At 44.4% G+C, this 41,650-nt stretch carries 32 protein-coding genes; 20 read left to right on the top strand and 12 right to left on the bottom strand.

The genetic code is table 11. The annotated features are described in order from the left end of the window. Positions 1-94: 94 nt before the first annotated feature. Together ACYVJM_RS30860 and ACYVJM_RS30855 are read right to left on the bottom strand one after the other, a co-directional pair. Positions 95-826 (bottom strand): TlpA family protein disulfide reductase, encoded by a 732-nt coding sequence (locus tag ACYVJM_RS30860; protein ID WP_461151980.1) that lies wholly within the window; start codon positions 824-826, stop codon positions 95-97. A gap of 208 nt (positions 827-1,034) precedes the next feature. Continuing rightward, a complete protein-coding gene (locus ACYVJM_RS30855) occupies positions 1,035-1,442 on the bottom strand; it encodes a hypothetical protein (RefSeq protein ID WP_461151979.1) in 408 nt (135 codons plus the stop codon). Positions 1,443-2,550: 1,108 nt separating this feature from the next. Between ACYVJM_RS30855 and ACYVJM_RS30850 the strand changes: the two genes are divergently transcribed. Continuing rightward, entirely contained in the window at positions 2,551-5,553 is a 3,003-nt protein-coding gene (locus ACYVJM_RS30850; RefSeq protein WP_461151978.1) for a choice-of-anchor Q domain-containing protein, read from the top strand. Between the two features lie 403 nt (positions 5,554-5,956). Here ACYVJM_RS30850 and ACYVJM_RS30845 read toward each other — a convergent pair whose 3' ends face one another. Further along, on the bottom strand, positions 5,957-8,338 hold the full coding sequence (locus ACYVJM_RS30845; protein ID WP_461151977.1) for an ABC transporter permease: 2,382 nt from the start codon (positions 8,336-8,338) through the stop codon (positions 5,957-5,959). A 225-nt stretch (positions 8,339-8,563) separates the two neighbouring features. Then, a complete protein-coding gene (locus tag ACYVJM_RS30840) occupies positions 8,564-10,987 on the bottom strand; it encodes an ABC transporter permease (protein ID WP_461151976.1) in 2,424 nt (807 codons plus the stop codon). A gap of 945 nt (positions 10,988-11,932) precedes the next feature. Between ACYVJM_RS30840 and ACYVJM_RS30835 the strand changes: the two genes are divergently transcribed. The 3 genes from ACYVJM_RS30835 to ACYVJM_RS30825 all read left to right on the top strand — a co-directional run bounded on the left by ACYVJM_RS30835 (position 11,933) and on the right by ACYVJM_RS30825 (position 15,967). After that, positions 11,933-12,547: a porin family protein gene (locus tag ACYVJM_RS30835; protein WP_461151975.1), complete on the top strand. Its 615-nt coding sequence runs from the start codon at positions 11,933-11,935 to the stop codon at positions 12,545-12,547. A gap of 956 nt (positions 12,548-13,503) precedes the next feature. Then, a complete protein-coding gene (locus ACYVJM_RS30830; protein ID WP_461151974.1) occupies positions 13,504-14,643 on the top strand; it encodes a M12 family metallopeptidase in 1,140 nt (379 codons plus the stop codon). A gap of 13 nt (positions 14,644-14,656) precedes the next feature. Then, on the top strand, positions 14,657-15,967 hold the full coding sequence (locus ACYVJM_RS30825) for a tetratricopeptide repeat protein (RefSeq protein ID WP_461151973.1): 1,311 nt from the start codon (positions 14,657-14,659) through the stop codon (positions 15,965-15,967). A 1,098-nt stretch (positions 15,968-17,065) separates the two neighbouring features. Here ACYVJM_RS30825 and ACYVJM_RS30820 read toward each other — a convergent pair. After that, positions 17,066-17,233 carry an IS1-like element transposase gene (locus ACYVJM_RS30820; RefSeq protein ID WP_461151972.1) on the bottom strand — a complete coding sequence of 56 codons (168 nt, stop codon included), beginning with the start codon at positions 17,231-17,233 and terminating at the stop codon, positions 17,066-17,068. A 270-nt stretch (positions 17,234-17,503) separates the two neighbouring features. Between ACYVJM_RS30820 and ACYVJM_RS30815 the strand changes: the two genes are divergently transcribed. Both ACYVJM_RS30815 and ACYVJM_RS30810 read left to right on the top strand, forming a co-directional pair. Then, the gene (locus ACYVJM_RS30815; protein WP_461151971.1) at positions 17,504-17,971 is read left to right on the top strand and encodes a hypothetical protein; all 468 of its coding nucleotides are present in this window, start codon (positions 17,504-17,506) and stop codon (positions 17,969-17,971) included. Continuing rightward, the gene (locus ACYVJM_RS30810; RefSeq protein WP_461151970.1) at positions 17,941-18,750 is read left to right on the top strand and encodes a sensor histidine kinase; all 810 of its coding nucleotides are present in this window, start codon (positions 17,941-17,943) and stop codon (positions 18,748-18,750) included. The genes ACYVJM_RS30815 and ACYVJM_RS30810 overlap by 31 nt, the downstream gene beginning before the upstream one ends. Before the next feature lie 535 nt (positions 18,751-19,285). Here ACYVJM_RS30810 and ACYVJM_RS30805 read toward each other — a convergent pair. Next, on the bottom strand, positions 19,286-19,789 hold the full coding sequence (locus tag ACYVJM_RS30805; RefSeq protein ID WP_461151969.1) for a hypothetical protein: 504 nt from the start codon (positions 19,787-19,789) through the stop codon (positions 19,286-19,288). A 251-nt stretch (positions 19,790-20,040) separates the two neighbouring features. Between ACYVJM_RS30805 and ACYVJM_RS30800 the strand changes: the two genes are divergently transcribed. The 8 genes from ACYVJM_RS30800 to ACYVJM_RS30765 all read left to right on the top strand — a co-directional run bounded on the left by ACYVJM_RS30800 (position 20,041) and on the right by ACYVJM_RS30765 (position 25,577). Beyond that, a complete protein-coding gene (locus tag ACYVJM_RS30800) occupies positions 20,041-20,352 on the top strand; it encodes a transposase (RefSeq protein WP_461151968.1) in 312 nt (103 codons plus the stop codon). A gap of 5 nt (positions 20,353-20,357) precedes the next feature. Next, positions 20,358-20,648, top strand: coding sequence for a hypothetical protein (locus tag ACYVJM_RS30795; protein ID WP_461151967.1), 291 nt, complete (start codon positions 20,358-20,360; stop codon positions 20,646-20,648). Positions 20,649-20,739: 91 nt separating this feature from the next. Continuing rightward, positions 20,740-21,285 (top strand): transposase, encoded by a 546-nt coding sequence (locus ACYVJM_RS30790; protein WP_461151966.1) that lies wholly within the window; start codon positions 20,740-20,742, stop codon positions 21,283-21,285. A 380-nt stretch (positions 21,286-21,665) separates the two neighbouring features. After that, positions 21,666-21,992, top strand: coding sequence for a hypothetical protein (locus tag ACYVJM_RS30785; RefSeq protein WP_461151965.1), 327 nt, complete (start codon positions 21,666-21,668; stop codon positions 21,990-21,992). Beyond that, complete coding sequence (locus ACYVJM_RS30780; protein WP_461151964.1) at positions 21,985-22,869, top strand: hypothetical protein; 885 nt, start codon at positions 21,985-21,987, stop codon at positions 22,867-22,869. Before ACYVJM_RS30785 ends, ACYVJM_RS30780 begins: the two co-directional genes overlap by 8 nt. A gap of 220 nt (positions 22,870-23,089) precedes the next feature. After that, positions 23,090-23,446 carry a hypothetical protein gene (locus tag ACYVJM_RS30775; RefSeq protein WP_461151963.1) on the top strand — a complete coding sequence of 119 codons (357 nt, stop codon included), beginning with the start codon at positions 23,090-23,092 and terminating at the stop codon, positions 23,444-23,446. 680 nt (positions 23,447-24,126) lie between these two features. Further along, positions 24,127-24,933, top strand: a complete 807-nt coding sequence (locus ACYVJM_RS30770; RefSeq protein ID WP_461151962.1) for a sensor histidine kinase — start codon at positions 24,127-24,129, stop codon at positions 24,931-24,933. Beyond that, on the top strand, positions 24,930-25,577 hold the full coding sequence (locus ACYVJM_RS30765; RefSeq protein WP_461151961.1) for a response regulator: 648 nt from the start codon (positions 24,930-24,932) through the stop codon (positions 25,575-25,577). The genes ACYVJM_RS30770 and ACYVJM_RS30765 overlap by 4 nt, the downstream gene beginning before the upstream one ends. A 312-nt stretch (positions 25,578-25,889) precedes the next feature. On the opposite strand, the gene ACYVJM_RS30760 is transcribed toward ACYVJM_RS30765, so the two are convergent. Together ACYVJM_RS30760 and ACYVJM_RS30755 are read right to left on the bottom strand one after the other, a co-directional pair. Further along, entirely contained in the window at positions 25,890-26,576 is a 687-nt protein-coding gene (locus ACYVJM_RS30760; RefSeq protein ID WP_461151981.1) for an IS630 family transposase, read from the bottom strand. Continuing rightward, complete coding sequence (locus ACYVJM_RS30755; RefSeq protein ID WP_461151960.1) at positions 26,564-27,028, bottom strand: helix-turn-helix domain-containing protein; 465 nt, start codon at positions 27,026-27,028, stop codon at positions 26,564-26,566. Before ACYVJM_RS30755 ends, ACYVJM_RS30760 begins: the two co-directional genes overlap by 13 nt. A gap of 492 nt (positions 27,029-27,520) precedes the next feature. Here ACYVJM_RS30755 and ACYVJM_RS30750 point away from each other — a divergent pair, with 492 nt between their 5' ends. After that, positions 27,521-29,593 (top strand): NACHT domain-containing protein, encoded by a 2,073-nt coding sequence (locus tag ACYVJM_RS30750; protein WP_461151959.1) that lies wholly within the window; start codon positions 27,521-27,523, stop codon positions 29,591-29,593. A 492-nt stretch (positions 29,594-30,085) separates the two neighbouring features. Here the strand turns inward: ACYVJM_RS30750 and ACYVJM_RS30745 are convergent, their stop codons facing one another. Beyond that, a complete protein-coding gene (locus ACYVJM_RS30745; protein ID WP_461151958.1) occupies positions 30,086-30,733 on the bottom strand; it encodes a response regulator in 648 nt (215 codons plus the stop codon). Between the two features lie 548 nt (positions 30,734-31,281). On the opposite strand from ACYVJM_RS30745, the gene ACYVJM_RS30740 reads away from it, so the two are divergent. Further along, positions 31,282-31,806, top strand: a complete 525-nt coding sequence (locus ACYVJM_RS30740) for an antitoxin Xre-like helix-turn-helix domain-containing protein (RefSeq protein ID WP_461151957.1) — start codon at positions 31,282-31,284, stop codon at positions 31,804-31,806. Between the two features lie 4 nt (positions 31,807-31,810). Then, the gene (locus ACYVJM_RS30735; protein ID WP_461151956.1) at positions 31,811-32,278 is read left to right on the top strand and encodes an RES family NAD+ phosphorylase; all 468 of its coding nucleotides are present in this window, start codon (positions 31,811-31,813) and stop codon (positions 32,276-32,278) included. Positions 32,279-32,596: 318 nt separating this feature from the next. On the opposite strand, the gene ACYVJM_RS30730 is transcribed toward ACYVJM_RS30735, so the two are convergent. From ACYVJM_RS30730 to ACYVJM_RS30720, 3 genes are read right to left on the bottom strand one after another with little or no spacing between them, the layout of a single operon-like run. Beyond that, positions 32,597-33,319 carry a LytR/AlgR family response regulator transcription factor gene (locus ACYVJM_RS30730; protein WP_461151955.1) on the bottom strand — a complete coding sequence of 241 codons (723 nt, stop codon included), beginning with the start codon at positions 33,317-33,319 and terminating at the stop codon, positions 32,597-32,599. 28 nt (positions 33,320-33,347) lie between these two features. Beyond that, positions 33,348-34,436: a sensor histidine kinase gene (locus ACYVJM_RS30725; protein ID WP_461151954.1), complete on the bottom strand. Its 1,089-nt coding sequence runs from the start codon at positions 34,434-34,436 to the stop codon at positions 33,348-33,350. Positions 34,437-34,439: 3 nt separating this feature from the next. Next, entirely contained in the window at positions 34,440-35,552 is a 1,113-nt protein-coding gene (locus ACYVJM_RS30720) for a sensor histidine kinase (protein ID WP_461151953.1), read from the bottom strand. Positions 35,553-35,835: 283 nt separating this feature from the next. Here ACYVJM_RS30720 and ACYVJM_RS30715 point away from each other — a divergent pair, with 283 nt between their 5' ends. The 3 genes from ACYVJM_RS30715 (at position 35,836) to ACYVJM_RS30705 (ending at position 39,427) form a co-directional block, all read left to right on the top strand. Then, positions 35,836-36,285 carry a hypothetical protein gene (locus ACYVJM_RS30715; RefSeq protein WP_461151952.1) on the top strand — a complete coding sequence of 150 codons (450 nt, stop codon included), beginning with the start codon at positions 35,836-35,838 and terminating at the stop codon, positions 36,283-36,285. Positions 36,286-36,636: 351 nt separating this feature from the next. Continuing rightward, on the top strand, positions 36,637-38,028 hold the full coding sequence (locus ACYVJM_RS30710) for an FAD-binding oxidoreductase (RefSeq protein WP_461151951.1): 1,392 nt from the start codon (positions 36,637-36,639) through the stop codon (positions 38,026-38,028). A 793-nt stretch (positions 38,029-38,821) separates the two neighbouring features. Beyond that, positions 38,822-39,427, top strand: a complete 606-nt coding sequence (locus ACYVJM_RS30705; protein ID WP_461151950.1) for a recombinase family protein — start codon at positions 38,822-38,824, stop codon at positions 39,425-39,427. The last annotated feature ends 2,223 nt before the right edge of the window (positions 39,428-41,650 follow it).

Here is a 41,650-nt window from a genome sequence, read left to right as displayed (position 1 = left end):
TGCACCAGCGAAAGCGTAAAGTCAAGTTACGCTGGTACCCTTACAAGAAAGTGAGGTACGGAAATGTGCAATATGAAGGCCTGTTACGGTGATTTTAATATCTGTCCAACTCAATCAGTAGCATACGGTTGCTTTCCAAGACCTTATCGATAGCAGCTACGAGTCGATTATCAAGCATGGCTTTATTTGTTTGGGAATTAGACGATAAACCTGTGTAAATATCCTCAATAACACCCGTTGAGGAAATAACGAAATGACTGGGGTACCCCTCAACAGCTAAAGCAGAAATAAGCCCTTGGGCTTGAGGCAAAACAGTGTATGTGAATCGACGTTTTGATAGAAGCTTCTGAATTCGGACAGCTGACTCAGGGGCAGGAGCAATAAAGACAATATTTTTACCTGTGTACTTGGCCATTAAATCACTTAAAAGGGGCATCTCCTCGATACAGGGCCCACAAGTTGTTGACCAGAAATTAATAACGATTGATTTTCCTTTCAAGGAGGTGTTGCTATATACGTTACCCTGAATGTCCTTTAACGAGAAGATTGGTAGCTGCTTACCAATCCATTTTGCTTTAAATTGATCTATTGGATTATCAGCCAATACTTCAAAGATAATCTGAGTTTCATGCTCTTTATGGATTACATCCATCTGAGCAATGGGCTTACCTCTATTCGCTGTTTGAATGCTATCGAATTGTTGTGGAGTATATCGAGTACCCCGTGGATCAATGTATACTTTCGGTTTTACCGATTGAGCCCATCCTATCAAACTAACTAGAAATAAGGAAACAACCGGTAAGGTATGACGCAGTAAGTTTAGCATAGTCGGTTTGAACAATTTGGGGTACATGTTAATGCAATATAGACTGTTGTTCCGCAAATCTTTCACATAACATATTCTTAGTTATGCAACAGGTCTAGGTAAAGTACAACTTATTGCCCCACCGCGAGTTAGTACTATTCCTAGACCTGTTGCATAACTAGACTCATGTTAATGGAAATAAGAAAGATTATGCACGTCTTATTTAATCTTAGAAAGACTTTTTAGTTATACAGAAGACAATAATAAGAGCAATGGCAAAAACGCCAAATGCACCGGTAAAAATGTAGCGGTAGAGCTTTACGCACTTTGCTTTTTGGGCATCAGTTAAAACAAAATCAAATTGATTGATGACTAAAGGCCTTAGAACTTGTCGATAGAAAAAATAAGGTATGGCCCCCGTGAGCAGGGAGGCTTGAACAAGATCGAGATGCAAGGGGCCTACCAGTTTCGCCAGTACCCCTCCCGACAGAACAAGTATAGCCATGTAGTACAAGTACAGTGCGGCCAAGAATCGCCGGAAACCAGTATCTTCCGCTAATTTAGGTGGCATCTCTACAATAGCATCTAAATAAGCTCCCTGCTGAAGATTAATAAGAAAGTGCTTAAGACTAACCATTACTGGTTGGTGTATATAAGTGCCGTTATGATAAACTGTGCACATCAATCTTAATTCGGCCTTGAATCACGTCTTTGAATAACTTTTTTAATTGAGTACTCATGCGTTTCATTACTGAGAAAAATTTGGTCTCTTTCATAATCTTCGATGTTATATAAGTAAACGTTATGTTAACCCCTAAGATGTTTACAGCGGTCCTTTACTCGTAGTCTGCGGGTTCAATCTATCGATATTCCATTAACATAATAACCGTCTTTTGCCTTCCCTTTCCAAGTTACAATTCGGCCTGTTTTCAGGGCTCGTATAGAGTGGTTAATCTTATAATAATCGCTTAACATAACGTTGCTTATACAACTTGACTGAGAAATGTACAATCTCCCAGCCGGTGATTAACAGCTTATTACCCACTTAATTACGCTATTCACTCATTGATATACCACCACAATATTTAGTACAGAATAGAATCTTACTGTCAAAACAACTACGGCTAATTCATTATTAGCTCTCTGAATAACTTGTACTTTTTCTAGCTACTCCTTAAAAAAACGTTATACAAATGGAATCAACTTTAGGGTAAAGTGTGAATCGAACATTCAGTTGAGATCTTAGCGATTAAACTAGCGACTGACTTCGTTTAACTTAAAATTTAAGATCAGCCTATGTAGTTAACTTTTGTTGGCCGTTTCCTCATTATCAAAAATTTATCGTTCAGAGAATTACGGAGTCTCAATGGTAGTGTATAACTTACAGCCAACAGATCTACCTGCTATTTCTTCTATCTACACTCGACTAATGCATTTAACTATCACGGCTCCCGTAAATTGGGTCAAGACGGCCCCTGTTGCATTTCCTGTCCCTTTTTCAGGCTCGACAACCTGCTCATCCAGTGAGCTGAGAGAATAGGCCGCTCCGCCTTTCTGAACTTCCTTTCTTGCGTTAATGCTACCGCTCGGGTTCTACAACCTGCAAGCCGGGTACGGCTCATCGCCTGTAGTTGTTTTAATCCTCTCTTCGTGAGTGAGACAACATCGGCAGATGACCTGCTTAATTAGGCCAATCGCTTTTTCAACCAATCCACTAAATCAATTAAACAAAACAACGCCAACGTATGAGAACTACCTTTACCGATCTACTTTTCGTTCTTTCAACCAGATCCCTGCTGGGCAGTCTTTTGTGGATCATCAGCAGCCTCGGCCTCCAGGCGCAAACGGTATATGTTACACCTGCCGGGGCTGGCCAGCAATCCGGTGCCGACTGGGCGAATGCCTTACCGGGTAGCCAGCTACAACCAACCCTAAAAGATGCTCAGGAAGGGAGTGTTTTTCGCCTGGCCGCCGGGCTTTATAAGCCCAGCGCGACCGGTGACCGGATGGTTTCCTTTATAATCCCCTCGGGCGTGCAGGTGGTTGGTGGCTATACCGGTAGCCAGGCAGATCCCAACCAACGGATGGCGTTTACTGATCCAGAGCAGCCCAGTAGCACGACCTTATCGGGGGATATTGATAATGACAATCGGTTAGATGAGGAAAATACCAATAACGTCGTTCGTTTTTCTGCCGCTAACGAACAAACCCTATTGGATGGCGTCGTGGTTACAGGAGGTAATGCAACGACGACAACGCCTGATCTCCGCTATGCTAGCAATACCGGTGGCGGGGGCGTGTTTTTAGATGCTGGCATGGGCAGTAACTCACCTTTAATTAGGAACTGCTTGTTCACGCACAATACAACGATTGGATTAGGTGGTGCCGTTTATAATGACGCTTGGTTTGGTTTAATCCAACCAAAATTCATTCATTGCGATTTTGTTGATAATAGTGCAGCCGCCGGCGGTGCGTTTGGCATTTATGTTTATCGTGGGCGGAGTAGTATGCAGTTCACCAATTGCCGTTTTATTCGAAATAGCGCAGGAACGGGGGGAGTGAACTATAACTATGTCTATGGCGAACTCGGAAGCCCCGGTATTTCCAACCCAAAGTTCTTCAATTGTGAGTTCACCAATAATCGTGCTTCAGGCAGTGGAGGCGTTATGTATAATTATGTGGCTGGGGGATCGGGCACCACTGCCGCACCAGGGTTCCTTAATTGTACTTTAAGTGGCAATCAAGCCCAAAGCGGCGGAGCATTTTACAACGTGGCTACGCCGTACTATGTCCATTACACGCACCTTTCCAGCGGCCCCGCCATGACAAATTGCATTCTTTGGAATAATGGGGGTAGTAATGCGATCATAAATGAACATTTCACCCAACGCGGAGACGTAACCAGTACGGGAGAGGGTGTGGCTGAAGCTTATAATAGTGTACTGGAAGCGGGTACAACCCTTTCATATGGGTCAGAGAACCAGATTGTTACGACTTCCCCCTTCCTTAATGAACAGACGATACAGCTCCGGTCCTGTTCACCAGCCATCAACTTAGGTAAACACACCAGTTATTTAACCGGGCCTGAAATGACCACTGATTTAGCGGGTAACCCGCGCGTGTATCCCGAAGGGGGCCGTGTGGACATTGGCGCTTATGAATATCAGCAGGAAAGTCCAGCCTGGTTGATGATCACCCAACAACCCGCCAGTCAAAACACAGTCATCGGGGGTTCACCCCTGCAAGTGCCCGTTGGCTTAAGTAGTCCGGCTACGACCTACAGCTGGTATCGGAACGGGAGTATCGTATCCGGTCAGCAGTCGGCTACCCTGACCTTAGCCAGTGTACAGCCAGATCAAGCGGGTGATTACAGTCTGGTAGCCCTTGGTACGTGCAACAGTGTCACGTCGACTGCTTCTACCGTAGTAGTTGTCCCACCGGTTAGTTTAGTAGTGAGTGAAATCAGCGCATCCACAACAACGCTTTGCGCGGGAACGACCACCACGTTAACGGCTCAGGTTACCGGTGGTACGGCGCCTTACACGTATGCTTGGTCGGCTACGGGCGGAGCCACCCTGCGCAACGCCTTGGTTAACACCATTGAACTACTGGGTAATACCGCTCAACCCCTTTTGGTGCGTGTGCTGATCACTGATGCCGCGAGTATGACCACGAGTGCTACCCTGAGCCTGGTGGTTAAGGCACTACACCCGGCCGCCTTTTCGGGCTTACCGACGAGTCTCTGTCAAGGTACGGGTAGTATTTCTCTTACGGCGGAAACACCCGGGGGGATCTTCACGGGTCCTGGCATGACCGCCAACTTACTGCTCACCCAGGGTTTGACACCGGAGCAATCTTACACCATCACTTATAGTGTCAGTAGCCAGGGTTGTACCAGCAGCAGCAGCCAGGCGTTCCGGCTGGTTACGACGCCTGCAGCTCCCCGCCTACTCACGCAGTCGGGGCAGCTCTACCCCGGCAATCAGTCTTTCGTTGATGTAGCTCAGTTCTCCGGAGTTGTCAATCTGGTCAGTACCGGCTGTAGTGGGGGAACGGTTAAGTGGCAAGGCCCCAACAATCAGTCTGGAACCGGTAACGTTGCCCTGGCGACCGCTACGGTGGGGACCTTCATCTATAGCGCCCGCTGTCAACAGGGAGCCTGCGTCAGTGAGCCGGCTCAGGCGACGGTGGTCGTCAAGTCAGCCCCCCTGCAGTTTGTCCCGCCGGTGTTTGATTGTGCCAGCGGAAAGTTAACGCTTCGCACGATCGGGGGGAATGGGCAAGCCATCGAGTATCAGATTTCGGGGGTCACCCAGGGCTGGTCAACCCAGAATCCAGTTGTTCTGAGCGCTAAGCAGACGACCAAACCGTTGAAACTAAATGCCCGGCAGCGAGCTACTACGAATCAGGGGTTTGACAATGCCGATTTAACATATTCAGTACCCGCTTGTGCTGGCAGCCGATTAGGCGTTGAGGAGGCAAGGCCTGAGTTGACCGTCCGCGTTTTGGGTAACCCGGCCAATGCCGGATTGATTAAGCTTACTATAGCGGGTGCTGAGGGGTATCCGGTGAAACTACAATTGACAGATTTAACGGGTCGACTGCTGATAGAGCAACAGATTGATCGAGCGGGTGCTCTGGAAGAGTGTCAGCTGCCGTCGGACAAGGTAGGCAGCGGCCTTTTTCTGGTTCACGTGCTTACGCCTATCGATTCACAAACGATAAAAGTGATCAACAACCCCAATTAGTACAACATGATAGAGCAGGGGTGCTAATACAAATAGAGGAGGTTGCCACCAAGGTAGAGTTTCCGTTTACCTTGGTGGCAAGATCTAACCCGGTAGATAGTAGGCATTAACCGAAATCAATGGCTAACTTCATAAAGTAGGCTTATTAAACAATGGATATTCTATCTAAAGAAGCGTTTTCGTGAACAAAGAATTCATTTAAAATATTGTATTTTTTTTAGCGATTATCAAGCTTTTGATATCAAAAAGAACACTTTCCAAATTGTACAAATCAAGGCTGAATCTGTTTGGAGATACAATTTGGCCAGCCACTGAATTCCTTTTAAGAAATTAGTGGCTGGCCACTCCGAACTGGCAAGACCTGATAGCCCCAGAGTCTATAAAATTGACCTTTGAATCTGAGTTAGGACGATACGCTTAAATTATCAACGGGGTTTGCATTGGCCGCTTTCAGCGTTTGGGATAGAATCGTCGACAAGCCTAAACCCATTATGATTAAAAGACTCACCACCATTTCCAGCCACCCAATTTCGAGTCGGTAATACTGAACACTGATCAGCAGTTGATTAAACAACAAATACATTATTGGAAGGGTAACCAGGCTGGCAATGACCAGGAGCCAGACAAATTCCTTTGACAACATTACGACCAGACTTTCTGAGGTGGCACCCAGCACCTTTCGAATGCTTATTTCTTTGACCCGTTTCTGAACGGTGAACGACACCGTGCCGAGCAAACCCAGGCAGGACACCGTAATTGCTAATAACCCCAAAAAGCCCCATAGCTTAATAATCACGGTGTAAAAACGGTAGGCTTCTTTAAGCTCATCGGCGTAAAGCTGGGCCGTGAATTTGCCGCTACCCCCGGTCTTTTTCCAGAGCGCTTCCATCTTGGTGAGCTCACTCAGCACTGAACTTGACGCAAGTTTCAGCGTAGCGTAGGTAAACCGGGCAGGATTATAATCAAAAAAGAAACTTCGGATCGGGCTTTTAAGACCCGCATAATGAAAATTCTTCAAGACCCCAGCGATGCGCACCTCCCGGCCATCCGCCAAGAAGACGGATCGATTAATCGCCGCCGACGGATTCTTCAGGTTTAACGTTTTGACAAACTCTTCATTGACCAGAATCAAGCGTGCGTTCTCGGAGGCATTCCGGCCAAAATCTCGCCCGGCCAGTAACGTTAATTTCAGGTTTGAAATAAACGCCTCATCAATGGACATGGAGGAGGCCTGGATCGAATCGCCCTGAGCGGACGTTTTGATGGATTGTTCCGGGGCTGATTCAATGCCTAAAATATGGGAGGACAGTGAAATTCGCTTGACGGCGGATAACTGACCAAACTCATGTTTGAAACGCTGCGGATCGATGTGCTGCAGGTCAACATCAAGGGCATTCTGTTGCTCAAACCCTAAATCATACTGGAGTGAGTACTGATACTGCCGCATCATAATGACAACCGCCATAATAAAACCCAGCGAGAGCATAAACTGACTGGTTAACATCAGCTTCCGGAAGATCGAGCCACGGCTTGCCGTTAGGTCTTTGCCGGTCAAGGCCTTGATGGGCGTAAGCCTGGCGAAATAAAGCGCGGGAACAACACCAGCGGCAAAACCAACCCCCAGGGCCAATAACACAAAACCTAGGTAGGTGGCCCAGGTTGGGGATAGATCCAGGGGCCCGGTTTCGATCATTTGATAAATGAAATCGCGTCGCAATACATCAAAAATGACGTAGGAAAGCAGCAGGGCCAATCCCACCAGGAGAATTGATTCGGTAATGAACTGAAAAAAGATCTGCTTTCGTTGGCCGCCCAGCACCTTTCTGATCCCAATTTCCTTCATGCGCTCCAGGGATTGGGCGATCGACAGATGGGCATAGTTTGAACAGGCGGGCAGGAGTATCATCAGCGACAGCGAGCCAACCACCAACAGGAGCAGAAAATCATAGGTGGTCCCTAACGAATCAACTAATTGAGGACCGGGTACGATTTTAGTCAGTGGCTGAAGCTGAAACGATGCTTGACGGGTCGGGTTGGTATAGCGCTGTTTAGCTAGTTCATTCAGATACCCCTCAATCCCAGCGGGCTCATAGTCGTTAATAAGACGCACGTACACGTATGAATTAGCAAACGATTGCCACCCCTGGTTATCCTCCAGAAACGAAGCCCCTTTATATGACAATAAGGTGGCATAGGAGGCGATGGCCTCAAACTGCAGGTGTGAGTTAAGGGGGACATCGTTCAAGATACCGGTAACCACCAAATCGCCATACGGTTCCAGGGTGATGACTTTCCCCATCACATCCGCGCTACCGAACAGTTTGATGGCTTGGGTTTGGGTGAGAACCAGGGCATTGGGTTTAGTGAGGGCGGTGGCCGGATTGCCTTGCTGAAAGGGGAAACTAAACACGTCAAAAAACGCAGGATCGGCAAAATAGCCCTTCAGGCGAATCTTCTTTTCCTGGTAACTGGCCTCCCCGCCAAAGGAACTGTGAATCCGGACCACTTTTTCGACGCCGGCCAATTCAGTCTTTAGTTTTTGGGCCAGCCCCACCGGCGCGGAGGCATACCGGGGATTTTCTTTTTTATCCAGTAGTTGCGTGGTGATCCGATAGATCCGGTCTTTGTGGGGATGGAAATCGTCAAATCGGTACAGAAACGAGAGCAGTGCCACGAACAATAAACTGATGGACATGCCAAGAGCCAGGCCCATGACGCTTAGTACGGTAAAGAATTTATGTCGGTATAGCTTTCGGTAAGCCGTCTTAAAAAAATTTCGAAACATAAGGGGATTGAGTTAGCCAAACAGGATGATAAAAAAGCCGTTTCAAACGATGTTGGATCGCCAGGGCGAACCTGAGCCATCCGTTTAGTTACCCGTCCAGGAGACTAGGTGGCCACTGACAGGACGATTGACCGCCTAATAACCACTTTAATGGGATCCATGAGGCTCCTCCATTGACGCCAGGCAGCCCGGTCAGTAGGCGTTCACGCCGTTTTTAAGTACGCCTTAGTCGCTTCGTAAGCTGTTAACGGGATTGGTCAAGGCAGCCTTTACACTTTGGAAGAAGACCGTTAGAAAGGCAATACCAAGGGCCAGCAAACCGGCCCCGGCAAACATCCACCAGTGGATCGCTACCCGGTAAGCGAATCCGGCTAACCAATGGCTCATGGCATACCAGGCGATGGGCGAAGCAATCAGGAGGGCAATGAGCACCAGCTGAAGGAAATCGTTGGCCAATAAAGCGACGATGCTCGTAACACTAGCCCCCAGCACCTTCCGAACGCCAATCTCTTTCGTCCTCTGTTCAGCCGTAAAGGCGGCCAGCCCAAAGAGACCCAAACAGGTAATGAAGAGGGACAGGAAGGTGAACAGGCCGAATACCTTCCCAAAAACCTGTTCTGATCGGTATTGGTCCGCAAATTGCTCATCCAGAAAGGTGTACTCGAAGGGCCATTCACTGGCAACGGCCCGCCATTTCTCGCCCAATACACCCAGAGCGGTCGTTGTGGCCCCGGGTCGGATACGAACCACCAGGTGCGAATATTCGGCGGGAACGATCTGCAAGACCATCGGCTCGATTTTCTGGTGGATGGTCTTGTAATTAAAGTCTTTCACCACGCCAATGACTTTGCCCCGCTTGATCGAATCGGCGGGGGTAGGGGGTTCCCACTGCCGCCAGTTGATGGATCGACCAATGGCCTTGGCGGGGGTCCCCCAGCCCAGTTCCCGAACGGCCGTTTCGTTCAGCACAAACCCTTCCCCCGCATCGGTACCATAGCCTTTGGAAAAATTACGACCGGCCACCATCGTCATGCCCATCGTCGGAATATAGTCTTCATCGACCAGAAACATATTGGTCGAAAACGGCTCCGTACGGCCCGGCACATTGATCCCATCGCCCGCAAAGCGGCCACCCGGCACCCCGTAACAGGCCGTGGCGCCCACGATCGAGGGGTTCTGGGAAAGTTCGGCTTTGATGGTTTCGATCGTCTGGCGCATAGCTTTGGTCCGAACGGGCAATAACACCAGCTGTTCTTTCGAAAAGCCCAGGTTCTTGGTCTGGATGTAGCGAATCTGGTGAAAAACGATGCCTGCGCCGATCATCAGCATAATGGATACGGCAAACTGAACCACCACCAGATTCCGGCGCAGAAGCGCTCCGGATGCTACGCCTTTCACCGCTCCCTTCAGCACATTGAGCGGCTTGAAGCCTGACAGGAAAAAAGCGGGGTAACTACCCGCCAATAAGCCAACCAGAGCCACCGCCGCGAGTAAACTCAGCCCAAACGGGATGGTTAGCATAGCCGTAAATGACAGCGATTTACCCGTCCAGTCGTTCAGCGTGGGCAGCACCAGCCCGGTCAGCAAGAGGGCTAGCCCCAGCGCCATACTCGTTTGCAGCAGCGACTCACCCAGAAACTGCCTGATGAGTTGCGCGCGTTGGGCACCCACCGCTTTGCGCATACCCACTTCCTTGGCCCGGCGGGCCGAACGGGCTGTACTGAGGTTCATGAAGTTGAAACAGGCAATCAGCAGCGTGAAGACGGCCACTAGCGAAAAGGCATAAATGTACTGAATATCACCCTTCTGGGCGATATCATACTCCACGTCCGAAGAGCGCAGATGAACATCCGTGAGTGCTTGCAGTTGATAATTATCCCGCGCGTTACGCTGGGCTACCTCACCGGGCGCGTGTTGGGCCAGAAACGCGGGTAGTTTGGCGTTTACCTGCGCGGGGTCGCTGCCTTCGGCCAGGGTGATGTAGGTATAAAACTGTTGCCAGCCCCAGCTTTTGAGCCGTTCCAAGCCGACCATATCCCGCAAGGCGCTAAACGAGCCCACGAAACTGGCCTTCAGGTGCGATGAGACGGGTACATCCTTCATAACACCCGTCACCCGAAATTTGTAGGTGCCATCAATGGTCAAGGGCTTACCCAGGGGATCCTGACTGCCGAAGTATTTGCGGGCCATCGTCTCCGAGAGCACAATCGCATCGGGGGAGCGAAGCACCTGGGCCGCATCGCCACGGGTAAGGGGAAAGGAAAACAAAGCAAAGAACATAGAGTCAGCCAGCAGGATGTTTGATTCAAAGAACTTCCTGTCGCGGTAGGCCACCAGCTCATTGCCGCCAAACTCAAACAGGCGTACACTCTGCTGAACCTCCGGAAAGCTGGTTGTCAGCGTGGGGCCATAGGCGGGTGGAGTCCGGGCCATGACCATCTGCACCCCTTCCGAACTCCGGTGGTTGATAATGCGATAAATTTGGCTGGCCTTGGCATGAAATCGGTCGAACCGCAGCTCATCCTGTACATACAGAAAAATAACCAGACAACAGGCCAGCCCAATGGCTAAGCCGAAAACGTTGATGAAGGTGTAGCCCTTGTGACGAACCAGGTTCCGCCAGGCTATTTTCAGGTAGTTGCGTAGCATATAGGTCGATGAATTATTGCGTCTGCCTATATGACTCAACTATCATACCATGTTGCTATACCCCTTCCAGAGCTTGACTAAAGACGATATGGGGACAACTAGCTGTACGATTTCGGACAATTCTGGGCAGACAACGTCCGATATTAAGGCCAGAAGGATTCCGCTAAAGTAGCCTCTGTCTGCTATTTTGGGCAGCAAAAAGATATGGCTACTGAATGATTCCGGTTCAGGAAATTGAGGAATCGATTCTTACTTGTTTACTTACCTATACAAAAAGGTATAGGCCTGTTCTACAATGAGGATGAATGAAAATAAACCGGTGTTATGAGCGCTAAACTGACACAAACCGTGTACACGCGGGTGTCGCTTTGTTATTGCCTATAAACCATTATAAAAAATAGGACTATATCCTTAAATTGGTTAAAAGCAATCGTTGCCTTTACTAATTGGATATATTGTACTTTTCGCAGTATCGCTCACTTAAGATAACATTTTCGTGAACGCTTTTAGGACAAAAACAATCAAGAGATCTGGTCTGTAAACTATGAAATTCTGTTCATTCGTTGAAGGGTTTTCGTAAACGATTTTTCAGAAAGATAAAATGGCTCGCAACCTTGTAATCTACAGCTATTTACGTGGTTCATTTAATGATAATTTCAAGCCTTTACTTGGACGAATTTTAAATCGACCCATCTTTGTAAACATTGACCGTTTGCTATGTATTCCTCTGTAATAACTTGACCCAGTTGGTGTCAAGCTTTTTCAGAGGAATACAGTTGACATCGACATGATTTAAGCTTACATACCCTTTTAACAAATTCTTCAAATGAGTCAGGGAAAATGGCGAGTAAAGTGCCTCTCAAAGTAGCTTATTAGCTGGAGAAGGATTGATGTAGACTAGTTATCGCGATGAAAGCAAACCTGTCTATGGTAATAGGGCTGTGCATGTTTGGTACCCTAGTAACGTATGGCCAACCCAATATTACCTATCAGGTAGGTCTTACTAGTGGCCTCAATGCGGCGCTCATCAAAAATAATACAGGTCTGCAAAAAAGTCGGTGGACCTACAACGTAGGGGCATCCTTGGAACAACGGTTTTCACCAGCGGTTGCTTTAGTCTACCAACTCCTTTACTCACGCCAGGGAGAAACGGTTGATCTAAAATACGGAGGTACGGGTCCTGTCGTTGGTCATCAGTTTATCACCTTTGATTATGTGACTCTACCCATCATGCTCCGGATTCGGCCCAAAGCCGAACGCGTATTTTTAGAACTTGGTGGGCAAGTTGGCCGACTGGTCAATAACTACATTCGTATAACGGACCCGATTAATCAGGAAAAAAAATTTGATCACACCCATCCGTGGGACGCTGGTTTTACGGGTGGGCTAGGCTACCGCATTGGCCAGCATCTAGTGATTGATAGCCGGTATTATCATGGGCTAAAACCCATACTGGCTGATTTTACCAGTGTGAATCCACAAACCGGCGTGCCTATGCTGAACCGACAGGATACCTGGTACAACCGGGTGTATTCGCTAAATTGTAGCTACTATTTCTAAGGCTTCCCCCTTATCAATCCGATAAGCCAAGAGCAGATAGTAGATCGAACAAATGTGAGATTGCACGTAACGTTTTCAGTAGCTTACGGGTAAACTAGTTGAGCGAGTCTGAGATAAGCCAAGATTAGCGGGGCTATCTCCCCTAGTCAATCACTCAGGACTGTAACCCTAGTCATACCATGAATGGAGTTCGTTCACTAGGCTGGTTTGTTGGCAGTATGTTTGTTTCAACCTATCTACTGGCAAAGCCACTTCATTTTTCTGCCTGCTGCTCTTCCCGGGAGTTGACCCCGGACGCGCAGCAGGTCAGTAAACTACGACCTAGTTTCCCCCCTTCCTCCGTAAGCACGTTTCCGAAACTCATATGGGATCAACAAGCCCATTCTTTAGTTTCAAGGGGTGTTTCAGGTCATAGAGTGAGTGCTGGCAACCAGCGTTACCAACAGCCGTTGGCCAACACGGGTTTAGATGCGCAAACACCACCCTCTCAAATAAGGTACACCCGCCAACCAGTATCGCCTAAAGCGGACCTTTTCGTGTACGCTTTCTGGCTTTTTAAGAGAAAGGGTTAGACTATCCCATAAGTCAGGCTAAGCGTTTATTCGGGCAAGGGGTTTATTTGACGCTTGTTTTTTAATAACTGTTCAACGCAATCCGTCGCATACGGGACGGGGTCTTCCTAGGTTTATTTACGGTTGAAGTTGACGCCAGTGAGCTGGCGAATGATGAATTAGTCAGTACTATTGAGTTCGTTGAACGACATGATAAAAGGAAAATGATCACAAGTGTATGGTTGTACAAGTTGCGCATTTTACGTGGTTTTGCACATGTTATACCACTTAAGACATACACCATAAAAGGGTTATTATCTGATCTGGATACGGGATTTTTCCCCTGTTTGTACGCTAAATACTTACTGAAATTTGTCGACATCATAGACTTAGATAAACCACCTCATGGCGAATAAAAAAGAAGGCCGTACACTCGATGCATCGGCCATTGTTGACGATGGACAGACTTACTGTGCCTTACCACCGGTGCCCCCCCGCGTTTTCGAACCCGGTATTGCGCCTGACCGTCAGGCACTCATTGAAGTCATGTCCAGCAAATGGACCAATGGTACCCAATTACATTATTATTTTTTTGATCAACCTTCCGATGGACAATATGTATTTTTCACGGATGGCAGCAAAGAATGGCGACTCTGGACTACGAGCGATGAGAAACAGAAGGATGTGGTCAGGCAGGCATTCGATGTATGGAAGGGGGTGGGTATTGGTATTGAGTTCGTTGAGGTAAAAACACGGGGCGAAGCTGAAATTCGAATTGGTTTCATGCAGGGCGATGGTTCCTGGTCTTTTATTGGCCGGGATATTCTCGACAAAGGAAAAGACCAGCGCACCATGAATTTTGGCTGGGATCTTACCCGCAACCCAAAAGAACTCGATACGGCCGTGCATGAAATTGGTCATACACTTGGGTTTCCACACGAACACCAAAATCCAAACTCCGGAATTGTGTGGGACGAGGACGCGGTTTACAAGGCGCTTGCGCTTCCCCCCAATAGCTGGTCGAAAGAGAAGACGTTCTATAACATCATCCAGAAGATTGCCCCCGATACGGTAAAAGGGTCTAACTGGGATCCAAACTCGGTTATGCATTATCCGTTTGGTCCGGGGTTAATTAAAGCACCGACAGCTTATCAGAAAGGGGTATTTCCTCATGGCGGCCTGTCGGATTGGGATAAAACATGGGTACGGGAATTCTACCCGCAACTTACTCCTCACAGCGATCCGGCGCTGAAACCATTCGAATCGTTTCCGTTGGATTTAGCCGCGGGCGCTCAACAAAACTTTGTTATCGAGCCCGCTGATACCCGCTATTATACCATACAGGTATTTGGTACATCAGATGTGGTAGCGGCCCTTTTTGAAGAAATAGAGGGCGAATACCGCTTTAAGACGGCCGATGATGATAGTGGCCATGACCGCAACGCCACGATTCGAATCAAACTTTTCAAAGGACGTCGGTACAAATTGCGCGTTCGCATGTATTACTCCGGCTCTCAGAAGAATAATGCCGTAATGATCTGGTAATTATAGCATCCAAATGAAAACGCCCCCAATTACCCTTCCACAAACCCCACTCCAGAGCGATACAATTCGCGTTCTGGTGGGTATGGCTGTATTCTTCATTATGGGAATTGTTTTCGTCTGGGTTGGTACGGCCGATGCCCAGCCCATGACGGCTATTCTATGGGCATTAGCCTGTTTTGTAATGGGTACGCTGATCGGTTTTCTGTTCGGTATTCCTAAGGTCCTTCAGGGGAATAACCCGCCACCCCCTCCGGCCAGTTCGACGACCCCCTCCGGCACGCCTGCTTCAGCACCCGCTCCTCCACAACCCGATGGCTACGATTTGCGCGTGAATACCAATCTGGAGCAGATTTCTGACTGGCTTACCAAAATTATCGTTGGGCTGGGACTGGTAGAACTACGAACAATTCCCGGTCGACTCAAAAGCGCGGGTCAATACGTGGCAAGCGGATTGGATACCAGCCTGGCGTATTTTTCGACAGGCATGATTCTTTACTTCTCTATTCTGGGATTCATTGGAGCATACCTGATTACGCGACTGTACATTACGGGTGCGTTTAGCCGGGCCGACAGGGCAGCCATGAATAGCAGACTGTTAGAACAGCAAATCGACAACATTGCGGTGCCAGTGCCGGGTAAGGAGGCTATCCCTTTGGGGGCCCAAGAGAAGAAAGTGGCTCAAAATGTGGCCAGTAAGCCTCTTGCCGAATTGACCTCGCCGGAAGAAACCGCCGTGTGGGCAAAAGCACAACTTTCGCTGGGTAATTATGATGACGCAGCAAAGGCGTACGGACAGATTGCCGGTTTGCTAAGCAATGATCTTAGTAAACAGTTTGCCTATGCAACAGCTCTCTATTATAGTGGCGATAAGGCAGGGGCGCTTCAACAATTGTGGCAGGCCTACAAACAATTGACGCCTGCCACAAGCCCTGAACTCCGCCGGGATATTTACCGGTCTCTAACGTTTCAATCACTTTTTCAGGACCCACCCAGAAGTTTTGATGATGCTATCCGGTACGGTGAAGAATATGTGGGCGACAGCCATAATCTAGTTTCGCCGGGGGTATGGGCCAATCTGGCAGCGGCTTATGGGCAGAAAATGTCTTGGCTATTGAAAAACAATCCAACCGATCAGGAGGCAATTACCCAAACTAAAACGCGGGCATTGGCGGTGGTACGGCAAACGGCGGGAATGGGCGAACGCTGGAAGAAAAAAATCCGGGAAATGATGGATAAGGATTTTCCGAACAAAGACCTGAAGGAAAACGACCTCGAAGTGTTTGCCAATGACCCCGATTTTCGCCGGGCGGCAGGCCTATCATAACTGAATTGGTAATTCGCTGCCGGAAAGGCATCGCCTAAAAATCAACAATATTTCGGTAAACGGCCCGATACTATATACGGGTATCCTGTATAAGTGGTACAATGCTTTCGTTCTTATAGGTTAACTGGCTAGTGAACAGGCGTTTGAATGATAGATTTTTAAAAAGCTGGCCTTAATTATCTTACTTAATAAACGATTCCTTTTACTTAGACTAACTTATGTGGCCCAGTAGGCTAAAATGATGGTTTTCCGACAAACTTAATCGCTGGTAGTGGCTATTTTTCCGTGGTTTACCGCTGAGTAGAAGCCAATAGCCCTTATGTTTTATGGTTTCAGTTAATTGATAAAGTGTAAGCCTATTCATTGGTATAACTTGCTTTCTTACAGATAATTTATATTGTAAACTATCTATTTAGGTGAAAGTATTGTACCACTTATACGGGATACCCGGATATACCCCTAGGCTGTGGAATTCGACTTGTGCTTCCATAAACGTTGTTAACATCTTATAGCTGTCAGATTTCCGTTATAGAATCCGTTCAAACAGGCAGGCACTAGCAGAGTTTGAACAGCCAGAAATAATTCTGATTTCAAATCTAGTCATTCAATGATATAGGTCTGTAGTGCAAAACGGGGCCGAAATGAAAATAGAGTGGCATAAAACTCAATACTCAGTATAGCTAAGCTTACTTTGATAGTTTAACAGGATTTATTGCCTTTGAATGAGTCAAAGTAGGCTATATTTTGCCAACTAACTTGCCAGTAAAGTAAACGATCGTTTTCTTTACTACTCCTCAAAATCAGTGTTTTATGGGGCTATTTTCATTTTGGCCCCGTTTTGCACTAAAGACCAGTGTTACACTTGTGTTTCCTACTGTGGAAGGTGGCTTATTGCCTTATTCTTGACTTGCACCTGACGCTTTACCCGTTAAATTGTGGCAAGTCTACTGTTTAATGACACGCCGAATTAACGAGTAGATACATGAAAACGCTTCTTCGTCTTAAGGCGGATGACTTTACAAGAGGATTTGCAATCACTATTGAGAGTGGAGCCAAAGCACCATCCGAGCAGACACACCCGATAACTTTCTAGCAGATCTACTTGATACATGGGATTGACATGAACAGCTCCGCTACTTTTTTAAACTGGGTGCTGACTGTATTCTGGTTAACGGCTGTATCACGTACACCTGCTCCGTTGAGTACCAGTTGAATGATCTTTTCTTTGACCAACGGATCATGGGCCTTATAAATATATGTTTGCACGTATCGGCCCGCCGATGCGGTTCGGCCGCAGCCATAACAAGTGAAATAATTTCGCTTAAACTATTGATTTAGTAAACTGAAAGCATTTGAGCGCGTATGGATAACTGGAGTCTGTTTGAGGCTTTTTTCAAAATTACTGTAATATTAGTATATATTAAAAATAGAAATAAGTTTCCGAGAAAAACTTTGTTACTGATTGTATCTATATTATATCCATATATTTTCGACCTTACATTCAAGTGGGCTGACTGGTTCTGGTTCTTACAGTCCGTGAAAGTTGTTATTGAGTATTCAATATACATAGCGATTTTGTACCTATTTTCAGATAGTGATAAGTTAAAAAAGGTATTAATTTATTCGGTATATTTGCATATATTATTGGTAGTTTTAGTGGACGTTTTGGCTTATAATGAGGGTCTAATTGGCTTAGTAGATTTGATTGTAGAGGACATTATGCTAAGCATTTTATCTTCATTATTTATCTATAAAATGATAACTAGTTCTCAAGTCGATACAAATATAACAGGTAAATATATATTTTGGGTAGCTTACGGATTATTAATTCGGTTTGGTGGTGAGTTGATATTGTTTGCTTATGTTATTTTCCTTTCTTACGGAGATAATATAGTTTTCCCATTTCCACCTGTAAATACAATGCGTAATGTTTTAGCTTTTTTCACTTACATAGTTTACATTATTGCTCTTTCATGCCCGTATCCAACGAAACAATATCGATAGTTTTTGAAGTACTTTTTAGTACTTTGTTGGTGATATTTTTCATATCACTTACTATATTCTCTATACTTTTTTTTCAAAAACAGCAATTAACAAATAAACTAAAGATTGCTGAACTTCAGAAAAGTAAAGAGATTTTACAAGCTCAGTCTGAAATACAGGATCAAACACTACAAAAAATTGGAAATGAACTCCATGATAATATTGGCCAGTTATTATCGCTGGCTATTATATATATTAATGTGTTAGATGAAATATCTCATTCAACTGAACAACGAGAACAAATAAATAGTGTATATAAGGTGCTTAAATTGGCAATTAAGGGTGTAAGGGACTTAACTAAAAGTCTTGATGCTAATATTGTTAAGGAATTTGGACTAATTGAAAGTCTTTCTTTTGAGTTAGAGCGGTTAAGTAATACTGGAAAATATAAAACAAATTTTAGTACAGAAGGTGATATATATATCCTTGATACACATCAAGAGATTATATTGTTTCGAGTAGTTCAAGAATTTCTAAATAACACTATAAAACACTCAGAAGCAGACAGGGTAGAATTGATGATAAAGTACGATCCAAGGCAGTTCACTTTGCTAGCAAAAGATAATGGAATCGGATTTAATTATCAGGATATTGTAAACCGAGGTCTAAGTTCTTCAGGAGCTGGACTTAGAAATATACAAAACCGAGTCGAACTTATAGGTGGTTCATTACAACTAAAAACGTCGCCAGGTTTTGGGACCCTTATAGAGATTACTTTGCCAGTTTTAAAAAGTATATAGGTTGATTTTATGTCCTATATTAGATTAGGGCTTTCTCATAAAACCTTTGGTACTCTAACAAATACTGTGGTTAACTTGGAAAATGCAGTAAACCGATTTTTACGAACAGCTTTTAGCCTTGCCTGATTTGCAGGTTCAGCGCGTCGAGTTTAGCCCCTCACGCATTACCCTCGGGTATTTAGTATAACTGGTACAATACTATATTATACAGCAATTAAAATATTAATAGCCAATCTGTTACATGAATAATTTTCATTTTAACGGTCGGTTAATTGAAAAGTGGCAGACGCATCTTAACTGTGGTTTAATTTGCCTTAAAAACGATTTATAGTGTCGTTCGCGTAATCAAATTTCATAATTGGCTTTGTAGTAACGGGTTTTGCTAAATTTAGGTATCGCTGTTATTGATCCATGAGGTTTTATGTACGATTCTGCAAAGAGCCCAAGTTTATGAATAGAACTATGTTACATAGAATCATTGATTTTGAAGAACTAAAAACAGCCCCGTATAACCGGGGCTGTTTTTGAATAGAGTCTAGTTTTTGGTTGGTCTATTGTTTCCACCACCACTTGGATAAGAGTAATGTTGGCCAGGCGCCTTATCTCCATTCTGTGTGGAATGAAAATGACCATTATGTTGTATCGGTGCGCCGTTACCATTTTGTCTAGCAGCATCTTTAGCAGCACTTCTTGTTGGAAAGTCTGTATTGTATTGCATAGGCTTACCAGATGGGCCTAGCGGAATCCCTTCACTATTTGTCGGTCTTCCTCCAGTTTGTGGCACACCACGTAGTTCTCCACGCCCTCCTCCAGTATTCAACGATCCACTGGCAGATGATCCATTAGTGGAAGGTCCACCACCTCCAGTTTCTGCTCTTCTGTGAGATGCAGGTGAGCGATCATCTTGAGCTAATGTCATAGATGTTGTGTACAACAGCAGTCCTATAGCTACTGTTAAAAACATAGGCTTCTTCATCGGTTTAATAGTAAGAATGTGAGATAAATGTTTGAAATTCAGACTTATACTTGTTGCTTGCAAAGCTATAAGTTCGACAAGCTCTTGAGTACGAGGAAATTCCCCTTTAGTGAGTAGAGATTCACGGTAAAAGAGAGTATCCTATGTTGGCCCAACTTCCCGTATATATTATTTAATCCGTCTAAACACATCGAAGCCCTATACCAATGATAGTATCTATGTTGGACTATAAGCGTAATAAAAACTTTGTCTTAGCCCCCTGAATGACTGGACAAAATTGCAAAAACAGTTTAGTCCTTTTACATTCAGAAATCATGAGCAAAATAAGGCGGAGTTTTACTCCCGAAGATCGTTATTCCATCGTCCAGGAAGCCATCCGGGACGGCCATGCCGAGACTTCTCGCAAGTACAGCCTATCCCCTTCGCTGCTGCGCAGGTGGCGATTGAAATATTTGAGCAAAGGCAAAGAAGGCCTGAAAGATTCCTATGCACGTCTCGATCCCCAACTGCGGGCTCTCGAAGAGGAAAATGAACGCCTGAAGCGGATTGTAGCAAAACAAGCGCTTAAACTGGAAATCAAAAGCGAACTGCTAAAAAAAACGCCTATTCAACCCAAGAGAAGTTAATACTCATGGAGCAGTTCAAAAATCAGGTAAGTCGTACCCTGTTATGCCAGTGGCTCGACCTACCACGGAGCGTGTCTTACTACCAACCTCAATCAGGAAAGCCTGGGGCACGACCCAGCCAGGTGACTATAAGACTGGATGGATCGCGGGTCGACAACCGACTGGTAGTGAGCAGTATACGACAATTACTGAATGTTGAGTTCAATGCCATCGGTTATGAATACATCACGTATGAATTGAAAAAAGAATACTTGATCAACAAGAAAAAGGCGGCCGCCGCGCGGTGTATCGGCTAATGAAGGAGCATAATTTATTGCTAGGTAAAGTGATCCGACCGACGGCAAACGGGAGTTCGTTAAATTCAGACGCATTGAAGCGACCAAGCCTTTGGAATACCTGTGCTGGGATATCAAATATGTCTGGATACAGGGGGAACGAAGGAATTACTATCTGCTGAGTGTCATTGATGTGTACAGCCGCAAAATTCTGGACTGGTTGTTTCAAAGCAGCATTTGTCAAACCGACTTAATCAATCTTTTTCGACGCATAAACCGGAGCCATGAACTGAAAGGGGTCATTTTGCGCAATGACAATGGCAGCCAATTCATCGCTCATTCGGTACGTAACTTTTTGAAAAGCTCCGAGATCAAGCAAGAATTCACGCACGTGGCCACTCCTGAAGAGAACTCGTATATTGAAGCGTTTCACAGTATTCTGGAACATGATGTCATCGAACGAAATGAGTTTGCCAGCTATTACGAAGCCAAAGCAATGCTAGGCCGTTATTTTTTCCATTACAACCGCACGGGCGGCCCCGCAGCATCGGCTACACCGTTCGATTGGCGTCGTAACACCCCATCAAAAATGGGAAGAAGCACAGGTAGTTTACGACACAACCTTTTCAGAAAATCTGTCCAGTTAATAGGGGGCTAACACAACTTTCGCTCTTTGGAATATGGAAAACAGACAAAAGTATATTGTACTGCAGTAAATAACCATTTAAGCCGGTCTAGTCTTGTGCGGTTCTGTTACCTTACAATTCAGGATGAATTAGACTGATAATAGTTGTTTTTTAGTGTAAAAATATAATTATGAGTAACACATGCCTATTTATCATATTCTGCTAAAATTTCATCCACCTAGCCAATCACATGTAAAAGCATAGTTATTGCTCGTGGTCAACAATGATGAAAACGGTATTAATCCCCTTCTAAAACGGGGTTTTTCCCCTGAATGTGAGTGATTCTTTCAACTAATATTGTGCCAGTAAGGATCGGTTATAAACATTGTCTTTTTTGAAATCATAAACAACTATGGCAATTCCAATATTTTCCTACAGGATATCTTTTGACACGCGGCCACTGATTAGCAAGGGTATACTGCATATGAAATTCGGATCTGGGCAGGATGTGGTAATTCCGAATTTAGACGCTGGACAAACAGCAGCCGTAGCAACAATTCTCAATGGGCCAAGTCCAGAATATGACCCGGCTAGTCAGACAGTTTCATCAATACGGATCATTCGCGTTCCAGGTGCTGCTGACATTGCTGAATTAGTGATTAATGCATCAGTTGAGCATGGCTTTCAGGATGTAAACGTAGAGGTCGACAAACCCCATAACCATGACGATAATGGATAAAATAATTCGTATTCTATGTGTGGTATGTTTATTGACTCTGATGATGTCTTGTGGCACTTCCAAACGTGTTTACACGGGTAATCGTCTTTATAGAGTAGCGCAGGTAACGTCTGCGGCTGGTGTAACAACCAAAGAGCTAGAAATATTCGAATCCGATAAACCAGCAGAGACTAGTTTCATGGACAAATCAGATCATCTTCTCTTCAGCGCAATACCCAGTAATTTTAAGCCTCAAATACAGGTTATAATTCCGACAAATAAGGAAATAGATTATACTCAATTTTTACCTTCATCAACAGCCGTACCTGTAGGTGTGCAATCTTATGGCAAACCATTTTATACGGTCTCGGACCTTGATTCAAATCCAAAAAAAGTATTTCAATATGGTGATGGTAAATTTGTGTTGCAAGCTATTAACGTAACGCTAAAAATTAGGCCTAAATCGCAACGAGATATATCGTATTATCCTGCAACTTACACTGCTTCTCAGATTCAGGCAGCTATAGACTCCTTTCCTACTCAGGCAGAGGCAGGTATCAATTTAGGTTTGGCTTTCGGATATAAGTTTAATTACAATCGTTTCAGAGTTGTAAAAGATGCATTCGGACGTAATACTAATCAATTCTCTGTAGCGCCTGCTGTAATGCTGGGTACGGGTGTTACAGATATTACGTCTACCAATACACGTATTCTGAGATTGGTTTCTCGAAAGGAGCCATTTTTTTCGTTTGGAGGAGTCGTAATGATCGGATTCAATAACATTAATATCGGTTATGCAACGGGTTGGGATTGGGCCATTGGCGAACATGGAGATCGATGGATTTATAGTGGTAAGCGATGGAATGGTATTGTTATCGCTTTAGATGTGATCAAATAATACTAATCGTATATCAACTGTTAAATGGTGGATCTATTACCAGATTTGATAAAAAATACCATCTACAAAATTATGTCGAATGATTCCCAGTTGAAAATGGCTTTTCTGATTCCTATAGTTAATATGGTTATGGTTCTTTGCTGAGCAGGTTACTAGCATTTTGTTGGTGACTGCGCTCGTTTATGTGATAGGTATTTCCTCATTATTAACTAACTTTTTTATGGCAAACACTATTCTATTATCGAAAGACGAGGATGTCGAATGTCCCCAGACCCAGCGAGAAATTAATGAAGCCGTGCAACGGTTTCGTAACTCTATTCTAGCCGAGTATACGTACCAGTATCGTCGTGGTGATCTTAACTTGCAAATGGGTTTTGATTTTCCTATTGAGAAAATGCTTGCGCTAATAAATAATCCCGAATGTGAAAAAATACGAATATTATTTACTGTAGATGGGGGAGATGCAGAGGGAGATGGATTTCTTTCTGTTGTCCTATTCGGTTTGGGAGCTAATCGTCAGCCTTTATTTGATAATGTTACTTTCGAATGTTGTGGTGAACCGCCAACCGAAACCTAGGATAGGCTATTTAAGTAATTATTTAAGACTTGTTTTAGATGATTAAAATAACTGAAGACTTCGTGCTCTATGGCACTCTACATTTTATATTATTCTGTAAATCTGATAGCCTGCTTATTTTGTAGTATCCGGTGGTATAACGAACGACTTGGTTTACGCTGGCAATGGGTTTACCTGCTGCTAAACTTACTGTCGGAATTAGTGTGTCGGTATATGGGAAGCCAGGGATATGATTACACGTTTCTCTATCATATCATTATTCCTATTGAATATGGGTTCCTATTAATGGTTTTGGGACCTGTTGTAACAAACCACCGAATGCGTCACTGGACTTACGCTAGCGGTGTTGCTTTCGCTGCAGTATGCTTGCTGAACGAATTATGGTTAGACAATTTCTTCGTTTATAGTTATGACTTCCTGCTCCGTTGCGGATTAGTAACTGTACTGGTTAGTTATTACTTCTACGAACTCTATCATACTGAGGAGATAACCGAACCCACACGCCTTCCTGAGTTTTGGATTAGTGTTGGTTTTTTGTTTTTTTGTCTGGGAACGTTCTTTCTAATGGGGCTATATGCCTTAGTTCGGCAAGCTGACGCACCTTTAGCGAAACAACTTTACCGGGTGATCATGCCAATCCTAAACGTATTGCTCTATTCTGCTTATGTGGCCGCTGCCTTATGCAACCGGAAAAAATACAGTTACTCCTAGTCGGGTTAATTGGTACCCTATTGTTGCTAGTGTTAGGAGCGCTGGTTGTTATATTTCTTTTGGTTTTCAAAGCACGCCAGCGACGAAACCGACTTCAGCAAGCGGAACTTCAACGTTCCTATGAACAAGCTATTTTGCACGTGCAGCTTGAAGTTCAAAATATGACCATGCAGCAAATTGGTGAGGAATTACATGACAATATCGGTCAATTGCTTTCGATTGCACGCATCAATCTGCATATTGTTGAAGAAGCTGGTATACCTTCACCTCAAATAGTAAATATCCAGCAAGCCAATGAACTTGTTGGGCAGTCAATTCACGAACTACGAGCTCTAACCAAAAGCCTTGATGGTGATTTCGTAAAGGATTTTGGCTTGCAGGACAGCTTGGCACAGGAATTAAAGCGAATCCGGAATACGGGCCGTTATAAAACTGAGATAAATGTAAGCGGTACCTCATTCTCACTCGGTTTCCAGCGAGAGATTGTTTTATATCGGGTAGTCCAAGAACTTATCCAGAATACCATTAAACATGCTGCTGCAACGCAAATAACCATCCAGTTAAATTTTGAACCAGATTTGTTTAATCTAACTCTACAAGACAATGGCAAAGGGTTCGATTACTTGTCGATAATTCAAAAGCCAATAAACCAATCTGGTGCCGGCCTGCGGAACATTTATCGTCGCATTAATCTTATTGGTGGTTCTTGTGCCTTCGATTCGGCTGTAGGTCATGGAACGAGTGTGGTTATTTCTATTACTAATCCAACCCTATGAAACACACTATTGCTATTGTGGATGATCATGAGTTGATCGCTAAAGCTATTACCGGCTTAATTTATAACTTGGAAGAATATGAGGTAATGTATGAAGTAGCAAATGGCTTAGAGTTGATTCGTAATTTTAATCTGAATCAAGTGCCAGAAATCGTACTTCTAGATATCAACATGCCTCAGATGGACGGCGTGGAAACATCGCTCTGGCTGAAAAATAATTATCCTGAAGTAAAGATTTTAGTTCTGACAATGAATGACAAAGAAGAATTCATTGTAAAAATGCTTAGAAATGGATCGAGGGGCTATCTACTTAAAGATTGCAAACCGTTTGAATTAAAGAAGGCATTGGATGCAATAACTCAAAAAGGGTTTTACTATACGGATTACGTTACTGACAGACTAATAAAAAGTCTTAACCCAGATAAACTTATTGACCCAATTCAAGAGCTGGGTTTAAACGAACGAGAACTAACTTTTATTCGGCTAGCCTGTGAAGAACTAACATATGTAGAGATTGCTGACCGAATGTGTGTAAGCCCCCGAACTGTAGATGGTTACCGGGAAGCTGTTTTTCAAAAATTAAATGTCAAAAGTCGATCTAGCTTAGTGTTACAAGCGGTGCGCTTAGAGATATTTCGATTGTAAAGCTTCAGTATAGCTTACTAAATTTTAGGTAGTGGTATATAGATATCTTTGTGAATGGTCTTAGAAGCAGTCTCCTATAAGCATTGTGGACAAACCCAACACGTCAAACAATATGGCACTACCCGCGCTGGTACCCAACGCTACCGATGCTTTGACTGGGGTCGAACCGCACCGGCGGCCCGGCTCTGTCCAAACCTACACCCACAAGGCTTTATTTTGTTTCGCATGAGCCAACGCTTCTTGAAGCTGAGGACGACTATTACGGTTACCGCTCTCGACTTAGATAAATTCTTATACTAGTACTCTTCCAATTTAGAGGTTAGATAAGTCTGGTTTGTTCATTGGGTTGACTTTCTCATACCAGCTTTTGAGTTTGTCCTCGGCACTACTCACTGTAAAACTCCAATGCACTTTAACCGCCCGTTTGTTGCGTTCAGTAGCCCATAACTCAACCTGACGAGCCATTTCCTCAAGACTGCCAATCCGTCGATTCAGACACTGACGGGCTAAGGCTGAAAACTCGATCTCCGCTATGTTCAACCATGAACCGTGCTTGGGGGTGTAGTGAAAGGCCAACTTGCGAGTTAAACCGCGGGCTTGGCTCAGTGGCAGATGTTCATAAAAAGAGCCGTACTTATGCGTATTCAGATTGTCTTGAACCAAGTCAATATACTCAACGTCAGCATAATAAGTAGTCACGACTTGGTGCATAAACTGAGCGTAATCCGCCTTGGTTCGCTGCTTTCGCGTTTGTGTATAACGTAGGCCTTTGTCTAGATCGTAAGCTAATAGAACTACTGCTGTGCCTTGCCGAATATATTCGTTGTCTTCTTTAGCTGCTTTTCCGTGTTTGACCAATGGGGGAGCAACAATATCATCAAGCAATTGACACGGCCGTTCGTCAAAACATAATCGCGCCCGGCCTGGTGGCGGTGATTGGTTATAAACGGCCAAAACGTTCTCCATTTTGGCCAGATACTCCCCATCTACCTGCCCGATGCACCACTGCTTTTTGAGCCAGGGCTTGAGTTTGCTTTTTTTAAGGCCAAGCGCACCGATTCATCATCAATGTGGATGTCAAGTCTGACTAACCGCTCATTGATCAGGCTCGCTGTCCAGCGAGTACGGCCGTCAGGAGCCTCACTACAAGCCAGTTGAGTAATGTGAGCTTCTACCTGCTGAGTCACTTTGCGGGGCTGACCGGGTCGGGCTTTCTCACTAATGGCTCTTTGCAGACCCTCTTCTCGATAGCGTTTGCGTAAGTTAAAGACCGTAGCCAAACTGATACCCAGCGATTGGCTGATCTGCTGGGGGTGTTGGCCTTGATGGGAGAACTGCAAGGCTCTAGCCCTGGTCAACTTGCGGGCTGATTCTTTGCCTTTACGAACAAATTGATCAAGTGTTGTGAGATCGGCTTCCGACAGCACAAACAGTTTAGCGATTTGGCCCATGTCGGAAAGATAACTACTTTTATCTAACCTCTAAATTGGCAAAGCACTAGTTGCGCCTGGTTACCGATAAAACAGCGAGGCCAGCGTACGCTGACCTCGCTGTTTGGTTGACACTCGATAATAGGCGACGTAGGATAGTGGCTGGCTTTCTATCAAAAAGTGAATTAGACCACCAATATAGGAGCAATACATACTTTGTTACGAATGTTAAACGACCGTTCAAGATTTGTAACGAAGCAACCGTTCACTAACATATATCAGTAATTTTTATCTCCATTTGTGTTTTTACAAGCTATGAACTAACTCAGTAACTCATGCAATGTCAAATGTGTAAAAGGTTGATTATTAGTACACTACACAAAGAAAATTGATAAAAGTGAGGTAGATCTATGTATTTTTAAAATTCCGTCTAAGATTAAAAGGTGTTCCACAAGAAAAAGTAAAAGCTCATCAATAACTGAATAATGCATAACAATAATACTAAAAATCAAAATGGAACTACCAATACCTGACTTAGATGATACAAGTAAAGAACTAGTGAAAAGTGCTGCAAGTGCTCTTTCTAAAGAGCTTTGGAAAAATATATCTGGCTGGTTAAACCGTAAAACGAAAGAGTATGATGTTTTCAGTTTAGGTTTAGAAAGATACATTACAGAGGTATATACAAAATATAATTATATAAAAATTTTTGGGATGAGACCATTTCCTTTAAAGGATTTGTACGTTCGTGCTTACATACGCGAAAAAAACACTAATCAATTATGGTATTCATTAAATTATTTAGAAAAAAAATTTGACAGAAATCAAAGGATTAGGTTGGATGAAAGAAAACTTTTAGATATAAGCGAAATACTGGATAAACTAGATAAATTTGTGTTATTAGGCCATCCAGGAGCAGGTAAAACAACTCTTTTAAAATATATAACGTTACAAAATCTAAAGCCTGATCGTAAGAATATAAAATTACCAATATTTGTAAGTTGTAAGGATTTTTCAGATTACATCTCTACAGTCGATTTAAAAAAAATTGATATTAAAACTGATAAATTTATAAAAATTTTAATTGACTATATATCGATAGAACTAAGCAGTTGTAAATTTGAGGATTCTATTGATTTCATCAATCATAAATTATTACAAGGAGAGTTTATAATTCTGTTCGATGGATTTGACGAAGTTAACCAAGAGAACAAAGAAATAGTCACGAAATCGATCATTAACTTTACTAATAAATTTAATGGTAACAAATATGTAATAAGTTGCAGAATAGCGGCATTTAATTACGATTTTGATAGATTTACATCTGTTGAACTTGCTGAATTTATGCCGAATCAGATAAGAAAATTTATAGATAATTGGTTTTATGATAATTATTATACAGGAGTTACGTGTTGGGAAAAGCTACAAAACACACCTCAGCTTCATGAGTTAGCATCTTTACCACTGCTACTAACATTAATTTGTATTTATTATGAAGAGAAAAAAGATTTTCCAAAAAATAGAGCAGAATTATATAATAAAGCTATTCGTGTATTACTTAAAGGTTGGGATGATACAAGACGAATTAAAAGAGATGAAATATATAAAAACCTATCTGTAACCAAGAAAGAATCTTTATTTAGTAAAATAGCTTTTGAAACATTCAAAAAAAATGAAATTTTTATAAAAGAAGAAAATTTAATTAAGTTAGTAGATAAATTTATATTAGGTGTAGATTACCTTAATAAAGAGATACTTGACTACGAGAATAATAATATAATAAACTCTATAGAAGCGCAGCATGGTATCTGGGTAATGCGGTCTAATGGGGTTTACAGCTTTTCTCATTTAACAATTCATGAATATTTCGTAGCCAAATATATAGTTGATAATATTCATGAAGGCATATTAAAAGGTTTAGTATTTGATTATATTTTAAACGATCAATGGAGGGAAGTATTCTTGCTTGTAGCTTCAATGCTTTCTGATATAAATAGTTTTGCTTCTTACTTAAAAGAAAAAGCAAATACAATTATTTCAAGAAGCCAACCTTTATTGAGTATAGCAAAACATATATCACAAATAGACGAAGCAAACAGTTTCCAACTTAAAATTTTTATTTTACTTTGGTATTTAACGCTTATCGATTGTACACTTGCTGGCATTGGATTTGCAAGAAATCTCAACAGGTACATACAAAAAATAAAAGATTTTGATAGTATAATGTCGAGTGAAAGCAGTTCGATTGTAAAATTACTTACTATAGGTGCTAGTGAGTTAGCTCCTGATAGGGACGCTAATTATAAGTTAGATTATACAGAAGAACAAGCTTTTAAACGAGCTACTTATCTTTCTAGTTGTTTAGAAATTTATATATCTTCTCAAGAAGAGTTCTCTTTTGTTACAGATGTAAGTTTCTTAACTGAATCCGCAAAAAATACATGTTTAATTATTAAGCAACTACCAGAGTTAAATCATTATCTTAATTATTTTAATTATTGCGTGGAATGTATGTCATTAAGAGATGAGCCTGAAGTATATAATGATTTTTTTTATAGTCTATTTCGATGTGAAGTCATTGAATAAATGAATTCATAATAGTAAAGATTTTCTAATTTCAACATGTTTGGGGAGTGGCCAACATTCGTACGAAATGTTCCATGAAATAATCTTCATAAAGCTAAGCGCCTAGAAATGTGCCAATTAATTAAATAGTAAAGGAAACGTTCGATTTCTTTACTGAGCCAAGGTTTAGAAAATTGATAACATTTGAGCCGTTTCCTAGGCAATAAAGTCGGTCAATAAATTAAAGTAATCTTTCAGTCAACCCATGTTGAGTTCTTTTACTAGCAGAATTGACCTGATGGAACATTTCGTACGAATGTTGGCCACCCCCTAGTAATGGCAAGAATAATGAGTTGAATCGTAAAGTGCACTAATCAAATTAAGTGCCCAGCCGCTGGTGGACAATCAGCAGAAATTAGTGAAGGCAAAACTTAAAGAAGCCTGATTATTCCTGAGCATAAAGCAGAAAGGGAACTGTTGGTGAGTAAGGATGTAGTTGTCAATTAGCAGAGACTACAACGTTATCCAGCCCCTACGCAGCGCTTCCAAAACCAATCCCACACGAGAGCGTACCTTCAACTTGACAAAAACAGATTCGCGGTACTGCTCCAGCGTAAACAGCGGTATATCCAGTTTATCGGCGATCTGCCGGTAAGTCATTTCGCTACCGGCCATTCGTACAAATGACATCTCCTGTTCTGTCAACTGGTCCTCCGCCTTTTGAAGCTTTTCTAAGCTACTACGCTGACCATCGCCTTTCGAAGAAGTTAAGGAGATTGGAAAATGATAGCCCTTCGTTACCACATCATGCATTGCTTGAAGCAAATCATCAGGCTGACCTTTTACCAGGTAACCATGTGCTCCGCTACGTATTGCCTGAATGACATCTTCTTTTAAATCAGATATGGTAACGATCAGCACACGAATTGCTGGATAGAGTTGTCGCAATCGAGCCGTTGTTTCAAATCCATCCATACCAGGCATATGTAAATCAACCAGAGCTAAGTCAGGAGTTTTGTCAGCCCTTAGAAGTTGATTTAATAGATCGTTACCGTTTTCTGCTTCCAGGAGCACTTTATACCCAACCGAATGGCGTATTAAGTCAATCAACGCTTGCCGAAATAGGCGGTGGTCATCAACGATGGCAACAGTAGCAGGCATAAGTGGTTGATCAAGAGTGAATTAGGAAAATACAGGGAGCTGGATTCTCTACTTATCAGGGGTCAGTATGGGACTACTTGAGTGGATTAACAGTTGCTAAAAGTTCGATTTGAAAACGTTTTCCCAAACGGTTCTGGTATTGGCCCTTCCGAACCGTCTATGTCACCGACAAAAAGTGGCGTTCATTCGGGCAAGCGTTTTCGTGAACAAAATCATTAAATCCTTTACTTGTATTTTTACAAGGAATAGTCAATAACTCCCGTCAATTTTTAGTACATTAAAAATACTACCTTTCCTGTATGGCTTCTGCTAGATTAGATGTTCAATTCTCAACTACCGATCCCAAATTTGAGGAGCCGATCTGGATACTGAATCTATGTTGTGCCGACGTTCAGCTGGGTAGTCAAACACCGACATTTTAATGGTAAAAAGATGATGATTCATACAGATAGCCTATTCTGTTTGATTTGTGCACACGAGGAGAAACGTTTAGTGCAAATTTGCCATTTATATTTTGTAGTTTTGCACTATACATTCATGCCTAGCTTATGCAAGCGGTTCTGCCAGTTACCAGCATTATCAGTCAAGCCCGGCAAGGGGTTCTGCGTCGACGCGTCGATGAAGTCGCTCGCTTGGTGGGTCTCACCGATAAAGAAATGGCCCGTATCCTGAATATGTCCATCAGGGGACTGCATGGGAAAGCGACGGCGGCACGATTGAGTCTGGCCGCGAGCGAACGACTCTTGCTGCTGGAGCGCCTTGTTCAACGAGGACTTACCGTTTTTGACGGGCGAGTTGAGCTGTTGGCACGTTGGCTACGCACGCCACTGGCTGAATTGGCTTACCGGCCAGAGACGGACCTAAGCCAACAGGTAATCCCCCCGGGCTCTCTTCGAGATATGGGTAGCTTTACTCAACCCGTTCAGCCAGCTTCTAAAGCAACGACCCCTCCTTTGTCGAATGATGAGCTGGCCGTAATAGCCCAATCTCCTTTAGCCGTGTTGGATACGGTATCGGGTTTCTCACTGGCCGAAGATGTACTGGGCCGTATTGAATGGGGTATAGCCGGGTAAGTGAATGGAAGTCTATCGCATCAACAAAGATCCTTATCATCGGGAGCCTTTATCCGTGGTGGGAAGCCATCGACATGGTGGCCGTTGGAATCCCAAAGGTATTGGTATCCTTTACACCAGTCGTACACCCGAATTGGCCTTGCTGGAAACGTTGGTCCATTTGCCTCCCTTAACCTTAGGGGAACTGCCTCAACTGTGGTTGACTACCCTGCGTTTGCCTGACGAAGCCGACAACGTCTTTTGGCTTGATCCTGCCAAGCTACCCTCTTATTGGAAAAGTGGCACTTTAGGCGAAACGCAAACAATACTAACCGAATGGCTGCAAGCGCCTTTTTGCTTAGCTATAGCGGTGCCTTCGGTCATCTTAGAGATATCTTACAATCTGTTGTTGCACCCCCAGCATGCTTCCTTTGCGGATCTGGAAGTCGTGAGTCAATCTCCTATATTACTAGATAGCCGGTTGCGTAAATGAATCATTTCGTGAACGCTTTCAGAAACTAAAAACAAGAGTCAGGCTATTTCTCCACTCAACAAATAGCGTCTATTTGGCCAAGTTTTTTAGTAAATGATTTCAGGACGAGTCTCATTATAATAAATTGTTCACTAATATTGAAATGTAAAGTTTATTAATAACATTTGTCACCCGTTTTCGTCCCAAAAACGGCTATGACCCGTCCGATAGTCCGCCTAGTGGGGCAAATGAATGGCCGATGACCCCACCCTTACCTATTCACAAACTACAGGCATGGGGTACTGAAGAGATTCTTGTGTTTCTGGCGAGATGGCTGCCTCAACTAACCCCCAGCACCCGCTCTACCTCTTTTTGATACAACCGACCGATGGGTAACTCTTGCCGCGCAACCTCGACGTGCCGGGGTGTATAGGTCGAAACAGAGGCCACTGCTACGATAAATGACCGATGTACCCGTACGAACTGATCGGCGGGCAACATCACTTCAAGTGCACTGATAGTTTGCTTGACAACTAAGGGCTTACCGGTTGTCGTGAAAATCCGGACGTAGTCTTTCAGACTTTCTACGTATTGAATCTCTCTGGTCATCACCTTCACTAATTTACGGTCGGCCCGGAAAAACAGAAATCCGGTTTCAGTGGAACGAAAGGGTTCCTTTGCGGGGATGGGTGACGTCACTGGCGTGTCCATTGTTTTGAGCACTTTACCAACCCCCCGCAAAAACCGGTCGAAGGGAATGGGTTTGAGTAGATAATCGATTACGTCTAACTCGTAGCCATCAAGGGCATATTCCCGGTAGGCAGTGGTGATAATGACCGGGGGTGGATTGCGCAGCGTTCGCAGAAAATCGGTGCCGATCAGTTTGGGCATCGTAATGTCTAGAAACAGCAGGTCAATGGGTTGCTGCTGGAGCACCTGAAAGGCTTGCAGGGCGTTTTCGCAGCGGGCAGCCATGGTCAGCCCCTCTACCGATTCGATGTAGAGCTCCAGTACATCTAAAGCCGGTGGTTCGTCATCAACGATCAAGCAACGTAGTGTCATAGTCGGCTGAGGATTGAGGCTTGGTATATTAACTGACTAGCGATGTGGGTGATTCCAAGATGGGGAGCGTCAGCGTGACAATATAAGCGTCGGATTCTGCGTGTACCTGGAGGTCATAGCAATCAACGTAGTGAAAGTACAATTGTTTCTGTATATCAGCAAGTTGGTTTGTGTTATCGGTCAATTTATCCATCTGTCCATCAATAACTCTCAGCGTTACTTGTGTTTCAGTCATGGCTAGATCAATGCTTATCCAGAAAGGTTCGTCGGTCTGTGGGTTAGCCTGTTCGGTCGGGAGCCGACGAAATGCTTGTTCAACGAGCTGAAACAACGAAAGGGGCGCCACCGCCCGCTTACCTGGAATACCCCGAACAGAAAACGATACTTCCAGTCCCACTGGGTGAATGGATCGCTGTAGTGATACGTAGTGTTCAATGAATTCTGTTTCTCTTAACAGAGGCATCCAGTCGGTCTGGCTTTCGTAAAGGACGTAGCGCAGAAAGTGGGCGAGCTCAAGCACGACTCCCGGAGCCAGTACAGACTGTTGCTGCGTAAGCGTGTGCAAGACTCGCAGAGAGCCGAACAGGAAATGGGGGTTTAATTGCAGTTTGAGGAGTTGAAGCTCGTGCTGAATTTTCTCGCGTTCGAGCCGCTGGCTTTCCTGCTGTTTCTGTCGCCACTGGTTAAAAAGCTTGGCCCCAACCATCAAACCGGCAATTAAGTTGCTTTCAAAGAAAATAGGACTTAGAAATGGGTTAGTGAGCTCAATGGTAGTTGCAAAATGGGATGGATCATGACCTATCCAACGCAGGAAGAATTGCTGTGCATATCCCAGAGTGCTATACAATAGCGAAGCCAGTATATTCAGAGCTAGTAAACCCACCCCAAACCAACCATATGCCCCCCTCAATAACGGAGGTAATAAACCATAGTTCACCGTGTACGTGTAGAACAAAAAGGTTAAAAGGCTAGCAAAAAATAGTTCGACCAAAAAAGGGATGGGATCAAAAGAATAGGCTTCTGGCTGGGTGAAAAAGCCGATAAAAAAGAAAAGAGTCACCCCTGCCCAGAATAGCAGGTGACGAATAAATCGGTTGGCAGGTCGTTGCAGTACCATGTTTTAATAGAGCGGGCTTCGGGCTAATTGTGACTGTTGAATCAATCCGGCTTTTTGATCGAGTTGAATCCTTAGCTCAACAACAAACCGCTCCACTTCAGGGCGAATGACTAATTTGTGTGCCTCAGGATAAAGCAGCGTTAGTCGCTTCTGGACATTAGCCAGGCCAATACTGCCTGTGTTTTGCCAAGTCTGGGCTACTGCTTTTCGATCTTTGCTATTTTCAATTCTAAACAGCATTGCATGACCAGTCATAATTAGCGCTAACTGTATGTGGGCCTGACCCGTTTGCTGAGCCGATCCATGTTTGAACGCATTTTCTACGAATGGAAGGAGCAGTAAGGGCGCAATCAGGTTTGTACTAATTTCACCTGTAACTGTCATCGAAACGATTAACCGGCGGCCATAGCGTAGCTTTTCGAGTTCAATGTAGTTTTCCAGAAAAAGTACTTCCTTCATCAAGGACACGTCTGGCTTATTACAATCGTGAATCATGTAGTGCAACATGTCTGACAATTTCAGGACCATATTGGGAGCCTGAGGCGAGCGTTTGAGCGTCAGCGAATACAAATTATTGAGGGTATTGAATAAAAAATGCGGATGGAGTTGCGCCTTCAGCACCTGCAATTCTATCAGCCGTGTTTCATGAGTCAGTTGCTGGTTTGCCTGCTTTCGACGATACCAGAATCGGTACAGGTTGATCCCTGCTGCCACGCCCGCAATCATTAAGGCAATGTACCAGTCTAACAATCCAATTGTTGCCTGGTAAGCTGGCAATAGACTTAGCTTACCGGTTTGAAGCGGAATTAGTATATAACCCCGGTAGAGCCCAATAAGCACCCAACTGCCAACCAGATATATCACCGTCCGGAGCACGAACCGATTATACTGCCCCCCTAAAGCCGGGGGTAATAGCCAATACAAAGCCAGGTAAGTGATGAATAGAGTATAAGGCCACAAAATCGCCGTCTCCTTCAGCCAGTCACGACCCGGTGTCCTTATTAGTTCATGAGCTAAATACGATAGCCCGGTCATCACAACCAGCCAGAACAACAAATGTCGCACCAGCCAAGGGCGAACTCGTATTGAAAAGAATGACTCGAACCAACGTATCATTGAGAATTTATTTGGTCGAAAAGTACGGTCGTTTTTAGGAATAAGCTATTCTATATCAAGTTTTTAGCTGAATGGTTTGTTTTTGATGATCAGTACCGTTCGGCAGCGACAAACGCCAATAACGGTTACTTAATGTCACTCGACCTGTATTGCACACGATGTGTCGGTCAACTGGCAACATCGGACGAATAAGCAAGCGCAAGCCTTTTCGGGCCCTATACCTTTACTTCACCCACTGGGCTCGGAACCGGATGAGTAAATCAACTTCTAAACAACTACTGTCATGCAAACGAACCGCCTTTTTCTGCGCTATCTTATGGGCGCTGTTTTTATACTGGTGCTCCATATTGGGCTGTTTTCGCCAGTCGTCCAGGCCCAGACTTTCGCCGGTCAGTCGGTGCTGACTGAGCCACCCGCCAGTTTGCGGGCAATTATCACGCCTGTTGCGAATTCATTGGTAGTTAGGATTCGCTTTGAAAACCAGGGGCGCGGCTCTGTTCAACTACAAATACGGGACAGGAAGGGAACCATTCTACTTGACGAATTGCAGCCAAAACGATTCTATGCGGGTCAGTTCGATCTGGCCTCACTACCAGCCGGGCTATATACCATTGAATTACGCACGCTGGATGCCCGTCATACCGACACAATCCGCATCGAACCGCCCCTATCTGGCCGTGTGATTGCCGTTTCAGAACCAACCGCAACGGAAAAAATGATCGTCAAACAGTAATCGAATTCTGCAACCTGGCGATGCCGTTTATCGCCGACAAACGGCGTTGGACGTAGCTGTTGCCATGTCTGACAGGCTAATTACTTTTTCGGTCGAACAAGTCAGCACGGCCGTTGAGTACCCATTACTTTTCGGACGATTAGGCGCTCCAATGACTTCTAAAATTAACTGCCTACGTGAACCAATCTACTCACATACGAGGCTTACTGAAGCCTTCCATCAGGTTGCTGATTTGGACAATCCGGAGGCAACGCATTCCCAATTACCAATCTCCTATACCTCTTCCCCGACCTCGTTGATGGCCAGACATTTTGCCATCGATTTCCTTTCACCCTTAACCTTCCATCACATATGGTAGCCAAATCGCCTATTTCTCAAATCAAAGCCGCTATGCGCGGGCAACTCATTGACGCTCAGCATGTCGACTATCACGCAGCCCGTAAGGTTCATAATGCCATGATCGACAAATACCCGGCCCTGATTGCCCGTTGCGCCGATGCTGCCGACGTGGTAACTGCCGTCAACTTTGCGCGCGAAAATAGTCTCCTGGTCGCTGTGCGGGGGGGCAGCCATAACGGAGCGGGCCTTGGCACCTGCGACGATGGGCTGGTGATTGACCTATCGCTCATGAATCAAGTTAATGTTGATCCAGACAGTCGCACGGTTCGGGTGCAGGGCGGCAGTTTGCTGGGCGATATGGATGCCGCTACGCACGCACATGGGTTGGCTGTTCCGTGCGGTATCAATGCCACAACGGGCATCGGTGGGCTTACCCTCGGCGGTGGGCTCGGTCACCTGACCCGTCAGTGCGGCCTGACCATCGACAACCTGCTCGAAGCTGATGTAGTGCTGGCTGATGGCCGGTTGGTGAACGTATCGGCCACCGAAAACCCTGACCTGTTCTGGGCAATCCGGGGCGGGGGCGGCAACTTCGGTATTGTTACTTCTTTTCTGTTCAAGGCTTACCCCATCAGCACCGTCTATGGCGGGCCGATGTTCTGGGAACTTGATGACACCAAAGAAGTCATGCAGTGGTACGAACAGTTTATCAAGCAGGCACCAGACGAAATAAACGGCTTCTTCGCCTTTTTGATGGTGCCACCGGGCGATCCATTCCCCGAACAGCTACACATGAAGCGGATGTGTGGCATCGTGTGGTGCTACACTGGCGACCCAGCCAAGGCAGAGGCTGTTTTCGAACCGATCCGGGCATTTAAAACCCCGTCTCTCGACTTGGTAGGTACGTTGCCTGTACCAGTGTTGCAAACCATGTTCGACGGTCTTTTCCAGCGCGGAATGCAGTGGTACTGGAAAGCCGATTATGTCAATGAGTTGAGCGATGCCGCCATTGATCTGCATATACAATTTGCGGCCCAGCTACCAACTATTTTTTCGGGGATGCATCTCTATCCGATCAACGGAGCGGCTGCCCGTGTTGGTAATGACGAAACGGCCTGGAACTACCGAAACGCAACCTGGGCGATGGTGATGGCAGGCGTTGGCCCCGATCCGGAAACCAAAGATGCACTCATTGCCTGGACCAGAAACTACTGGACGGCCCTGCATCCCCACAGCGCGGGTGGGGCTTACGTCAATTTTATGATGGAAGAAGGCGATGACCGCATCCGGGCCACCTACGGCACCAACTACGAGCGGTTAGCTGCGATCAAAGCCATATATGACCCAACTAATTTTTTCCGGGTAAACCAGAATATTCCTCCGGCCCAAGAAGGCCGTTTCTGATTCGGTATCGCCCGCAGGAAGGCCTTTCTTCAGGCTGTAGTTGCACTTTATCTGTGCTGTTTTCCCAACAAATTTTCCGGCAAAAAAGCAGGGCTGGACGTCCATTGCCAAAAGCTGATCCATTTTAAACCAATCAAATCCAATGCAAAAGTCTCCCCACGCTCCTTCTGGGCGGAGCACTGTTGGTCGCATTCAACCAGTGGGTCGGCGATCCGCTATAATAAGCCTTGTCGAGAATTTTATACATGCTTAAAGGCAGTCAACGTCGAATTGGCTTAAGTATAAGTGGTAAAGCGGTAAACTAAAAAGACATTCTGAATGGCATGTCTTTTTAGTTTACCGCTTTAATGGCAAAAGGGCTGATTCTGTCAGAGGCTTTTTCACAAAGACAACTCACCTTTATGCCATTTTACAAACGGTGATTGAAGAAATGACTTTACAAAGTAGAAAATGGCAAGCCCCTAACCGGTGTCCAATAATTAAAAGTCAAATAGTATTTTACCGCCATGTCAGCCATAGGGGAAATACATAGTAGATAATAAACTTTTTTGTACTTATCCTAGTAAGTGTACCGCAAAAGCAACCTTTTCGTGAACGGTTTCAGACGTGATTGATGATTAATCAATCAGATTAGTCATTTAAAGGTGAGCCCCTTTCTAAAAAAACTTAAAGGGATCATTTCTAGCCTTATAAACTGATAATTCTGTACCTTCAATAGCAACAACCTGCTTCCTGGATCGACAATAGATTTCTCCCATTCACGTCCTTGACGTGAGATAGACACTAGTACGTCATGAAGTTAGGTTATGCCCGCGTCTCTACGCAAGATCAAAATCTGGCCCTTCAGCTTGATGCCCTTAATGCCGCTGGTTGCTCGAAAATCTTTCAGGAAAAAGTTAGTGGATCTAAAACCGAACGGCCTGAATTAAAGAGGCTTCTTGAAATCATCCGGGAGGGGGATACATTGATGATTTGGAAACTGGATCGACTGGGCCGTTCCCTGAATCACTTGATTGAGATCGTTACTCAGTTGGAGCAACAACATATTGGGCTAGTGAGTCTGAACGATCCCATCGACACTACCACGGCGCAAGGTCGGCTCGTTTTTCGCATTTTCGCCAGTCTAGCTGAATTCGAGCGGGAAGTAATTCGGGAGCGGACTTTAGCCGGTTTAGCCTCCGCCCGGCGACGGGGTCAACTCTTAGGCCGACGCACAGGGCTATCCAAAGCCGGTGAGCAGAAAGCCCGCATTGGTGAAAGTCTGTACAAAGAAGCCAAGTACTCGGTCGAACAAATAGCCCGCGAATTACACATTTCTAAAACCACTCTGTATAAGTATCTCCGTCTACGCGGGGTTGACATTGGCACTTCAGCCCAAAATCAAACGGCTACCACTTAGAAAAATGCAGATGAACTGAATTTAACGTTTATTAAAGGACCCCCTTGTAAAGATGTTATAAGACAGAATTACGAATAACCACACCAACATACAAGAGAATGAAGTGAACAAATTTCATTTTTACAGCGGCAATCGCAGCTATGCCATTGCCAGGCTTCAATTCATCATCCACACATCACCACACAACCAACCAGCTAGAGCGTGACGACACGGCGCATCTTGACCGAGCTACCCCCCGCCGGTTGGAACGACTTCAACGAAAAGCTGACAAAGCACTCAAACAGCTTAGAGGAGCCAAATGACCAAGCACGATTTGCCGGATGCGGAACACGCGTTGAAAACCATGCCGGGAGATAGAGCATGGGTTTCGGAAAAGGCTACTTGGCTTCAGTTCAATCAAGATATTATCCGCTCAGCCCTCACCTCTCATGCCGAGTTATAGGCGAGGGCTGCGCGGTTGGTGGGTTTATTGCGTCAAATACAGCCATACAAAGATTGTATCATTTGCTATGCATCAACATGTTCAGAGCATGAAGGTAACACTGTGGCATTGGTATTTGATGAAGCCCTTGCCCAGCATGAAGCGCGGGAGAGGTCGACGCAGACGTAAGCGATGTCAACAACAAAAGTCGAAGCCATGAATAAATTTCATGATTGAGCATTCCAAGGGGTGCAAAACCCTCGACAAGAGCCGGGAAATTGACCGAACAATTCACCGGGTATTAAGCCAAGTAAAAGATATGCGCCTGGCCATCAGTCATTTACCGAAATCTTTTAAAAGAAAACCCTTCAACACGAGCGCATTGAAGGGTTAAATCTATATTTCATTGTATTTTAGCATTGCTGATCAGCTGTACCACCAGCCGACCAGCCCGAAGCCTCACCGGAGGTTGAGGCATTTTTTTTCACACTCAAAACATGTACCACCATGCAGAGAGCGAGAAAACCATCCTTCGTACAGCGAATACTAAGATGGTCCAAAAAGTATCAGCCATTGATCCAAACGGGCTTTGGCGTGATACGCACTGTTTTCTCGATGTTGATGTCCTACCATCGACACGAGTAATTCAGTTCCTTAGTCAGCGCCTCACCTTACCACAGGTGGGGCGTTTTGTTTTATTACCTTTTGGTTGCTTTTTGAATGCTTTTGTGTTTCAAAATTACGCCTTTTTCAAACGTATACAAATCTTGTACAAAATAATTTGTGCAAATCTCTTGCGTTTCTCAAAAAAAGATTTCGCTTTAATATTGATTTTCACGCTTAGACCATTTAACGTAAATTTCATTCTATGCGTAAATTTTTACTGCTGGGCAATCTTGGAATAATGCAAAAACGGTTTTAGCAGAAAATTAGATACAGCCTCTATTTTGTTAAAGAAGTTGTATAACTATTTTTTATGTTAACATACATTTACTATGACAAGCCATTCTATCACATTGGAAAAATCTAAAAATGTCACTTGTTGGTCGACTACTATTTTTTGGGAATGTATTCATTTCTCCATTGTATAACTGTGTGAAGATTTTTGTTCCGCCCATCACAAATGATCGGTTTTTTGGGATTCCATTGGCCAATTCTGTCTGGGCCGAACCCAAAACACAGCGGTTATGCGTTCAATAGAAAATTGTCATTAAGCGAACATATATGAAGCACAATGAGTCGCCTGTCAGTTATGGTTATGGAAACAAAGGGCTAACTCCAGAGAAAGTGAGTTGCATTATATTAACGCCCACACTGAGATCAATTGGGTAAATGATATTGTCTATCTTAATCAGATCGTCCACAAGCAACTTTCCGAGCCAGTCACATTCATGGTTGGGACGTTGAAATACATCGATCACATCCAGTTGCACGACGCAGAGCGCTAATATATTACCTTCTATTGGCCAGAAAGATTCTGCTTGTTTTGTTCCAAATTAATGAAGAGACTATCACAAGGGCAAAAACCGTTCAATTAAATTCAAGCTCAACTAAAAATGCTGAACGTTTAAACTGAACGGGTTCTTTGAACGCAAAAAGGCCCGTTCCCGGCCCTTCCCTCCTACACGGCCGCAGTTCAGAAAAACGTCCGTTTTACTCTTCCCACTGGGCGGAGTGTACCGTCCTAAAATAAGTTGACCGTTTTGAGTTAGTCCGATTCTATATTGACCATTTTACTGGTAGTCCTAAGTTAAGCTATTTCTCGGCCCCTGATTCGGGCGACTTATAGTAATTTTTCCAGC

Source organism: Spirosoma pulveris (assembly GCF_054781875.1).
Note: the sequence above shows the minus strand (reverse complement) of the source record. Positions and strands in the feature narration are given on the sequence as shown.

Coding starts and splice junctions, on each gene's coding strand:
- ACYVJM_RS30860 (WP_461151980.1), bottom strand. CDS start 826: ATGCTAAACTTACTGCGTCATACCTTACCGGTTGTTTCCTTATTTCTA.
- ACYVJM_RS30855 (WP_461151979.1), bottom strand. CDS start 1,442: ATGGTTAGTCTTAAGCACTTTCTTATTAATCTTCAGCAGGGAGCTTAT.
- ACYVJM_RS30850 (WP_461151978.1), top strand. CDS start 2,551: ATGAGAACTACCTTTACCGATCTACTTTTCGTTCTTTCAACCAGATCC.
- ACYVJM_RS30845 (WP_461151977.1), bottom strand. CDS start 8,338: ATGTTTCGAAATTTTTTTAAGACGGCTTACCGAAAGCTATACCGACAT.
- ACYVJM_RS30840 (WP_461151976.1), bottom strand. CDS start 10,987: ATGCTACGCAACTACCTGAAAATAGCCTGGCGGAACCTGGTTCGTCAC.
- ACYVJM_RS30835 (WP_461151975.1), top strand. CDS start 11,933: ATGTTTGGTACCCTAGTAACGTATGGCCAACCCAATATTACCTATCAG.
- ACYVJM_RS30830 (WP_461151974.1), top strand. CDS start 13,504: ATGGCGAATAAAAAAGAAGGCCGTACACTCGATGCATCGGCCATTGTT.
- ACYVJM_RS30825 (WP_461151973.1), top strand. CDS start 14,657: ATGAAAACGCCCCCAATTACCCTTCCACAAACCCCACTCCAGAGCGAT.
- ACYVJM_RS30810 (WP_461151970.1), top strand. CDS start 17,941: ATGCCCGTATCCAACGAAACAATATCGATAGTTTTTGAAGTACTTTTT.
- ACYVJM_RS30800 (WP_461151968.1), top strand. CDS start 20,041: ATGAGCAAAATAAGGCGGAGTTTTACTCCCGAAGATCGTTATTCCATC.
- ACYVJM_RS30795 (WP_461151967.1), top strand. CDS start 20,358: ATGGAGCAGTTCAAAAATCAGGTAAGTCGTACCCTGTTATGCCAGTGG.
- ACYVJM_RS30785 (WP_461151965.1), top strand. CDS start 21,666: ATGGCAATTCCAATATTTTCCTACAGGATATCTTTTGACACGCGGCCA.
- ACYVJM_RS30780 (WP_461151964.1), top strand. CDS start 21,985: ATGGATAAAATAATTCGTATTCTATGTGTGGTATGTTTATTGACTCTG.
- ACYVJM_RS30775 (WP_461151963.1), top strand. CDS start 23,090: ATGGCAAACACTATTCTATTATCGAAAGACGAGGATGTCGAATGTCCC.
- ACYVJM_RS30770 (WP_461151962.1), top strand. CDS start 24,127: ATGCAACCGGAAAAAATACAGTTACTCCTAGTCGGGTTAATTGGTACC.
- ACYVJM_RS30765 (WP_461151961.1), top strand. CDS start 24,930: ATGAAACACACTATTGCTATTGTGGATGATCATGAGTTGATCGCTAAA.
- ACYVJM_RS30755 (WP_461151960.1), bottom strand. CDS start 27,028: ATGGGCCAAATCGCTAAACTGTTTGTGCTGTCGGAAGCCGATCTCACA.
- ACYVJM_RS30750 (WP_461151959.1), top strand. CDS start 27,521: ATGGAACTACCAATACCTGACTTAGATGATACAAGTAAAGAACTAGTG.
- ACYVJM_RS30745 (WP_461151958.1), bottom strand. CDS start 30,733: ATGCCTGCTACTGTTGCCATCGTTGATGACCACCGCCTATTTCGGCAA.
- ACYVJM_RS30740 (WP_461151957.1), top strand. CDS start 31,282: ATGCAAGCGGTTCTGCCAGTTACCAGCATTATCAGTCAAGCCCGGCAA.
- ACYVJM_RS30735 (WP_461151956.1), top strand. CDS start 31,811: ATGGAAGTCTATCGCATCAACAAAGATCCTTATCATCGGGAGCCTTTA.
- ACYVJM_RS30730 (WP_461151955.1), bottom strand. CDS start 33,319: ATGACACTACGTTGCTTGATCGTTGATGACGAACCACCGGCTTTAGAT.
- ACYVJM_RS30725 (WP_461151954.1), bottom strand. CDS start 34,436: ATGGTACTGCAACGACCTGCCAACCGATTTATTCGTCACCTGCTATTC.
- ACYVJM_RS30720 (WP_461151953.1), bottom strand. CDS start 35,552: ATGATACGTTGGTTCGAGTCATTCTTTTCAATACGAGTTCGCCCTTGG.
- ACYVJM_RS30715 (WP_461151952.1), top strand. CDS start 35,836: ATGCAAACGAACCGCCTTTTTCTGCGCTATCTTATGGGCGCTGTTTTT.
- ACYVJM_RS30710 (WP_461151951.1), top strand. CDS start 36,637: ATGGTAGCCAAATCGCCTATTTCTCAAATCAAAGCCGCTATGCGCGGG.
- ACYVJM_RS30705 (WP_461151950.1), top strand. CDS start 38,822: ATGAAGTTAGGTTATGCCCGCGTCTCTACGCAAGATCAAAATCTGGCC.